The organism is Rhodococcus sp. 4CII (assembly GCF_014256275.1).
GTDB lineage: Bacteria > Actinomycetota > Actinomycetes > Mycobacteriales > Mycobacteriaceae > Rhodococcus_F > Rhodococcus_F wratislaviensis_A.
Genome location: NZ_JACCFE010000002.1, coordinates 1,773,336 through 1,831,006, shown reverse-complemented (window position 1 = coordinate 1,831,006; position 57,671 = coordinate 1,773,336). Strand labels below are relative to the sequence as shown.

Below are 57,671 nucleotides of genomic sequence, written 5' to 3'. Positions count from 1 at the left end.
GAAAGTGAGGGGGGTGGCGCGTTACAGCGTTCTTATCGTGAGCATTCACCTTGATTTGATCATGAGATTAAATTATATGTGAGGCTGGGCGAAAATCGATACTGAAAAGAAGGCTAGAGGCGATAATGAAGAAAGCGTTTGTGTCCGGAATTACGGGTCAAGATGGGTCGTACCTCGCGGAGTTGTTGCTGAGTAAGGGGTATGAGGTTCATGGCCTAATCCGCCGGTCATCGACGTTCAATACCTCACGAATAGAGCACTTGTATGTCGATCCCCACGATCCCGAGGCAAAGCTGTTTCTGCACTACGGCGATCTAAGCGACGGCGCTCGCCTAGTCACGTTGCTCTCGCAGATTGAACCGGACGAGGTTTACAACTTGGCAGCGCAGTCCCACGTTCGTGTGAGCTTTGACGAGCCTGAACACACTGGTAATACGACTGGGGTTGGTTCGGTACGCCTGCTTGAGGCTGTCCGCCTTGCCGGGTTGGACTGCAAGTTCTACCAAGCGTCCAGCTCCGAGATGTTTGGCGCTACCCCGCCCCCTCAGAACGAGGAGACGCCGTTCTACCCTCGCTCGCCCTATGGTGCGGCCAAGGTCTACTCCTACTGGGTGACGAAGAACTACCGCGAGGCGTATGGCCTTTTCGCCGTCAACGGGATCTTGTTCAATCATGAGTCGCCTCGTCGCGGTGAGACGTTCGTTACTCGCAAGATCACTCGCGCGGTGGCGCGGATCAAGGCTGGGATCGAGGAGAACCTTTACATGGGTAACCTCGACGCAATCCGGGACTGGGGCTACGCCCCGGAGTACGTCGAGGGAATGTGGCGAATGCTGCAGGCCGACGAGCCCGACGACTATTGCTTGGCTACCGGCGGTCGGTACTCGGTGCGCGATTTCCTCACGGTGGCATTCGAGCACGCCGGCTTGGACTGGGAGAAGCATGTCCGATTCGATGAACGTTACCTCCGGCCCACCGAAGTTGATGCGTTGATCGGCGACGCAAGTAAAGCGGAAGAGAAGCTCGGGTGGAAGGCCTCGGTGCACACCCCCGAGCTGGCCAAGATCATGGTCGACGCCGACATCAAGGCGCTTGAGCACGAAGGTCGCCCCTGGATTGATTCGCCGTCTCATCCGGACTGGGAGATCCTGTGATGCCCCAGTCCACCTGGTCTCTCGACCGGACAGCGCCGTTCTTCGTTGCGGGACATCGCGGCCTCGTCGGCTCGGCCATCTGGCGAAAGCTGGAGGCGGCGGGGTTCGACCGTCTGATCGGGCGATCGTCGCACGACTTGGACCTGCGCGACCGAGCTGCTGTGTCCTCGTTCTTCGCGGAAACAAAACCACGGTATGTCGTTCTGGCTGCCGCCAAGGTGGGTGGCATCTTGGCGAACAGTAGCTACCCGGTGGACTTTCTCTCCGAGAACCTGCGCATCCAGGTCAACGTGTTGGATGCGGCTCTAGAACACGGGGTTGAACGACTGTTGTTTCTGGGGTCGTCGTGCATCTACCCGAAGCTTGCTCCGCAGCCGATCAAGGAGGAGTACCTCCTCACCGGTCATCTCGAGCCCACGAACGATGCCTACGCCATCGCGAAGATTGCGGGAATCCTGCAGATTCAGGCGGTCCGTCGCCAATACGGGCTCCCGTGGATCTCTGCCATGCCGACCAACCTCTACGGCCCGGGAGACAACTTCTCGCCGCAGGGTTCGCACGTCCTCCCTGCCCTGATTCGGCGGTTCGATGAGGCACGTCGGAGTGGCGCTGGCTCGGTGACAAACTGGGGTACCGGATCGCCGCGTCGAGAGTTTCTGCATGTCGATGACATGGCCTCGGCATGTCTTCATCTGCTCGAGAACTACGACGGGCCGGACCAAGTCAATGTTGGAACGGGAGAGGACTCCACGATCCGAGAGATCGCGGAGATCGTTGCCGACGAGGTCGGCTATGGCGGCAAGATCGAGTGGGACACCACGAAGCCTGATGGCACGCCGCGCAAGCTTCTCGATGTCACCAAACTGCGCCAGTCCGGGTGGGAGCCCACGATCGGTCTTCGAGACGGAATAGCGTCGACCGTCCAGTGGTACCGCGAGCATGTGAATACTGTCCGCACCTAGTCGGCGATCGAACTCGACATGTCCGCTGTCTTTGATAGGTAACTCGAAATGACAACACGCATCGCAGTGTTCGGCACCGGCTATCTTGGTGCAACCCATGCGGCATGCATGGCTGAATTGGGCCATGAAGTGCTCGGCGTCGATGTCGACGCGGCAAAGCTCGCCAAACTCGAAGCCGGCGAGGTGCCCTTCTACGAGCCGGGGCTCGAAGAAGTGCTGCGACGGAACATCGCCGCGGGGCGCCTTCGGTTCACGTCTTCGTACGAGGAGGCGGCCGACTTCGCCGACATCCACTTCCTCGGTGTTGGTACTCCGCAGAAGAAAGGGGAGTTCGCTGCCGATCTGAAGTTCGTCGATGCGGTGATCGAAACCCTGGCACCGCTGCTCACCGGTCCCGCGGTGATCTTCGGAAAGTCGACGGTCCCCGTCGGTACGGCCGAACGACTGGGCGCGCGCGCTCGGGACCTGTCGCCGGCGGGGGATACCGTCGAGGTGGCGTGGAATCCCGAGTTCCTCCGTGAAGGCTTCGCCGTTCAAGACACCCTGCACCCGGACCGCCTGGTCCTCGGAGTTGATCGCAACCGTCCCGGCCGAGCCGAGTCGGTTGCGCGCGAGGTCTACGCGCAGCTGCTGGACGAGGGCATCCCATTCCTTGTGTCCGATCTTGCGACCGCCGAACTGGTGAAGGCCTCAGCGAATGCGTTTCTCGCGACGAAGATCTCGTTCATCAACGCGATCGCAGAGGTATGCGAAGCAGCCGGTGCCGACGTCACGGTGCTTGCCGACGCAATCGGCCATGACGCTCGAATCGGTCGGCGCTTCCTCAATGCCGGTCTCGGTTTCGGTGGTGGCTGCCTGCCGAAGGACATTCGGGCATTCATGGCGCGGGCCGGTGAGCTGGGAGCAGACCAGGCTCTCACCTTCCTACGCGAAGTCGACAACATCAACATGCGGCGTCGTACCCGCATGGTCGAACTCGCGCGCGAAGCATGCGGTTCACTCTTGGGCGCGAGGGTTGCGGTGCTCGGTGCGGCATTCAAGCCGGACTCCGACGACGTGCGGGATTCCCCAGCCCTGAATGTTGCCGGTCAGATTCAGTTACAGGGCGCCGCTGTCAACGTGTATGACCCGAAGGCAATGAACAACTCGCGGGCGCTGTTCCCCACACTCGGATACTCCGACACGGCTATGGATGCCTGCGAAGGCGCCGACGTTGTCCTGGTGCTGACCGAATGGCCGGAGTTCCAGAAGCTTCAGCCCGCAGATCTGGACGACGTGGTTCGCAACAAGGTCCTCATCGACGGCCGCAACTGCCTCGACCCCCAACAATGGCGCGACGCCGGCTGGAACTACAGGGGTCTGGGAAGGCCCTAGCGGAACGTAGGGCAGCGCTGGAGCCGTCTCGTCCGGCGGCCTTTTGAGTTGCCGTCTAGGCTGGGAACGGTGCAGCGCCTGGCGATCCTTGCAGTGAGTGCTATCGGTGCTGCGGCAGTAGGCGTGGCCGGCCTGGGTGGGGCCGGCTACAACCTCTACTCCAAATCGCAAGTCGATCCGATGCGGCCTGTCGACGCCATCATCGTGCTCGGCGGTGAGCGCGACGGTCGCGAGGAATACGGCATCGAGCTTGCGCGTGAGGGTTTCGCGGCGAATGTGGTGCTGTCGAACCCGTACTGGACGGGCGACCGCAAGATGGCCGAGTTCTGCGCCATCCAAGATCACCGCTTCACCGTCACTTGCGTCCCGCCGCAACCGCCTACGACACGAGGCGAGGCCCTGTTCACGCGGGACCTCGCAGCTCAGCACGGGTGGACGAGCATCATGGTGATCAGCTGGCGCTACCACCTGCCGCGGGCGCGGTACCTCTTCTCTCGGTATTTCGACGGCGAGGTCGTCATGCGGCCGGTCCCACGGGACTATAACTTCAGCATCCCGCACTGGGGGTACATCTACCTCTATCAGACGGTCGGATTCGTCAAAGCGTTCTTCCAAGTACGTTTCTGACTTCGCATCATCTGGAGCGAACGGTGCGCGTGCCGACCTATTCCACCTTCCGAACGTCCAATGCGCGGTAGCGGTATCCGTCCTGGGTTCCACCGACCACCGTCTCGGGCTCGAACGTCACCGCGTGTCCTGGCGTCAATGAGCGAAAGCCCGGCCCTTCGACGAGACTGAAGTGCGACCACGCGCCTCCGGGGGTTGCGTCGGAATCGATCACGCCCCAACCCTCTTCGTCGATCCAGGTGCGCACGATTCCTGTGATTCGGTCGGCGTGGATCCGCGGCGGAACGGGAGGGAAGTCCGCTTCGGTGAGCTCCCTCGCCGTGCCGTCGGGAAAGGTGACCCACGCTCGGGTCGAGAATGGGCTGGCCGACGGCGGCGCGATGTACGGTTCGCTGCCCGCCGGCCACGCGCGAATCGTGGAGAAGCTGCACCCGTGCATGGGGCTGTCGAGCGCCTCCCACTCGAATTCCACCTGCTGGCCCTCGCGCAGCGCCGGGAAGCCGTCGACCGCCACACTGTGGAACAACGTCCAGCATCCGCCCGGCGTCTCGTCGGAATCGATGATGCCCCACATCGCCTCGATGCTCCAGCTGCGGACGACGCCAGTAGTTGTCATGTCGTCATTGTCGCGTGGTGCGCGTTCGGGCGGGCAAGTTTTATACCAGCTATTGACTCGAACAGACGTTCGAACTACGGTTGGAACATGGGGATCGGGGAGGATATCCAGGGGGCGCTGTCGGACGAAATTCTGACAACCGCGATCGGTGACGCGTGGCGTCTGGCCGAGGTCGAGTTGCTCGAATCGGTCGTTCGTATCTCGGACGAGATTCAGAAACTCGAGGCCCTGCGCGTCAAACTGGTCGGTGCGGTCGACCACCGCTGCACGGTCGATGTGCTGGGATTTCCGAACATCAAGATGTGGCTCGCCTCCAAGACGCTGCTCGAGGTGGGTGCGGCGGGGCGAATCGTGATGCTGGGCAGAGGTTTGCGACACCAACCGGAGATCGCGGAAGAATTCTATGGCACCAACATCTCGCCGGAGCACGCAGCGCTCATCATGAAATTCTGCGAAAGACCGCCCAAAGGCATGCCACGCGAGGCGCTCGACGACTGCCGAAATGCGCTGCTGCTCGCTGCATCCGGTCCCACCGCCAACACCGACACAGTACGCGCCGTCATCGCCCGACTGGAACGCGTCTTCGAATCCGACGACCCGCCGCCCAGCGAAGACACCGAACTCAACGAATTCCACGCCTGCAAAACACTCAACGGACGCATGGCCGTCAAAGGCGACCTCGACGCCGTCGCCGGCGAAATGCTGCTCTCCGCACTCTCCGGACTGTCCAAACCACGACCCGCGCAAGACGGAACCAAAGACGACCGCACCCCCGGACAGCGGCGGGCCGACGGATTTATCGAACTGCTGCGCCGCTACCTCAATTCCGGCATCGCCGGCGAAGAAGGTGGAGAACGGCCACACGTCTCACTCCACGTCAACATTCGCGACCTCGCCGAAAACACAGGCAAAAGCACACGAGGGGAGGAGAATGCCGCCGCACCGACCGACGGTGGACTCTTCGCCGTCGACGGCGTGGCATGGACCGAATGGATGGGACCGCTGAGCATCAAAACAACCCGCCTCCTCAGCTGCGACTCCATCTACACGCCCATCATGCTCGAAGACGACGGGGCACCACTCGACCTCGGCGCCTCCACCCGAACCGTGACCAAGCGACAACGAAAAGCGTTGGTCGCGAGAGACCGCGGATGCGCGTTCCCCGGATGCGGTGCGCCACCATCCTGGTGCGAAGGCCACCACATCATCCACTGGTCCGAAGGTGGCCCGTCCAACATGGACAATCTGGTACTCCTCTGCGGATTTCACCACCGACTACTGCATCACAGCGACTGGGAAATCGAGATGGGAGCCGACCGGCACCCCACGTTCATACCGCCGCAACAAGTCGACTGGGAACGGAAGCCGATCCCCGCCCATAACCGGGCCGGGCCCCGAGCCTCCTGACCGCACGACAACACAACATCAAGCCGACTCGGCGACAGGACGACTCCTGCCGCCGCATCGGCATGCCGTCGTCGCCGGACACCCGACATCACACCGTCGTCCCATCGACTCCGCCAAGCCGCTGCGGTCCGCCACATCCAACGTCATCCACGCCCGGTCGACATGACCTCCACCGTCCGCCCCGCGCCGAGGGGATCCCGCGCGGCAGCACATTCGATCGCATACCGCCGGACGCCAACATGCGTAAGGGCAACCGTCGTGGCACACCGTCGACAGGATCGGGCCGGGCACCGATCCGCTCGAACTCGTCGGCGCCGATGCCGCGTCGCACCACTTGCCCTACTGCTCTGCAGCAGAATGCGTGGCTGCACTCACGGCAAGAATGGCCGTCGCAGATGTCGGTCAACTCGGCGAGACGACTTGCCGTAGTCGTGTCACCGAACCGGGGCATAGTGATGAAGTCGGTCCCAGTGAACTACGACTCCAGCGTCGCCCAATGAGAGACCACCTCCGCCACACGATCGGGTTCGACACGGCATTCCTCCGGGGGCGCCGCTGAGCTCTCGAAACTCGAGATGACCGAAACCCCTAAGCGACTCTACTCCACCTTCCGAATGTTCAGTGCCCGGTAGCGGTAGCAGTCCTGCGTTCTGCCGACCACCGTCTCTGGTTCGAATATCACGTGCTGTCCCGGCGTCAGCGAACGACAACCCGAACCGGTGAGGTTGCTGTAGTGCGTCCACGCGCCACCGGGGGTGGCATCGGAGTCGATCACGCCCCAGCCCTCGTCGTCGCTCCAGGTGCGGACTACTCCGGTGGTTCGGTCGGCGTGAACCGTCGTCCCCATCGCCTTCGCAAGACCGCCACGATCAGCGACATCGAGCTTCATGCACGCACGGTAGATATGCCCCTCCACCGTGCGGACCGACACCACCAGCCGATCGGCGATCTCTCGATTCGACAACCCCGCCGCCACCATCGACCCCACCTCCCGCTCACGGCTCGTCAGGGGCAGGGGGTGAGCGGCCTCCACGAGCGCCGGAGACGACATGTGGTCGCATCGGGCCGCCAGGGCCTCCGCCGCGGCAGCACATTCGATCGAATGCCGCTTGTCTCCGGCATGCGTGAAGGCAATTGCCGCGCGGGCGTAGCCGTCGGCAGCATCGGGCAGGGCGCCGATTCGCTCGAACTCGGCGGCCGCCGACACCACCGCGCTCCCGTCGTTCGCCGCGACGGCCGCGGCCTGCCGGGCGGCAGCCTGCACGAGGTCGCCGTCGCAGACGTCCGTCAACTCGGCCAGCCGCGCCGCCGTCGAGGTGTCACCGAATCGGGTGGCGAGGTGCAGCGCCACCGCCTCGACTCCGAACTGACCGGCGGTACAAGCAGAATCGGCAGCCGATCGCGCGAGGCCGACCGCTCGGGACGTCTCCCCACGCGCGGCCGCCAGCCAGGCCTTCGACAATTCGAGTTGGGGGCCGAACACGGCAACGTGCCGGCCGTTCCGGGCTTGGGCCTGCGTGATGATGTTCTCCGCCTCGTGAACGCGGCCGAGTTCCGCATACGCCTGACCGAGGGCGATATAGGCGGGGAAACTCCACGAGATTGCGTCGGCCGTGTCGCCCACGTCGAGGGCCGCAATCGCCTGCTCCAGTCGATGCGCGGCGTCGGTGAACCGGCCGCGCGCCAGTTCCACCGTCCCGACCAGGATGTTCGCCAGGCCCCACGCTACGTACCGGCCGCTCGACGCCAGCGAGAGGTACTTCTCGGCACGCTGCTCCGCCGCATCGAAACGTCCGGTCAGGGTCAACGCGAGGATCTCACCGTGTGCGGCGGGGAAGCGCAGCAGTCCGTCGATCTGGTCGGCCACCGCAGCGCTGCGCGCCGCCAGTTCCGGCACGCTGTCTCCGCGTCCCATCAGAGCGAGGGACAACCCGCCGCCGAAGAACGCCCACTCCACCGCCCACGGCAGCACCCGATCGGCGGCCAGAATCGCCGTGGCTGCCGCTGCCGCCTCCTCGGGCCGGTTCTCGAACACCGCACACACCGAGCCGATTCCCTCGATGATCGGCACGAGACTGCGATGCGTCACCCTCTCGCGCAGCACGGCGAGCACCTCGTCGGCCTTCTCCGACTCGCCGCTCGCCCAGAACAGGTTGGCGATCCGCGACGTACCCCACCGCACCAGCTGCACCTGGTCCAGGCTGTCGGGCGCAAAGGAGCGCAACAGCGATTCGGCCTCCGTCGCGTGGCCCTGCCACAGAAGTGCCCGGGCGAGGAGGTCGGCCGCCTCGAAACCGCCGGTCTCGTCGAGCGCGGCGCGGGCGAGTCGTTCCCCCAGCGGCACATTCGCCAACCCGATCGCATCCTCCGCGGCGGTCACCAGCAGGTCGGGGTCGACGGACCGGTCGCTGTCGAGGGCCAACTCGGCCAGGCGAATCCGATTGGCGGATCCGACCACCGCCCGGCTGCTCAGGGCCTCCACGAGCTGTCCGCGGAGCCTGCGGCCCGCCGCGCGCCCCACCCGTCGGCGGATCACCTCGCCGAACAGTGGATGCGTATAGCGGACGTCGAGCCGGTGCCCGTCCTCGACGATTCTGACGAGGCCGCGGCGCTCCGCCTCCTCGACGGCGTCCTCACCCGCCAGCTGACCGAGGATATCCAGATCGAGCGGCTCGCAGAACGTGAGTAGCTGCAACGCCTGCAACACGTCGTGCGGAATCTGATCGATCCGGTGCTCCAGCAGTGATGCGAGTTCGGACGTGATGGCGGCCCGGCCGCGCAACTGCCAGACACCGCCGGATCGGCGCAACGTCCCGGCCTCGAGGGCGCCCTCGACCAGGTGCCGGACGAACAACGCGTTCCCACCCGACGCCTCCCAGATCATGTCGGCGCTCAACCCCTCGAGGGGGCCGTCCAGCACGGACTCGATCAATTCGATGCTCTGGTCCCGGCTGAACGGCGCCAGTTCGAGCCGCAAGAGGTGACCGTCCTTCCACAACGACGTTATCGCGTCCGGCACGGTCTCACCGTTGCGGACGGTGGCGACGATGTGTACCGCCCTGTCGAGGGCGAGCTGATGCAGGAACGTCGCCGAGAGCTGGTCGAGGAGGTGCGCGTCGTCCACGCCGATCACCACGTCGCGGCTGTGGCCGTCGTCGAGGAGCGCCTGCCGTGCCGCAGACAGGAAGGCAACCGGATCTCGGGAGGTGGACGCACCGACCAGATGGGCGAACACGCCCAGCGGGATGCTCCGCGCCGATTCGGTGCCCGCCACCCACTTCACCTCACGCGGCAACGACTCGGTGGCGAACCGCGCGAGGGTGGTCTTGCCGACGCCGGGATCGCCCGTGAGGACCACACCGCATCCCCCGGACCGAGCCGTGAGCGACGCGGTGATCGCGTCGAACTCGACTTGCCGCTGAATCAGAGGCCACGTCGGACCCATACCGATGAGTCTAGTTTTCTCGCGGCGCAGGTGACAGCACTGAGGCGGGTATCGGGCGAGAGTTGTCCAGCGCACCAGTGCAATACAACCTCGAAGTTGCTTTAGGCCGCAAAACTCCGGAGCCGTGGACGGATTGAGTGCCGGGACAAGGGGACGAGTTCGGTTTTGCGATCGACCGAACACGTGCCGCGCGGTCGGGTAGGACGCTACTCGCGAGATCAGCCGACATCGCGGCCACGCTGAATGGGTATCGCGGAAAGTTATTGCGTCGAACTACAGGAGAACGTCATGACCGCGCGCCCGGAGCCCTTCTTCAGTTGGACGGCGCGACGGGTGGAACTCGACAGGCTCCGCGAATCCGAGTCCGCCGTTCTGGTGTTGGACGAACTCGTCCCGCTCGAAACCGGCACCGCGCGACTGATCGCCACCCGCGACGACGACACCGACGTCGACTACCTCGCGCTGATCGTCGGCGACGTCGCGGGCGGACACGACATCGCGGTCCGCGGCGTCGACGAGGAAGCCCTCCTCATCGAGGGCAGCCGATCCGACTCCTCGCCGGAGATCCTGATCGGGCTGACGGCCACGCCGGCCGTCTGCGGTTGCTCCAGCGAACGGCACATCGACAGCCAATTGTGTCTCGACGGTCCCGTCCGGGCGATGATCGCATCGGTCGGCGTGAAATCCGTCGTCGTCGACTGGTATCACGTCACCTCCGCGGTCGCGTGAACCGAACTACTCTGCCCGCTGCATCGGTCCGGGCGAAATTCGGGTAGCGCAGCACTCGCGGAAACCGGGATCACGTGATGGACCGTTGAGGACGTCCAACGAGCGCCACTCCGGAGGCTCCGACACTCACCTCCCGGTCGCCGTCCCTCTCGAAAGGAACAGCCATGTCAGTACTCAACGTCCCCCACGATGCCACCGACCAGTATGTGGACCTGGGGGAATTATCCGAGGACGGCGCACTCGCCGCCGCCCGCCCTGTCTCGGGACCGGTCGTCATGGGCGCCGACCTCACCGCACCCGCCGCACTACCGGATCCCGAACGCCTTGCGAGCAAGGTGGAAAGCGAAGGCGCCGAACTGGACAGCGTCAACTGGGACACGCTGGCCGCTCAGGATGATTCCCTGTCGCCGACCGCGGAGATTCAGGGCTTCACCCAAATCGGCGGATCCGGACGCATCGTGTTCGGCGGCGGCGTTCCCGTCGGCGGATGGACGCAGATGGTGGTGTTTCCCGACGGCAGCTACAACTACAGTGGGCACCTGCATGTTTCGGGAGCCACCAGCTACACCGTGTCGGTGGCGTGGGTCCTCACCACCGGCTCCGGGCATCCCTCGTTCGTGATGCCGGCGAAGGGCCGAGTGCACGGCACATTCGAGCCGGGCTCCCGCGACTTCGACTGGAATCGGAGCGGAACCAATCCGGCGCTGCGCAACGCCTGGCCCATCTTCAACGCGCAGGGTTACCGGTGGCGGTGGTCGGCGGCAGCGAACCTCGACATCACGCCGCTCGTGGACAGCATCAGCAAAGCCCTCGGTGTGGTCGGGGCGGTGGTCGCCCTTCTCTGAACCACGGATCTCCGAACTACGCATCGCGGATCAACTCACACCACAGCGCCGTGTCCGGTGTCCCGGCCCGGACACGGTGCAGTACTCCACTCGAACCACTCACCCCGATCAAGGACGGCATCGTGATATCCCACGGAAATTCATACGGCGACAACGACGGCGACAACACGCTCGCGGCTCCCTCCGAGCCCGAAGTCACCGGCAGCCACGTCGTCGTGTTCACCGAAGGCGGCAACCGAACGGACGCCGCACAGACACTCCGCGACGTTGCGGGGCTGTCCGACGTGGCACGCAGCACCGAATTCGAATCCAGCGCGATGGACCTGGCGGAGACTCAGGCAGCCGACGCCGTCGTGTTCGACGAACTGGGGATTGCGGTGGTCACCGCGGCTCCCGACCAACTCGCGGCACTGCAAGAGGCCGCCGCCACAGACGGCCGGGTGCTCTCCATCGAGCCCGAGCTGATGCACTACGCACTCTCGGTCGGCACCGATCCACGTGTGGAGGCCGAAGCCGCCGGCTTCAGCGACACCGCGGATTTCACGTGGGGACTTCAGGCCACCAAGGTGACCGCGTCGGCGTGTGGGGGCTCCGGCGTCAAGGTCGCCGTTCTCGACACCGGCTTCGACATGGCGCATCCGGATTTCGAAGGCCGCGCCATCACCGCCCAGTCGTTCGTGCCCGGTGCCGCAGCGCACGACGGACACGGGCACGGAACACACTGCATCGGAACGGCGTGCGGCCCCAAGTCCCCGAGCATCACCCGCCGCTACGGCGTCGCCCACCAGGCAGAGATCTTCGTCGGCAAGGTGCTGTCCGATCAGGGGCGCGGAGCCGACCGGAGCATCCTCGCCGGAATCGAATGGGCGATCGTGAACGGCTGCCAGGTCATCTCGATGTCCCTCGGCGCGAACGTCGAGGCGGTGTCCGTCGCATACGAAACCGTGGGCAGCCGGGCGCTGGCGTCGGGGTCGTTGATCGTCGCGGCCGCGGGCAACAACGCGAACCGCGCGTCGGGGCAGATGGGATTCGTCGGTCCACCGGCGAACAGTCCGTCGATCATGGCCGTCGCAGCGGTCGACGGGGCGCTGGGCCTGGCCAACTTCTCAGCCCGCAGCAATCCCGTCATCGGCGGTCAGATCGACGTGGCGGGGCCCGGGGTGGGGGTGTTCTCCACCGTTCCCGTCCCGACGCGATACGGGTCGAAGAGCGGAACGAGCATGGCCACCCCACATGTCGCGGGCATCGCCGCCCTGTGGTGTGAGGCAACCGGGCGCAGGGGAACCGATCTGTGGTCCGTTCTCACCCAGCAGGCCCGGAGACTCCTGCTGCCATCCCTCGACGTCGGATCGGGATTGATCCAGGCCCCGGCATGATCCGGATCACCGTCACCGTCGACGCCGACCACCTCGACACCATCGAAGCGGTCGGCGCGGCGCTGCGGCAACGGGGAATGCGCGTCGACCAGGTGCACCGCACGATCGGAATCATCTCCGGCGCCGTCGGCGAAGACGACCGTGCCCTGCTCGAGTCCGTGCCCGGCGTGCAGTCCGTCGAAACGGAGAACACCATTCGGATACCGCCGCCCGACGCCAATCCGCAGTAGCGGCGGTATCCGACCGGGATCAGCTACCGCAATTCGGCACGTCCACCGTGACATTCGGCGAATCCACCAACGGCTGCACCGGAACCCGGGCCTCACCCGGCGCGGCGGGCTCGGTGAGCTGATACGTGACCTCGGCGGTCTTTCCTCGCTGAACCATGGCTCGCACGCTGAACACGGGGTGGCCCAGTTCGCTGCCGGTGAAGACGAACTGCTGTGCGCCGTTGATCGTCACCTTGTCGAGAGTTGCTCCCTGGGTGGCCAGCAGCGACAGGTCCACGGCGTTCGTGCCTTTCGGAACGTTGCCGACCGTCTCGAACAGGCCGGCGACGTAGTCGGGAAACTCACCGGCGGGGGTGTTGTTGGTCAGGCGCACCGTGACGGTCGAGGTCCGGGTGTCGCCGACGCAACTGTCGGCCACGTACGAGATCTCCCGCGTCAGGTAGTAATCGAGCTTGTTTCCGCCCTGGTTGTTCACCACGACACCCGCGTACGGCGCCGCGTCGTCCGGAACGGTGTTACCGACCTTCGTCGTCGAAAGCACCTGCTGGAGTGCCGGGTCCGCGCTCCACACCGCGATGCGGCCCTCACCGGCGGCCTTGCCCAGTGCGTCGAGCAGGGCCTGCGGCGACGACAGCTTGCCGGTCATCTTGTCGACCACTCGCGCGGCGACAGTCTGCAAGTACTGCTTGCGGGCGTTGTTGTCGTCGGCGAATCGCGCGTATGCGGTCGATTCGGTGAGTTCGACGACGTTGTCCTTGGAGATCACCTCGCCGTCCGGCATGGTGACCGGTCCGATGGCGCCGAGCACGTAGCTGAGGGCCACAGGATCGGTCGCGACGGCGCCGTCCACCTGCTCACCGGATTCCTGTGCCCACAGCGACTTCCAGATCTGCGCGGCGTACGGGAAGTGCGAACTGAGGTTGCTGTTCCGGAAGTCGGTGGTGGGCCGGCTGGCGCCGTACCGTGCCTCGAATTCGGGACCGAGGTCGAGCGGTTGTTTGGCCAGTGACAGCTCCGAGTTCGAGGCGAGCGTATCGACCTTGGCTCGACCGTCGTTGGCGCGGACGATGCCGAATCCGCCCAGCAGGCCACCGGTTCCACGCGCCTCGGCGTTCGTCTGAAATCCGAGGAAGTAGTTCCGCGGACCGTCTCCGCCGAGCATCGCCGGCACCACCTTCGCGGCGATCGCGGTGTTGCCCAGCAACTTCGACAGCTCGGCCGTCTGATCCTGCAACGCGGTGCGCGCCTCGTTCACCACACCCAGATACGCGGCCTCGTCGACGTGCTGCGCCTGATCCGACAGCGCCTGCGCGGCAACGGATGTCTGATCCAGGACCGGAACTGCGTCACGCAGCGACTGCACGTTGACACGGCCACCGCTCTCGATCAGCTGATCCGGAGCCAGCGTGCTTCCGGCATCCACGGCCGGAGTCAGCACGTCGTGCGTGAGGCCCCGCACGACCTCGGAGATCTGCTGAGAAGTTGCCAACGGGCTGCCGAGGACGGGAACAGCCGCGGAGACGCTCCACGGAATCGAGTGCGTGTTGTCGTACGCCATCGACGCGTACTTGTCGGCGTCCGCCGCCGATCGCTGAGCGTCTGCGGTGTCGCCGTCGAGCAGGGCGTCCTTTGCGAGTTGCGCGTGCGTGCGCGCCTGCTCGAGATTCGCCTGCGCCTCACGGGCGGTGTAGCCGAGCCACGCGCCGAACGCGACGACGACCACCACGGCCACTGAACCGCCGACGATCAGGCGGTGCCGGAGGCGATGAGCGCGCAGCTGCGGTTGGTGTGTCCGGCGTTTACGGACACGTCGGACCGGGCCGTCCGCCGCGTGGGTCCGGTCGTCCGAACCGTGATTGCCCGGGCCTGACGTGCCGAAACCCGACGGGCCCGTGACGTTGTCGTCCATTGCTGCTCGGCTCCTGTCTGAGGGGTGTGCAGAGATTATCGTGACGTTGTGCTCACACTGCCCCTCGTGTGGAGCGGTGATGATTTGCCCAGTATTGTCTAGTCCAGGTAACGAACCGCGAGGCGCCCACGATGTAGGGCCCGTCGAGGCACGGCCTCACAATTTTCGGGGTAGGGCTGAGTGGCGGGACAACTGGGCGTTCGGGCCCTGTGAGAACGGGGTGGCGGAAGTGAGATCATTTCCGCTTTCGCGTGCGCAACAAGCGCTGTGGTTCGCTCAGCAACTCGACCCGGCCGTGCCCTTCAATATCGCGCAATTCGTCGAGATTCGCGGAAGGATCGATTACGACCTACTCGTGTCGGCCACCGATCGCGGTAGCCGCGAGTTGGAGTCGGCTGTGGTTCGTCTGGTGGATGTGGCCGGTGAACCCCATCAGGTGGTCGACCAGAGCATCGAGGATGCGCTCGTCTACCGGGATATGCGGGATCTTGCGGATCCGGTCGCCGAGGCCCACCGCTGGATGGCGGACGAATACAGTCGGCCCCTCGACGTGATGACCGACCGGTTGATCTCCGCCACCTTGCTGCACCTCGGCAAAGACCATTATTTCTGGTTCTCCCGCACGCACCACCTGGTGATGGACGCGTACGGCGCCATGGTGCTGATGAATCGAGTCGCGGAGCTCTACACCCATCTCGTCAGCGGTACCGAGGAGCCGCAGTCGAAGGCGATGAGCCTGCGTGCGATGTACGACGCGGAGAGCGAGTACCGAACCACCGACCGATACCTCCGCGATCGCGAGTATTGGGCGGAGCGCACCGCTGAACTGCCCGAACCAGTCAGGTTGACGAGTCGGCATGCGCGACCGACGTCCCCGCCGCGTGTCGCCAGTCGTGTCATGGAGGCCGCCGTCGCGAGCCGGATCGAGGAACTGGCCCGCGCGTGGAACTCGTCCGAGGTCCCCATCATCGTCGCCGCCTTTGCCGCGTATCTGGGACGAATGGCCGGTGCCACGGACGTGGTACTGAGCCTTCCTGTTTCGGCTCGAACCACGGCGTCCGCGCGCCGGTCGGCAGGAATGATGGCGAACGTCGTGCCACTCCGAGTTCATCTCGATCCCGGTGGAAGCGTGGAAGAGCTGGTCCGTAAGGTCCAACTCGAACTGACCGGTGCGTTGCGTCGTCAGCGGTACCGCCACGAGGACATGTGGGAAGGCCGCGCACAACCGTCACGCCGCGGGTTCGGCCCGACCGTCAACGTGATGAACTTCCACCGCGAGATCGTGCTCGGTGACCTCGTGGGGGAGTTCAACGTGCTGACGACCGGGATCGCCGACGACTTGTCGCTCAACCTGTACCCCTCGGTGGACGGTCGCACCGTGCGCGTCGACTTCGAAGCCAACCCCGGCCGCTACGAGGAAGCGGAACTGGACCGGTTGTTGTCGCGGTTCGTCGACTTTCTGGGCTCCTTTGCGGCGGTCGAGAGCGACGCCTTGGTGGGCGCAATCGACGTGCTCACCGCTGAGGAGCTGGCCGACGCTCTGACGAGCGTTCCCGGCCGCGAGCCCGACGCGACGTGGTTGCACGAATTGTTTCTGCTGCAGGCCGCCGAACGCCCGGACGCAGTGGCGGTCACGTTCGAAGACCAGTCGTTGACATATGCGGACCTGGAGGCACGCTCCGCCGCGGTCGCTTCGTCGCTCGCCGAGTCGGGCGTCGTCGCCGGCGACATCGTGGCGGTCACGCTGCCGCAGTCGCCGGAACTGATCGCCGCGATCATCGGGGTGGTGCGCGCCGGGGCCGTCTACCTGTCCGTCGACCCGCAGTATCCGGCGGAGCGCATCCAGTTCCTGCTGGACGATGCGAAGCCGGTGGCGGTGATCGCGGATGCGGCTGCGCCGCCCGTGAGTACTTCTTACCCACGGGCGGTTAACAAGTACTCACGGGTGCGGAGCGCATACGTGATCTACACGTCCGGGTCGACCGGCCGGCCGAAGGGTGTGCTCGTCTCGCACGCCAATGTGCTGTCGCTGCTGGCGAATACGCGGGACGAATTCACGTTCGGGCCCGACGACGTGTGGACGATGTTCCACTCACCGTCCTTCGACTTCTCCGTGTGGGAAATGTGGGGTGCCCTCACCACCGGTGGCCGGCTGGTGCTCGTCGACCACTTCCTGGCCCGGTCACCGCAGGAGTTCCAGGCGTTGCTGGTCCGCGAGGGCGTGACGGTCCTCAACCAGACGCCTTCGGCGTTCGGTCAGCTGGCAGCGGTCGACGATGACGCGGACCTGGCGGTGCGGCTGCTGGTCTTCGGTGGCGAAGCCCTCGATCCGACCCCGGTGTGGCCGTGGCTCGCCCGGCATCCCGGGGTCCGTGCGGTCAACATGTACGGCATCACCGAAACGACCGTGCACGTCACCGCCACCGAACTCGACCCCGCCGCCCACGACGCGTCGGGGACCATCGGCCGTGCGCTCCCGGGTGTGCGGACCTACGTGCTCGACGCCGCGCTGCGCCCGGTTCCGCCGGGCGGGGTGGGGGAGCTGTATGTGGCGGGGGCTCAGGTGTCCTCCGGATATCTGCACCGTCCCGGGCTGACAGCAGAACGATTCGTCGCGAACCCGTTCGTCGAGGGCGCGGTGATGTACCGATCCGGTGATCTGGTCCGCTACCGCGGCGGCGGCACCCTGGACTATGTAGGACGCGCAGACGCTCAGGTCGAGTTGCGCGGCTACCGCATCGAACCCGGCGAGATCGAGGCCGCGCTGCTCCGGCATCCCGGCGTCGAGCGAGCGGTGGTCGTCCTCCGCGACACCGCCGCCGGACGGCAACTCGTCGGATACGTGGTGGCCGACGTCGATCAGCCGACGCTGACCCAGCACCTGCGGACGGTGCTGCCCGACCACATGATGCCCGGCGCACTCGTGCACGTGCCCGCAATTCCGTTGACCGTCAACGGCAAGGTGGATCGCGCTGCCCTCCCCGATCCGGGGATCCGGCGTGCGGACGCGCAGGGCACCCACACGCCCATCGAGGATGTGGTGGCGGATGTGTTCGCCGAGGTGCTGGGCGGGGCCGAGGTGGGGACTCGGCACAACTTCTTCGACCTGGGCGGCAATTCGCTGCTCGCCACGCGGGTGTCCGCGCGGGTGAGTGCGGTCTTCGACATCGACGTCACGGTGAAGGACCTCTTCGAGGCTCCGACCGTCGCCGAGTTGGCCGCCCGGATCGAGGGGCGGTCGGGTGATGGGCGTCGGCGTCCTCCGCTGCGGCCCACGTCGTGCGAAAGTCGCGTCCCGCTCTCGCCGGCGCAGCAGCGGATGTGGTTCGTCAACCAATTCGACACCGGGGCCTCGGGATACAACCTTCCGCTCGTCGTCCGACTCGACGGAGAACTGGATGTGTCCGCCCTGGCGTCGGCGGCACACGACGTGATCGAGCGGCACCACACGCTGCGCACCGTGTACCCGTCCGATGCCGGCGGTGTGCACCAGGTCGTGCTCGACGCCGACGACGTTCCGCTCGACCTGGCTCCCATCGCGCTGCCCGAGGACGCCGTCGACGCTCACCTGCGCGCATTCGTCGACAGCGGATTCGACGTGTCCGTCGAGGCGCCCATCCGGTCGCGGCTGTATCGCGTCGGTCCCGAATCGCACGTGCTCGCCCTCGTGGTGCACCACATCGCCGCCGACGCGTGGTCGCTGACCCCGCTGATCCGCGACACGATGACGGCGTACCAGGCGCGCCTCGGCGGCGGCAGCCCCGACTGGGCCCCGCTTCCCGTGCAGTACAGCGATTACAGCGTGTGGCAGCGGGCCGTCCTCGACGACGCGTCCGCCGACACCGTGCAGCGCTACTGGCTCGACACCCTGGCCGACCTGCCCGAACAGGTCACCCTGCCCGCCGACCACCCGCGCCCCGCCGCGGCGTCCGGTAGGGCAGGCACGGTCGGCGTCGAAGTCGGCGAACACGTGCACGACGCGCTGAACACGCTGGCGCGGGGCGGTCGGGCCACCACTTTCATGGTGCTGCACGCCGCGCTGGCCGCCGTCCTCTCGCGGTACAGCGGCAGCCGGGACGTCCCCATCGGCACCGCCGTCGCCGGTCGCACCGATCCGCAACTCGACGACCTGGTGGGCATGTTCGCCGGCACCCTCGTGCTGCGCACCGCGGTGGACCCGTCTGCCACCTTCGCGGAACTGCTCGCTCACGTCCACGAGCGGGACATCGCCGCCTACACGCACGCCGACATGCCGTTCGAGACGCTGGTCGAATTGCTGAACCCGGCGCGGTCGACGTCCCACCACCCGCTGTTCCAGGTCGCGCTGTCGATGCAGCGGAGCCGACCGGGCCCGGTAACGTTACCCGGGCTGACGGTGACGCCCATCGGTGACGTCGTGGACCGGGCGAACTTCGATCTGCAACTGACCGTCACCGACTCCGGCCCCGGCGGACGCCTGCACCTCGACTTCGGTTACGACGCAGACCTGTACGAGCACTCGTCGGTCGAGCAGTTCGCGGCGCGTCTGGTGCGGTTCCTCGAGGCCGTCACCGCAGACCCGCAGCGCCCGGTGGGGGACGTCGACCTGTTCGACGCCGCGGAGCGTGCCGCACTCGTGCCCGCTGCCGGCCCCCGCGCCCCCGAGCCGTCTACGCTGCGCGCGATCCTCACTCGGGGTGCCGCCGTGGCACCGGACGCCGTCGCGGTGTCGGGTGGGGGCGTCGAACTCACCTACCGCGAGTTGGACGCCCGTTCCGACGCCGTCGCACGGGAACTCGGCGAGGCCGGGGCGGGTCCGGGAACGCTGATTCCGTGGGCGGAGCCCCGGTCGGTGGACTCGGTGGTGCGACTGTGGGCCATCGCGAAGACCGGCGCGGCCCCCGTGCTGTTCGACCCCGCCCGCACCCCGTTCCCTCCACGCGAGTGGCAAAGCGTGCCGGGCCACACCGTGCCACTTACGTGCGAGGTGGCGTACGTCGTCTACACCTCGGGAACGACGGGCACTCCCAAGGGTGCCGCGATCACGCACGCCGGGTTGGCCGCCCTCGACGCCGACCTGCGCGCCCGGTACGCGGCCGGTCCCGGGTCGCGGATGCTGCACCGCGGCGCAGCCGGATTCGACATGACGCTGCTCGAGGTCCTGGTGGCGGGGGCGTCGGGAGCCACGCTGGTGATCGCGTCGGACGCCGAATACGCCGGTCCCGCGCTCGCCGACCTGATGGAACGCGACCACATCACCCACGCGTGCATGACACCGACGATCCTCGCGACCCTCGGCGAACGGGAACTCCCGGACCTGCAGATGCTGATGGTGGGCGGTGAGCGGCTCGGCAGCGAGTTGATACACCGCTGGGCGCCGGAGCGACGCCTGTACAACGCGTACGGACCGGCCGAGACCACCATGTACGCCGTCAGCACCGGACCGCTCGCGGTGGGGCAGCCGGCATCCATCGGCGTTCCCCTGCACGGGGTGTCCGCGGTGGTACTCGACGACCGGCTCCGCCCGGTACCTCCCGGCGTGCCCGGCGAGCTGTATCTGGCGGGCGGCGCACTGGCCCGCGGATACCAGGATCAGCCGGCTCTGACTGCGGAGCGGTTCGTCGCCGCGGACGGCGGCGCGCGCCGGTACCGCACCGGCGACCTGGTGCGCTGGCGGAAGACCACCGCGGCCTACGAGCTCGAGTACCTGGGCCGCAACGACTCCCAGATCAAGATGCGGGGAGTGCGCATCGAACCGGCGGAGATCGACACCGTCATCGCGCGGCTCGCCGACGTCGTGTTCGCGGCCACCGTCGTGCGCACCACCGGTGCCGGCACCGACGTGCTGGTGTCCTACGTGCTGCCCCGGGGACCCGTCGACATTCACGAACTGCGGCGTCGCCTCGCCGAACTGTTGCCGGCGTATCTGGTGCCGACCGCCGTGGTGGTGCTCGACGCCGTGCCGCCCACCGTGAACGGCAAACTCGACCTGCGGTCGCTGCCGATGCCGGAACTGGCGGTCGCCGAGAACGACCCGCCGCACACCGACACCGAGCGCACGGTGGCCGGGGTGTTCGCGGACGTCCTCGGAATCGAGAACGTCGGCCGTGGCACGCACTTCTTCGACGCGGGCGGCAACTCCCTGCTGGCCACGCAGTTGACGGCCCGGCTCACCGATTCCGTGGGGCACGTGGTGCCGCTGCGAACCCTGTTCGCGCGTCCCACCGTCGCCGAACTGGCCGAAGCCCTCGACGACGCGGTCCCCGAGACCGACCTGCGTCCCGCGCTCGTCGCGCGACCCCGGCCGGACCGCATTCCGTTGTCGCGCAGCCAGTACCGCATGTGGGTGCTGAACCGGACGGATCCCGAGTCGCCGGCGTACAACCTGCCCGCCACGGTGCGCATGGACGGGGCGCTCGACGTCGCCGCGCTGACCGCGGCCTTCGAGGACGTGATCCGGCGGCACGAGACGCTGCGAACGCGGTACCCCGTGGACGGGCACCCCTACCAGGAGATCCTGGACCCGGAACCGCTCGACCTGGATCCGATCGACGTGCGCGACCCTGCCGAATACCTGCAGCGGTTCGCCTCCCGTGGATTCGACCTGACCCGTGACCGGCCCATCCGGGTCGCGCTGCTGCGACTCGATTCCCGAAGCCACGTGCTGGCCGTGAACATCCATCACATCGCCGCCGACGGGTGGTCGCTGACCCCGCTCGTCGCCGACGTACTGACCGCCTACGCGGCACGCCGCTCCGGCACCGCCCCGCACGGTGATCCGCTGCCCCTGCAGTACGCCGATTACGCCCTGTGGGAGCGCGAACTGCTGGACGGCGAATACGGGCAGCGCCGGGTCGAGCACTGGCGTCGAGCGCTGGACGGCGTCGACGGCACGGCGCCCCTTCCGGCCGACCGCCCGACGAGCACGTCCACCCGCGCCGGCATCGTCGAATTCGGGGTCTCGGCGGACGTGCAACGGGCCGTTCACCGCCTCGCGGCGCAGCACCACGCGACACCGTTCATGGTTCTGCATGCGGCGCTGTCCGTGGTGCTGTCGAGGCACGGTGCCCGGTCGGACGTCGTCGTCGCCACCGCCGTCGCCGGTCGGGGTGACCGGGCACTGGATCCAGTGGTGGGCATGTTCGTGAACACCCTCGCGCTGCGGGCGCAGGTGCTGCCGGACATGCCGTTCACCGGACTCCTCGCGCAGGTCCGGGATTTCGACGTCGCCGCATTCGAGCACGCCGATGTGCGGTTCGAGGTGGTCGCCGGACTGCTCGGGGGGCGGACCCCGCAGGTGGCGCTGGCCCTGCAGAACCTGCGGATCCCCACCGTCGAGGCGGCGGGCCTGACGGTAACGGCCGAGGAATTCGACACCGGAACAACGAAATTCGACCTCCATCTCACACTCACCGAGACGTTCGACGACGGCGCCCCCGCAGGGATGACCGGTGCCGCGGTGTACTCGCACCTCTTCGATCACGCGACCGTGCACACGATGGTGGGCAACCTCGGACGGCTGCTCGAGGCGATCTGCACCGACCCCGGCATCGCGGTGGGGGACGTCGCGTTGCCCGGCGGAGAACCACTCGTCGGCGCGCGACCCGCCGAGGAACGCACCCTGGCCGAGATCCTGACGGCCACCGCGGCCGGATACCCCGACCACGACGCACTCACCGACGGCGACATCACGCTGACCTACCGCGAACTGGACGAGCGTTCCGACGCGCGGGCCCGGGAGCTTCGGGCGCGGGGCATCGCACCGGGCGAAGTGGTTCCGATCGACCTGCCGCGGTCGCCGGACTTCGTGGTCGAACTGTGGGCCATCGCGAAGACCGGTGCGGCGTTCAGCCCTGTGAGCGGTTTCGGTAGCCAGGGCTACCAGAAGTGCGCACGGGACGTGGCGTACGTGATCCACACCTCCGGCTCCACGGGCACACCCAAGGCCGTCGCCGTCACCCACCGTGGATTGGGGCCCCTCACCACGGAGGTGGTGCGGCGGTACCGGGTGGGTCCCGGCGACCGGGTGCTGCACGGCTACAACCCGGCCTTCGACGCCGCGCTGCTGGAGATGTTGCTGGCGTTCGGCTCGGGGGCCTGCCTGGTGGTCGCGCCCGTCGACGTGTTCGCCGGCGCCGAACTGCATCGGCTGCTCGTCGATCAGCGTGTCACGCACTACCTCTCCACGCCGTCCGTCCTCGCCACACTCGATTCGCGCGGCCTCGAATCGGTCCGCGTCGTCGGTGTCGGAGGCGAGGCACTGAGTTCCGAGTCGGCCGCGACGTGGAGTGCCGGACGGCTCCTGCTCAACGCCTACGGTCCGACCGAGTCGACGGTGGTCGCGACACTGGCCGAGATCGCCCCGGGGTCCGCGAACGGTGCGGTGACGATCGGCGCCCCGATCCCCGGCACCACCGCGCTGGTGCTCGACCCCCGGCTGCGGACCGTCCCCGTCGGCGGTGTCGGTGAGCTCTACCTCGCCGGTCCCGGGCTCGCCCAGGGGTACCTCGGCGCACCTGACCGGACGGCGGAGCGCTTCGTCGCGGCCCCCGACGGCACCCGCATGTACCGCACGGGCGACGTGGTGCACCGACGGGCCGACGGCACACTCTCCTTCGTCGGCCGAGTCGACCGCCAGATCAAGCTGCGCGGCATGCGTGTCGAACCGGCGCAGGTGGAGGCGGCCCTGCTGCAACTCGACGGTGTCGAGCAGGCCGTCGTGTCGGTGCAGCGCCTCGACCTCGTCGCGTTCGTCGCCGGAACGGACGTCGACTCCCGCACCGTGCGCGAGCAGCTCGCCGGCTCTCTGCCCTCGTACCTGGTGCCGTCCCGGGTCGTGGCGATCGACGCATTGCCGCTCACCGCCAACGGCAAACTGGACGTCGCCGCGCTGGAGGCGTGGGACGACGACGTGATCGCGGTACCTCCCCGCACCCCCGTCGAGGAGATGGTGGCCGGCGTGTTCGCGGACGTGCTCGGCACCGCCCGGATCGGCGCCGGGCACGACTTCTTCGAGGCCGGCGGCGATTCCCTCTCGGCGACCGCGGTGACGGCTCGCCTGTCCGCGACGTTCGGCGTCGACGTCCCCGTCCGGGCGCTGTTCGAGAACCCGAGCCCCGCGTCGCTCGCTCGCTGGCTGAACCAGCCCGCGCCGGGAGTCGCGCGGCCGGTGCTCGTTCCCCGCCCGAGCGGTGCGCGGGTGCCGCTGTCGCCCGCGCAGCAACGGATGTGGTTGCAGAGCCGGGTCGACCCCCAATCCGCGATGCACAACATGGTTTTCGTCACCCGGGTCGGTAACGACGTCGACGTCGACGCTCTCGAACTGGCGATGCGGGATGTGCTGCAACGGCATTCGGTGTTGCGCACCGTCTTCCCCGTGGACGCCGACGGTCCGCACCAGCGGGTCGTGCCCGTCGACGCCGTGTCCGCGAATCTGGCCGCCGGTGCACCGGACGTGTCCGTCGACGACTGGAGCGCTCGGCCCTTCGACCTCACCAGCGAACCTCCGGTGCGGGTGACACTGTGGCGCACCGGCACCGGCGACTACACCCTCGGTGTCGTGGTGCACCACATCGCGTTGGATGGCGGGTCGATGGGGCCGCTCCTCGCCGACCTCGACACCGCCTACCGGTGCCGCGCGACCGGGTCGGCCCCGCACTGGGCGCCGCTGTCCGTGGACTACGCCGACTACGCGATCTGGATGCGCGATGTGCTCGGGGAGGTCTCCGACCCGGCCAGTCTCGTCCGGGCCCAACTCGACCATTGGGCGCACGTGCTCGCCGGAGTGGGCGCCCCGCTCCCGCTGCCCACCGATCGTCCCCGACCGGAACTGCCCAGCCGCACCGGGGCGAGTGTGGAGTGGACCCTCGGGGAAGACGTGCGCGAGCGCGTCGGCGCACTGGCACGCAGCCGGGGAACGACCGTGTTCATGGTCCTCCACGCGGCCCTCGCGGTCCTCCTGGCGCGCGTGAGCGGACACCCCGACGTGGTGGTGGGCACGGCGGTAGGGGGTCGTCCCGACCCGGCGCTCGACGCCGTGGTGGGCATGTTCGTCGGCACCGTGGCACTCCGGACCCCGGTGTCGCCGGCGCAGTCCTTCGAGGACTTCCTCGCCGACGTCCGCACCGTCGACCTCGACGCGCTCGCCCACGCCGACGTCCCGTTCGACGACGTCGTCGCGCATCTCGCCCCGCCCCGGTCCGCGGCGTACAACCCGCTGTTCCAGGTGATGCTGACGTACCAGCAGGCCGTCGAATTCCCGCAACTGTTCCTCGGCACCGACGAGTACCGACCCGACACGCAGGCAACGGAGTTCGACCTCGCCTGGGATGTGACCGACGCACCCGACAACCTCACGGTGCGGCTCGACTACGCCACCGACCTGTTCGACCGGCCGACGGCACAGACGCTCCTGCGCCGGTTCGCGGTCGTCCTCGACGCCGCCCTCACCAACCCCGCGGCGGCCGTCGGCGACCTCGAGATCCTGGGCGACGCCGAACGCGCCCGACTCGTGCAGGGACCCCGCACCGCGAGCACGCCGCGGACGCTCCGCGACATCCTGGAAACCCGTGCCCGCGCAACCCCGTCCGCCGTCGCGGTGATCGACGGCGACACCGAGTGGAGCTACCGCGAACTCGACGCACTGTCGGACCGCTGGGCCCGCGCGCTCGCGTCCCGCGGCGTCGGCCCCGAGCACGTCGTCGCGGTGGCGACACACCGCGGCCTGAACTGGTTGGTCGCGGTGTGGTCGGTGGCGAAGGCCGGTGCCGCGTGGATGTCGTTGGATCCCACCCACCCCGCGGAGCGGCTCGACTGGATGCTGACGGACTCGGGTGCGGTGCTCGGGCTCACCAGCACCGACGTCGCCGATCTGCCCCGATCCGTCGATTGGATGAACCTGGACGAGCCGCCGACGGGTGACGCGCACCCGATCGCACCCGACGTGGACAACGTGGCGTACGTGATCTACACGTCGGGTTCCACCGGCCGGCCCAAGGGCGTCGTCGTGACCCACCGCGGTCTCGCGACACTCCTCGCCACGCCCGCCTACGCTCCGGCCGCGGATGGCGGCGACGCGGCCCGGGTGCTGCAGTTGACGTCCCCGACCTTCGACGTGTCGGTGTTCGAGATGCTCTGGGCCGTGTCAACGGGTGGTGCCCTCGTGGTGGCCCCCGCCTTCAGCTACGCCGGGGACGAGCTGGCCCGGTTCCTGGTGTCGCAGAAGATCACCCACTTCACGCTCACGCCGACCGTGCTGGCGTCACTCGACCCCCGGCGCCTCGCTCCGTCGACCGTCGTCGTCGGGGGAGAGGCACTGCCCGCGGACCTCGCCGCACGCTGGTCGCGCCGGCACCGACTGTTCAACGCGTACGGTCCCACCGAGTTCACCGTCGACGCCGCCGTCGCGGGCCCGCTTGGACCCGGCCACCCGATCACCGTCGGCAACGCCCTGGACGGCAACGCCGCCTTCGTCCTCGATGCGCGCCTGCATCCGGTGCCCGACGGCGTGACCGGGGAATTGTATCTGGCCGGAAGCGGCATCGCGCGGGGGTACGCGGGCCGAACCGACCTCACCGCAGGACAATTCGTGGCACACCCCTACGGCAAGCCGGGGGAGCGGCTCTATCGCACCGGCGACCTCGTGCGGCGTGACCCGAACGCCGAACTAGAATACCTGGGCCGCAGCGACTCCCAGGTGAAGATCCGCGGAATCCGGGTGGAACCCGCCGAGGTCGACGCCGTGCTGCTCCGCCACCCCGGCGTCGAGTTCGCCGTGACGACAGCGATGCAGACCACGACGGGCACCGTGCTCGTGTCCTACGTCGGTGGTGCCGCGAATCCGGCGCCCGCGTCCGTTCGCGACTTCGCCGCCGGCCGGCTGCCGCGGCACCTCGTTCCCGCCTCGGTGACGGTCGTGGACGCACTACCGCTCCTGCCGTCCGGCAAACTCGACCGCGCCGCCCTGCCGGCCCCGACGGTCGAGATCGCCGAAACCATGCAGCCCGCAGGCGAACTCGAACAGGCAATCGCCGCGGTATTCGGGGAAATCCTGGGGCGGGACGAGGTACCCGCCGACGAAGCCTTCTTCACCCTCGGCGGAACCTCGATGGGAGCGGCGTCGGCGGCGACCGCACTGCGCCGTCGGCTGGAACGCGACGTGCCCATCGAGTGGATCTTCACCGACCCGACGGTGCAGCGACTGGCCGCACGCATCGAAAACGGCGCACAGTTCGCGAACTTCTTCGACACCCTGGTCGAACTCCGCCCCGCCGAGACGGGAGCGCCCCTGTTCTGCGTGCACCCGCTCAGCGGATTGGCCTGGTGTTTCAGCGGTCTCGCGGACCACATCGGCGACCGTCCGCTTTACGGACTGCAGGCGACCGGGGCGCCGGACCTGCCCGAGACGCTGTCGCAGCTGGCCGCGCGGTACGTAGACGCGATCCGGGTCGTACAGCCGGACGGTCCCTACCACCTGCTCGGGTGGTCGCTCGGCGGCACCGTCGCCCACGAGATGGCCGTCCAACTGCGGGAAGCCGGCCACGAGGTGGCGCCGCCTGCTCTCCTCGACACGCTCCTGCCGCAGCATCAGCCGCCCGAACCCGAAACCCTCACGGAGGACGAGTTGATCGCGCAGTTCGGCGAATACGTGAGCGTCGACCGGTTGCGCGAGATCCGGGCGGTGATCGAGCGACTCGAGATGATCGCATCGACCCACAGCCCACGCGTACTCGACGGCGACCTCGACCTTTTCGTCGCCGCCCAGGACCTGACCCGGCACCCGGACGTGGTCGACGCCTGGCGTAGTCACGCCGACGGCGTCGTCACCGGGCACCACATCGACACCACGCACTCCGAGATGGCAGACCCGGGCCCGCTCGCCGAGGTCGGCCGACTGCTTCGGAGATCGGGGGACCACGGCGAACCGTGACGCACGTGACGCCGGCAGTGGACCTCATCACTAAGATGTAGCGATTCCGTCGGGTCAAGACGATGTGAATGACAGCTCGATCGCGCCGCCGCGCGCGACGCAATGTGGAAGAGACTCGATAATGGAAATTCAGGACTACCTGCGAATTCTGCAATCCCGATGGAAGATCATCGCGATCACCACCGTGGTAGCGATCCTCGGCGCGCTGGGGGCGTCGTTGATGACGACGCCGATCTACGAAGCCTCGACACGGTTGTTCGTGTCGACGTCCGCCGGATCCTCGGTGAACGAGGTCTACCAGGGCAACCTGTTCTCGCAGCAGCGGGTGACGTCCTACACGAAACTGCTCACCGGCGAGACCCTCGCCCAGCGGACGATCGACAAGCTCGATCTCGGCGGCTCGGCCGCGGCGCTCGCCTCCCAGGTGAAGGCCAGCTCCGCGCCCGACACCGTGCTGATCGACGTCAAGGTGCAGGATCCGTCGCCGGAACGCGCCCGCGACATCGCCAACGCGCTGTCCGACGAGTTCGTCGTCATGGCCCGTGAGCTCGAGACCCCGGAGAAGGGCGGCGCCCCCGCCGCTCGCGTGGTCGTCGAACAGCAGGCGCAGACCCCTTCCGCTCCTGTCTCACCCAAGACGCTGCGCAACCTCGCGCTGGGTGCCGCGGTCGGGCTCCTGCTCGGCATCGCCTTCGCCGTCCTGCGGGATCGCCTCGACAACACGGTCAAGGATCGGCGCACCGTCGAGGAACTGGCCGGCTCGGCGCTGATCGGCACCATCCCGTTCGACAAGGACCGGCAGACGCAGCAGGCCATCAACTTCGCCGAAGGCAACTCGTCGAGCGCCGAGTCCTACCGGGAGCTGCGGACCAACCTGCAATTCCTCGAGGTCGACAACCCGCCGCGCGTCATCGTCGTCACCAGTTCGCTGCCCAGCGAGGGCAAGACCACCACCGCCATCAACATCGCCCTCGTGCTCGCGGAGGGCGGCCAGAACGTGTGCCTGGTCGAGGGCGACCTCCGCAAGCCCCGAGTGTCGAAGTACCTCGGTGTCGTCGGTTCCGTCGGCCTCAGCAGCGTCCTGGCCGGCAAGGCCGACCTCGACGCCGTGCTCCAGCCGACGCAGTACTCGGGCCTCACCGTCCTGGCGTCCGGCCCGATCCCCCCGAATCCGAGTGAGCTCCTCGGAACGGAAACCGCCCGCCAGGCGCTGGCCGAGCTGCGCGGACGATTCGACTACGTGATCGTCGACGCGTCCCCGTTGCTGCCGGTCACCGACGCGACCGTGCTCACCGCGATGTCGGATGGTGCGCTGGTCATCGCGCGGCACGCCGAAACCAAGCGAGATCAGCTCTCTCGGGCGGTGGGCAACCTGCACAGCGTGGGTGCGACCATCCTCGGGACGATCATCACGATGACGCCGAGCCGCGGTCGGGGTGTGTACGAGTACAAGTACTACTACGAGACCGACAAGTCGCTGCCGCAGATGCAGCAGGCCGCCCCCGCGCAGGCTTCCGTCCCGCAGCCGCCCGTTCTGCAGCAGGCGCCGCGGCCGCCGGCACCTCCGCAGGCCCAGCCTCAGCAGGCCCAGTACGTGCACGACGAGTACACGCCGCACCCGTACGGTCAGGACGGGGGAGAACCGCAGGACGTCCCGGCCTACCAGGGCGCCCCGGCGTACCAGGACCAGCAGTGGTACGGAGGTCCCGACCAGTACGGCCACGAGCAGCAGGCGGACGCACCGATGCCTTCCGCACCCCGGCGCACCCGCCGCTACCGTGACGACCAGGACTCCTGGTCAGAGGCGGACGCTCCGCGTAATCACACCCAGTAGATCGGCGATCTCGGACCCGATGGCCAGGAACGTGTTCTCGTCCTGTCCCATCGGGTCCGGCACGTCCTCGGGCGTCTCGCCCGCCTTGTGCCTGGGACGTGCCGCCGCCAGATCGGCCACGGATTTCGCATCCGCGGCCTCCGCGAGGCGGGCCGCCTCCCGGAGGGTGAACGTCTTCTTCAGCTGCTCCGGTGCGAGTGCCAGCACCTTCTCGCGCTGACGCTCGGTCATCGTCAGCACCAGATCGGCGTCCACTGCGAGGTCGGCGGTGAGCATCCGTGCGGTGAACTCGCTGGGGTCGCCGCCGAGCCCTTCGAGGACTTGCGCGGCCGTCGGTTCCATCGGGCGGCCGACCGCGGCGCGCGTACCTGCACTTTCGGCAGTCAGATCGGTGATCCCGAGCTCCTCGGCGTAGGCCACTGCGAGGCGCTCAGCCGTTGGGGAGCGGCAGACGTTTCCGGTGCAGACGAAGAGAACATGCATGGGCGAAGCATAGGGTCTCGGCCCGCACCGTCCGTACACGCACTGTTGGCTTCGAACATCAGCCGGGGAAATATCGCGCTCACCTGCACTGGTTATCAAGGGTGCATGCGCTGCACCGTGTTTGGAACCGGATACCTGGGAGCCACCCACGCCGCCTGTATGGCGGAACTGGGCCACGACGTTCTCGGCGTCGACATCGATCCCGGAAAAGTGGCGAAGCTCACCTCCGGCGAGGTCCCGTTCTACGAGCCCGGACTGGTGGAGGTTCTGCGGCGGAACATCGACGCCGGCCGGTTGCAGTTCACCACGTCGTACGCCGAGGCCGCGGCGTTCGCGGACCTGCACTTCCTCGGTGTCGGCACCCCGCAGAAGAAGGGGGAGTACGCCGCCGACCTGCGGCACGTGCATTCGGTGATCGACACGCTGGCGCCGCTGCTGGACCGTCCCGCGGTGATCGTCGGAAAGTCGACGGTTCCGGTCGGCACGGCGGCGGATCTGGGTGCGCGGGCCCGGGCGCTCGCGCCCGCGGGCGACGGCGTGGAGGTCGCGTGGAACCCGGAGTTCCTCCGCGAGGGATTCGCCGTCCAGGACACCCTGCACCCCGACCGCATGGTGCTCGGCGTCGACCAGCAGCGCCCGGGGCGAGTCGAGACCGCATTGCGCGAACTGTATGCCCGGCTGCTGGCCGAGGACATCCCGTTCCTGGTCACCGACCTCGCCACCGCGGAACTGGTCAAGGTGTCGGCGAACGCGTTCCTCGCCACCAAGATCTCCTTCATCAACGCGATCTCCGAGGTGTGCGAGGCCACCGGAGCCGATGTCACCCAACTCGCCGACGCGCTGGGATACGACGAGCGGATCGGCCGGAGATTCCTCAACGCCGGGCTCGGCTTCGGCGGCGGCTGCCTACCCAAGGACATCCGCGCGTTCATGGCCCGGGCCGGCGAACTGGGCGCGAACCAGGCGCTGCACTTCCTCCGGGAGGTCGACAGCATCAACATGCGACGACGCACCCGGATGGTCGAGTTGGCGGCGCAGGCATGCGGAGGGTCGCTGCTCGGCGCCAACGTCGCGGTGCTCGGAGCGGCCTTCAAACCGGAATCCGACGACGTCCGTGATTCCCCCGCGCTGAACGTCGCGGGAATGATGCAGTTGCACGGCGCGGTGGTTAGCGTCTACGACCCGAAGGCACTCGACAACTCACGACGGCTGTTTCCCACGCTGAACTACGCGACGTCGGCCGTCGAGGCGTGCGACAACGCCGACGCGGTGCTCGTGCTCACCGAGTGGGCGGAATTCGCGGCGCTGCGCCCGGACGACCTGAACGGCGTGGTCCGCGCGCGGGTGATGGTCGACGGCCGCAACTGCCTCGACGCCGCGGAATGGCGCGCCGCCGGGTGGGTCTACCGGGGGCTCGGCCGGGGCTGACCTGCGGGCCGCAGGTTGCGGTCGGGTCACGAACAGATCGGACCGCGCGGTTCGGTAACGGGATTCGGATGGATCGTCCCGCCGGGGCCGCCGGACCGGTAGCCTCGCCGAAAACGGCGTCGGATCGGGGGCGTGACCATGGTGATCTCGGGTCGCTTATCTCAGGTGCTGCTGCTCTGCGCGGCGATGGCGTTCCTCGCGGTTCCCGCCGACGCGATGGAGGTCCCGACCCAGCCCGGGCCCCCGCAGTCCCAGGCGGGCGACGCCATCACCTACGCCGAACAGCACCCGCACTCCGCGCCCCCGGGTGTGAACGACTTCACCTGCCATCCCGATGCCGCACACCCGCGTCCGGTGGTGCTCGTCCACGGCAGCGACGGCAGTGCCTACGCGAACTGGGCGGGGTTGAGCCCTCGACTGAAGGCGGCCGGCTACTGCCTGTTCGCCCTCAACTACGGGCAGAAACCGGGCACCGAGCACTACGGCATGGAGACGATGACCGAGGGGGCACACGAACTGGACGACTTCGTCGCCCGGGTGCTGTCCGTGACGGGCGCGTCGAAGGTCGACGTGATCGGGCACTCGCAGGGCGCGACGGTGGCCCGGTACTACATCAACAGGCTCGGCGGAGCGGCCCACGTGAACCGGTGGATCGGTCTGGCATCCCCGACCTACGGCGGGACGTTCTTCGGGATCGCGACGGCGGTGACGTCCGTTCCCGGCGGCACCGAACTGATCGAGCGCTTCGGTTCGGAGGCGCTCGCCGAGCAGGTGCAGGGATCGGATTTCCTCACCGCCCTCAACGCCGGAGGCGACACCGTGCCCGGGGTGGAGTACACGACCATCGGGACGCGGTACGACGAGGTGATCCAGCCGTACACCAACGTGGCGCTGCACGATCCCGGTGCGACGAACATCCTCGTCCAGGATCTGTGCCCGCTGGATCAGACCGGACATTTCAACCTTCCCTACGACCCGTTCACCCAGCAACTGGTGCTCAACACCCTCGACCCCACCCACGCCGTGGTGCCGCCGTGCACGTTCGTGCCGCTGGGCACCGGCATCGCCGGCGTGATCATCGCCAGCAACTTCTGATTTCGCTTGCGGCCGAACGGTTGCTCGGTTGCTCGGTCGGACCACTTCGCTAGACTGCGGGCCATGGAGTGGGGGGATTCCGGATCGAACCCGTGCACAGTCGAGTTAGGCGGCCCATGAGTTCGGTTCTAGGTGTGTCGGTCGGTGCGAGCGCTGTGCGCTTGGCGCGACCCGACTCCGTGAACCGTGACGGCACCGGGAGCCGGCACCTTCCCGACTTCCTTGCCCAGGTCGTCGCCGCGGGTCCCGACCGGCCCGAGGAACTCGCCGCCGAATCGATCGGCGTCGTCCTCGCGGGCACGCCGGGCGCCGGGCAGGTGCACGCCACCGGCGTCGCCTACCGCGACGAAGCCCAGGCCGGCGCCGTGCAGGCGGCGATGGCTCGGCAGCAACTCGTCGACTACCAACTCGTCACGGAAGCCTCGGCGGCGCTGGCGTTCCTCGATGCGTCGGGCGCCCTCGCCGACCACCGGACGCTCGTCTTCTACGACCTCGGCAGCTCCGGCCTCACGGTGAGTGTCGTCGACCGGGCGACGGGCGACGTGGTGGAGACGACCCGCACCGACACGGTGAGTGGGGACGTCTTCGACGGATTGATCCGCGACAACCAGTTGGAGAACAAGCGCATCGACGCGCCGGGCGACGCTGCCGAGAGCCTCGCGCTCGACTGCCGCTGTCGTGAGGCGAAGGAGCGGCTGTCGACCGGTGGCGCCGTCGCGGTACCGGGCGACGGCGGGCTGCTGTTGCTCTCGCGGGACGTGTTCGACGGACTGATCGGTGTCACCGTCGAATCCTCGGCGCGCCTCGCCCGCGACGTGATCGAGAGAAGCGGACGAGTCCCGGATGCCATGGTTCTCGTCGGCGGCGGCGCCCGGATTCCGCTCGTGCGGTCGGTGCTCGAATCGTGGCTCGGGTTGCCCGTCATCGTTCCCGATCACCCCGAACTCGTTGCGGCACAGGGTGCTGCGCTGCTCGCGCAGCAGGTGGTTCCGCCCGTGCCCGTCGCGACGGTGCTCCCGCCGCATCACACGCCGGCGCCCGTGTTCGAGGCCGGGCCGTCACGCCGTGCTCCGACTGCGGCAGTCGCGCGCAGCGGTGCGCCGTCGAGCATTCCGTCCTGGCTGAGCGCTGCCGCGCCGCCACCGAGTCAGCAGGTCGCCAAACTCCAGATCCGGGGAGCCGCACTGGCGGGAAGTGCGCTCGCTGTCATCGCGGTGATCGGGCTCGGACTCGGGTACGGCGGCACCCTACTGGGGCGCACGGAGGGCACGTCCCAGCCCGTGACCACGCAACTCGTCACCGAGCCGCCCACCGTCACCGAGATGGCCACACCGTCACCGACGCCGCTCCCGCCGCCTCCGACGTCCGAGGCTGTCGAGGCACCCGTGCAGACGGCGTCCCAGATCCGGATTCCCGACCCGGTACCCGCGCCGCCACCGCCGCCGGCGCCTCTGTTCCCCGGTCTGCCGCAGATCCAGTTGCCGCCCCTCCAGCTGCCCGAACTCCCCAGGTTCCCGGGAACGTAGTCGCCGCGGCTTCGCGGGCCTACGATGGAAATGGTTCGGCGTAGAGAGGATGTGTGCAATGACTGCAAATCCCGCGGAGTTCCACGGCACTCCCAGCGTTTCCCGGCCTTCGACACCCGCTGCACCGGACGAAACGCGCCGGCTGGTCGCCTATACGAAGCCGATCCTGAAGATGTTCCCGCCCACCAGCGAGCAGGCGGCCAAGGTGACGATGCTGACCGTGTACGCGCTCATGGTCATCGCCATCATCTTCATCGTGCTCCGGGAGTTCGGCGCCTTCAGCTAGGGCACTCGCCGCTACTTGGAGTGGCGGCCACCCCGTGACGGTTTCACCGCGGGCGCCGCACCCGACGGACCCGCGCCGATCGGCCGCGCCAACATCACCGCGATCGCGGTGGTCAGCGGAACCGACAGCGCCAGGGCGATGCCGCCGACCGCGGACCGCACGATCTCGATGGCGACGGCGTCGCTGAGCAGCACGTCCTGGATCGACCGCCCTGCCACCGTGAACAGCAACAACAGCGGCAGCGCGCCGCCCGCATAGGCCAGGACGAGGGTGTAGACGGTGCTGGCGATGTGATCGCGGCCGACCCGCATCGCCGAACCGAAGATCTGACGCCGGGAGGCGCCCGGGTCCAGCGACGCCAGTTCGAACGCCGACGCGGCCTGCGTGATGGTCACGTCGTTGAGCACACCCAGCGAGCCGATGATGAACCCGGCCAGCAGAAGCCCGGTGATGCTGACGTGCTGAATGTACGTCTGGACGTTGGTGTTCTGCTCCTCGGACAGCCCGGTCAGACGCGTCATCTCGATGGTCGCGTAGGAGAGGACCGCCGCCAGGAGCATCGACGCGAGCGTGCCCAGCAACGCCGAACTGGTGCGCAGTGACACACCGTGCGCCAGGTACAACACGGCGTACAGGATCACGGCGCCGGAGACGAGAGCCACCGGGATCGCCGGCTGTCCGTCCAGTAGCGCCGGAAGGGTGAACAGAACGAGCACGCCGAACGAGACGACGATGCCGACCAGCGCGCGGAACCCGCGCCAGCGCGCCACCGCGATCACCACCACAGCAAATGCGAGTGCGATGAGGGTGACGGGCAGGCCGCGGGCAAAATCCTCGAACGAGTACTCCGTCGTCCCGTTCACATCCGTCTGGCGGGCCAACCGGATGTTCTCGCCCACCCGCAGGTCGGGCTGACCGGGTCCGGGAATGATCTCGAGCAGCGTCTGGGTGCCGCTGTTCGGACCGGACTCGATGTCGACGATGCTGCGCTGGCACTCGTACGCGCCCGCGGGCGGCGGCAGCGGCGCACCCGTGAACGCGCGACCCGCGGACGGACTCCCGCAGTCGCCGATGTTCTGCATCGTGACCGTGCCCGACTCCGTCACCACCGCACCACCCTGGGCGCTCTGGAACGGCTGCTCGACGTCGACGCTCGGCGTGCCGGGCCACAACGCGATCGCGCCGGCGAGCACCGCGACACCGATGGCGACGAGGAGTCCGACGACCACCTTCGCGGCCACCGGACCCATCGGCGCCGGACCGTCACTGTGGCCGTGGCCGTGGCCGTGTCCGTGTCCGTGGAATTCGCTCATCGGCCGCATCGCGTCGGCTGCTGGGGGGATAGTCTCCGCACGCACGACAGGGTAGCCGGACCGCGGCCGGTCCCGCCGTGACGGAAGTGGCGTGAGGTACCGCTGTTGCCGATCCGCCAGGCTCGTATTGCCTTCGTGTCGCTTATATGTCGCCGGTGTGATTAGATATCGAAGCATGGCACGCAGCAGCTAATCTGCAGCGAACGCCGAACTCCACGCAAAAGTGGTCCGGAACTTCGAACGAGGGGTGTGTTCCGCGGACGCTGACACGCTGTGCGGAGAGAGTTGCCGAGCTGGGTGGCGGGGTACAGGGGGGGTTGACCCCGCCACCAACCTGGCGCCCACAGGGGGGGAGGGGCGACAGGTGCTCGCGGCACTCGAGGTGCCGGTAGCCAATCTACCGACACGGTGGGGGTATTCGTCAACCGGGTAGGTGAAATCGCCCACATGTCGTGACCTCGCACCGCGACGGCCTAGGATTATGGCCGTTCGGAGGTGTTCCAGTGCGAATCTCGCGGCAGTCGCGATCCAGCAACCATCTTCGCCGGATCGTGGCGGAGATGGGTATTCCCGTGCCCTGGAACAGGGATCGGCTCGTCGCCGACGTAGCGGCACGGCGCGGGCGTCCGATCCGCCTGGTTCCGGTCACCCACGCACTGGTGCAGGGCGGGCACTCCGGCCTCTGGCTCGCGCGGGACGACGACGACGTGATCCTGTACGCCGCGGGAATGTCGGACGTCCACGCCACCCACATCATCTGCCACGAATTGGCGCACATGGTGCTCGGGCACGATCGCGATGCCGTCGGAGACACCTCCGTCGACTCGGCCGTGCTGACCGAGGCCGCACCGTCGGTCGACACGGCGCGCGTGGTCAGAATGCTGGGCAGGTCCAACTATTCGAACGATCAGGAATACGAGGCGGAACTCCTCGCCACCCTGATCATGGCGGGTCGCCGGGCGCGGGCGAGCGACGCCGCCCTCGGTGACGCGCGCGTGTCCCGGATGCTCGGAACATTCTGACGCCGTGTACGAACCGCCCACCTATGTGAGCTGGCCGCTCCTCGCCCTCGTCTGGGCGACGACCCTCCTCCGCCTGGCGCTCGTCCGGTCGACGGTCGCCGAACGCCGGATGAATGCCGCCCTCGTCTTCGCCTCCCTGTCCCTGGTGCTCCAGCGATCACTGGCGCAGCACTGGCTCGACCTCTGGTTCGGACACGGGTTCGGGAACACTCTGAGCAACATCTGCATCATGCTCACCGCGGCGTCGCTGATCAGCCTCTTCTCGGCGTGGGCGCTCGGCCCAGCGCGTCTTCCCCGCATTCACACCGTCTCGCTGTCGGTCTGCCTCGTGGCGGGGGCGATTCTGATCGCGCTGAGCACGCCCGCGCGGTCGCGGGGCGTCGCCGTCGCCGACGAGGGCGGCTGGCTCTTCGCGGCGTACTGCATCACCTACGCCACCCCGATCCTCGCCGTCGCCCTGCTCAACCTGTGGATCTCCCTGAAGGCGGTGCGCAGCGCAACCGCGGGACACGAACGCCGGGTGTTTCTCGCCGTCATCGCCCTGTCGCTGTTCGAGGTCGTCGACATGGGGATCGTCGTGACGACCGGCATGGTCAACGCGGTCAGTGAGGACAACGTCCTGACCGAATCGCACAGCGACTCAGGGGCATTCATCCGCCTGCTCGCCGTGTCGGCCGGCGCGCTCATCTCGGTGGGACCGGTGGCCCGGGTTCTCGGTCATCGGCGGCGGTCGCGGCGGGTCACGCGCCGACTGCAGCCGATGTGGCGGACCCTCACCGGCGCGGTGCCCGAGGTGGTGCTGGAACTGCGTCCGGAGGATCGCCGGACACTGTCCGCCCGCGACCGCCTGGACCGCATGAGCGTCGAGATCCGCGACGCGATCATGATCCTCGACCGGCACGTGGTGTTCGAACTCGGTGGGCTCGCCGACAGTGCGCCACCCGTGGTCACGGCGACCCGGCTGCATCTTGCGTGCCTGGCCCGGACCGCCGGTCACCGGCCGCACGGCACCGGCGGGACCACGCACCTGTTCGGCACCGACGTCGGCGGCGAACCGTGGGAGCTGGCGCAGCTGGCCGACCACTGGCGGGAGGCCGAGCACCAGGCGGCGGCGCTCTGGGCCCGGCGCCTGCCGCAGTTCGGTGGACCCGAGCGGCCGGCACGCGTCGCCGCTCAGGTCTGACGGGGCTCCGGCGCCGCGACCGGCACGGGTCCGGGATTGTTCCGCAAATTCTCCAGGAGCGGGATCAGCGATTCCATCTCGGCGGTGGTCGGCTCGGCGCCGGCGTCGAGCGAGCGCATGGACAGGTGCCGGACCCCGGCCTCGCGGACCGCGATCTTGAACCGCACGAGGGTGTCGTACTCGTGGTAGCCGTCGGCTGCGAGGTACTGCTCGGGGGCGTGGAAGTGCTGTGCGACCGCACGCACGACATCCGGCTCGGCCGGGTGGTGATCGTTGCTGCGCAGCGACTCGATCACCGACGGCTCGACGGGGCGGCCGAGTATCCGGGACACACCCGCGGCGACGGTGTCGTCGCCCGGTTCCGGGCCGTCGAGGTCGTGGGCGAGTGAGAACAGGCGGTTCACCCGCACCGACAATGGCACGCCGGTCATGCGTTCACCTCCGTGTCTCCGCTGCGGTCGGGATCGTCGGTGGCCACGAGTTTCACCGCGTCCTCCCATCGACGCCAGAACCGTTCCCGGGTGGCCGCGTCGAGATCCTCCTCCCGGCCGTAGAGGAACCGGCGGTACAGCGCCTCCTCGCGTTCGCGGGGATCGGTGACCGTCGACGGAACCTCCAGCAGGTGCCCGAACGCGAATTCCACCAGCGGCTGCCGGGGCCCGGCGGGACCCCCATTGACTTCCAGCAACCGCGTCACGTACGCGCCGGTGATCTTCGAGACCACCTTGCTCAGTTCGCCCGCGGCCTCGGCCAGCCCCGGTACCTCGGGGTGCGCCGCGCTGAGTTCGGTGATCCGGGTGTGCGGCCCGAGGATCTCGATGATCGTGTCCAGATCGAGCGGAATCTCCGACGGCCCGAGGGTCAGCGGTCGCGTGGGATGCGACCGGTCGTCCCCGTCCAGCGCCTCGAGCGGCGTCGGATGCCCACCGTCGAGGGTGCGCGCTGCGCTGCCCGGCGCCCACCGGAGCGCGACGTCCAGTTTGCGGAGGGTTTCGATGCTCGGATCCGGGCCGGTTCCGTTCTCGGCCCGGGTCTGCGCGGCGTCGGACGGACCACCCGCGGCGGTGACCTCGTCCTGCGTGAGGTTCAGCAAACGGCGTCGTTTGTGGACGAATTGTCCGAAACGCGCGCGGGTGCTGGTGACCATTCTTTTTCCCCCAGGAGACACGCAAGCGACGCGCGTGTCGCTTGCTGTGCCTCGATCCTACTGCTTGTAGCTGGTGAGGAAATTACCGAACCGCTCGATGGCGACAGCGAGATCGCGCGCCCACGGCAACGTCACGATGCGGAGGTGGTCGTGGTCCGGCCAGTTGAATCCGGTGCCCTGCACCATCAGGATCTTCTCCTGGAGCAGAAGGTCCTGGACCAGCTTCTCGTCGTCGTAGATCTCGTACACGTTCGGATCGAGCCGGGGGAACGCGTACAGCGCACCCTTCGGCTTCACGCACGAGACGCCCGGAATCATGTTGAGGCGTTCCCAGGCCACGTCCCGCTGCTCGAGCAGCCGCCCACCCGGCAGGATCAGGTCCTCGATGCTCTGGTGTCCGCCGAGCGCCACCTGGATGGCGTGCTGACCGGGCACGTTCGGGCACAGCCGCGTCGACGCCAGCAGGTCGAGACCCTCGAGGAATCCCGCGGCGTGCTCCTTCGGGCCCGTGATGGCGACCCAGCCGGACCGGTAGCCCGCGACCCGGTATGCCTTCGACAGACCGTTGAACGTCAGGCACAGCAGATCCGGGGCCAGCGTGGCGAGCGAGATGTGCTTGGCGTCGTCGTAGAGGATCTTGTCGTAGATCTCGTCCGCGAGCAGCAGCAGCTGATGCTTGCGGGCCAGGTCCACGAGCTGCTGCAGCACCTCCATCGAGTACACCGCACCCGTCGGATTGTTCGGGTTGATGACCAGGAGAGCCTTGGTCTTGTCCGTGATCTTCGACTCGATGTCCGCGATGTCCGGGTTCCAGTCGTTGCCCTCGTCGCAGAGGTAATGCACCGGGGTGCCGCCGGCCAGGCTCGTCATCGCGGTCCACAGCGGGTAGTCCGGCGCCGGGATGAGCACCTCGTCGCCGTTGTCGAGAAGCGCCTGCATCGTCATCGTGATGAGCTCGGACACGCCGTTGCCCAGGTAGATGTCGTCGACGTCGAGTTCGGGGAATCCCGCGACCAGTTCGTAGCGGGTGACGATCGCGCGCCGCGCCGACAGGATGCCCTTGGACTCGGAGTACCCCTGCGCGTACGGGAGCGCGGCGATCATGTCGCGCATGATCACGTCGGGCGCGTCGAAACCGAACGGTGCGGGGTTGCCGATGTTGAGCTTGAGGATCCGGTGGCCTTCCGCCTCCAGCCGGGCGGCGTGGGCATGTACCGGTCCACGAATCTCGTAGAGCACGTTCTGGAGTTTGGTGGACTGCTCCAGCTTGCGGTGCGGCTTGCGGTGATGGCCGTGGTCTGGGTTGCTCACGAGCGTCATTCTCCCACTCCCGGGCAACCCGATTTCTACTGGTGGGTATCGACGGGCCCCGGCGTCGTCGAAACTCCCCGGCCGCGCGGACGCCCGTCGTACCCTCGGGAAGGGGCCCGATCCGTTTCGTGTTCACCGCGCCCGGAGGGAACGACGCACATGTCAGCACCGGTATTTCCCCGTCCCGCACCCGTCGACGTCGCGCATCACAGCCACCTCAGCGGGATCTTCGCGCCGCAACGCGAGGAGGTGGACGTCCGGAATCTCGCGGTGATCGGCGAGTTGCCCGCCGATCTCCACGGCGCCTATCTGCGCAACGGTCCGAACCCGCGCTTCGACCCCATCGGCAGCTACGTCTATCCACTCGACGGCGACGGCATGGTCCACCGCGTCGAACTGTCGGACGGCGCCGCCCGCTACACCAACCGGTTCGTTCGAACCCCGATGGTGGAGGCGGAGGAGAAGGCCGGGCACGTCATCTGGCCCGGCGTCACCGACCTGTACACGCCGACCGAGGACGAGGTGGGGCCCGAACTGGCGGGCACATCGCGCGAGCTACCCGACATCAACATCGTCCGGCACGGCGGACGACTGCTCGCGATGGCCGAGACCACGCTGCCGTTCCGGCTCGACCCTGCCGACCTGAGCACGCTGGAGCGCGAGCACTGCGACGGGGCGATGAGTGTCGGGAGCACCGCGCACCCCAAGCTCGACCCGGTGACCGGGGAGATGGTGCTGTTCAACTACCTGCTCGAGCCCCCGTACCTGACGTGGTCGGTGGTGCACCCCGACGGTTCGGTGGCGCGGACGCCGACGCCCGTCGAGGGTGTGGACACACCGCTGATGGTCCACGACATGGCGCTCACCGAGCGCTACATCGTGCTCATGCTGTGCCCCCTGGTCTTCGACGTCGCCGCGGTGATGTCCGGCGGATCCGTACTGGACTGGCGGCCGGACGACGGCACGAGGATCGCGCTGATACCCCGCGACGGCGGTCCGGTGCGGTGGTCGACGCACGACGCGTACTGGGTGTGGCACTTCGCGAACGCGTTCGATCTACCCGACGGACGTGTGAGCGTCGACTACGTCGAATGGACGTATCCCGGTGGGTTCGCGAAGGCTCCGGCGCCGTCGCTCGGCTCCCTGATCCGCGCCGTCGTCGACCCAGGCAGCGGCCGGATGACGCGAGAGGTGGTGTGCGACCGCGACGTCGAGTTCCCACGGGTCGACGACCGCGAACTCACCCGCGGGCACCGCACGGTGGCCACCGTCGGCAAACTCGATCGCAGTCAGGGGCGGCAGGATTCGCTCTGGTTCTTCGACCCGGCCCGCGGCACCGAGACGCATTGGGATCCGGGGAGCGTGTCGGTGGGCGAGCCGATCTTCATGCCCGGCACCGACCACGAGTACTGGGGAATGATCGGCACCGACCGCGTCGACATGACGTCCTGGTTCTTCGTGCTCACCGCCGACGATCCCGGTGCCGGCCCGATCGGGAAGGTGCGGCTGCCGATTCGGGTTCCGGCGGGGCTTCACGGCGCGTGGCTGCCTGCGGAGTAGGGGTCGGCGGAATATCCTCGGCGAATGACCTCTGCGCCCTACGGTTCCTGGCCCTCTCCGATCGCGGCGGCGGATCTCGCCTCCAGTGGACACCCCGTCGAGGGCGGCCGCTATGTGGGCGACGACGTGTGGTGGGCGGAACTTCGACCCAGTGAGGGCGGCCGGGTCGCGGTGCGGCGCCTCGGACTCGACGACGAACCGGAGGACGTCCTGCCCGCGCCGTGGAACGCGCGCACCCGCGTCCACGAGTACGGCGGCGGCGCCTGGACCGTCACCGACGCCGGCCACCTGGTGTTCGCCGAGTTCGGCGATCAGCGTCTGTATCTGCTGGAAGGCGGAACACCGGTGCCGCTGACACCGGAACCGCCGCGGCCCTGCTCGCTGCGGTACGGCGACCTGTCGGTGGTCGACGGCGAGGTGTGGGCCGTGCGCGAGACACACGACACGGACGGCGGCGTCGCCCGCGACATCTGCGTGATTCCGCTGGACGGTTCGGCGGCAGGCGACGCCCACCGGGTGCGGTCCGTCGTCGCCGGCTCGGATTTCCTGGCCAACCCGCGGCTGTCGCCGGACCGCAGGCACCTCGCCTGGATCGCGTGGGACCACCCCCAGATGCCGTGGGACGGTACCGAGCTCAGGGTCGTGCCGATCGAGGGCGGCCGGGTGACCGGGCAGGTGCGTACCCTTCTCGGCGGCACCGAGGAATCGGTGCTGCAACCGGAATGGTCCGGGCCCGCCGAGCTGTACACGATCAGCGACCGCAGCGGCTGGTGGAACCTCTACCGGGTCGGGATCGACGACCCCGAGCCGGTGGCGTTGTGCCCGATGGACGCCGACTTCGGCGGTGCGCTGTGGATGCTCGGCGGCCGGTGGCACACCCGCCGCGACGACGGCACCCTGCTCACCGTCCGGACGTTCGGCACCGACACACTCGCCGTCCTGGATCCGGCGACCGGTTCGCTGGAGGACATCCCGCTCGACGGCCTTACCAGCGTGGTACTCGGGGATCGCAACGGCAACCGGATCCTGCTGCTCACCGGCGGTGCGCAGACGCCGGCGGGCCTGCGCGAACTCGACCTCGACACCGGCGAACTCCGGACCGTCCGGCTGTCCGTCACCGACCTGCCCGAATCGGCGTATCTCCCCGAGGCGCGGACGCTGACGTTCCAGGGCGCCGAACGCGAGGTCCATGTCATCGCCTACCCGCCGCGGCATCCCCGGTACCAGGGGGAGGACGGGGAGTTGCCGCCGTACGTGGCGTTCGTGCACGGTGGACCGACGTCGCGGGTCGCGCCGTCGCTGAACCCCGTGTTCGCGTTCTTCACCAGCCGCGGCATCGGGGTCGTCGACGTGAACTACGGCGGGTCCACGGGTTACGGGCGCGAGTACCGCAACCGGCTGCGCGGCCAGTGGGGCGTCGTCGACGTCGAAGACGTGGTGACGGCGGTGACCGGCCTCGCCGACGCCGGCATGGCGGACCCGCGCAGGCTCGCGATCGAGGGCGGATCCGCCGGCGGGTGGACCGTCCTCGCGGCGCTGACGACGTCGGACGTGTTCGCCTGCGGTGCCTCGTACTTCGGTGTGGCGGAACTAGACGGCTTCGTGAAGGAGACGCACGATTTCGAATCCCGCTACATCGACGGCCTCATCGGCCCGCTGCCCGAGTCGGCCGACCTCTACGCGGAGCGGGCACCGCTGAACAACGTCGCCGGGTTGAATTGCCCGGTGTTACTACTGCAGGGGCTCGACGACCCGATCGTGCCGCCGTCGCAGGCAGAACGGTTCCGGGATGCGCTCGTGGAGAAGGGCATCCCGCACGCCTACCTCGAATACGAGGGGGAGTCGCACGGATTCCGGAAGCTCGCCACCCTGATCAGCTCCCGCAACGCCGAACTCTCCTTCTACGGTCAGGTTCTCGGCTTCGAGCCGCCGGACATCCCGCGCCTCGAACTCTGGCGACCCGAGTCGGCGTAGCGGCGGGGCGCCTCGTCATCGCGCGAGCAGGGCCTCGCAGGAACGCGCCGCGCACGCGCACGCCTGAACCGTCGCCGTGTCGATCGTCGGCCGGCCGGCCTGCGACCGCCAGAACCTGAGGGCGGTCAGCGCGACCCGGGAAATCTGCTCCGGGGCGGCGTCGGCGGGCATGCCGAGGCGGATGTGCGGCGACATGCCCTCGCCGCCGAGCACCCGCTCGAGGAGCACGACATCGGCGTCCCGCAATCGCAGACCGCCGGTGCGCAGACCCGACAGCACCCGCAACTCTCGGAACACGTGGGTGTCGGCAAGCAGCCGATCCGCCGCCCGGCTGAGGCTGCGGCTGGCCGACGACGGTGTCCGCGCCAGCACCGACTTCAGCGAGCGGAGGGCCGAATGCGCCTTCAGTTCGGTGCTTCGTTGACCGAACTGCAGATGCAGCGTCCGACGGAGGTCGTCGAGGCCACTGTGCGCCGTCAGTTCCCGGGCCAGGGCCGGCGCGTCGGTCGCACCGGTGCGAATCAGCATGACCGCGAACCGGATTCCGAACAGGCCGAAGAGGTCGAGGAGGGCGCTCCGCTGCGGGGACGGCACAAGGAGCTCCGCGTCGTCCGCGGTGAATCGCGTGATCGAGCGCAGCGCCGCCTCGAGTGTGCCGTCCGGGACGGTGGCGAGTACGGCGAGGTCGTCGAACTCGGTTTGGCGCAGCGTGCGACCGCGGAGCGCGAGAAGTCCCGACACCGGGAGCAGGCTCCGCTCAACCCGGCGGCCCGCGTCGTCCGCGGCGGCCCGGGCGGCGTCGAGGTTGCGTTCGCGACCACCCTTCACCTCGTCGGCCCGGGACAACACGCCGACGATGCCGAGCGGGCCCGCCGCGGTCCCGACCCGGGTCTGGAGTTGGTCGAGTAACCGCACGTCCGCGCCGTCGGTGCCGCGAGTCAGGTAGACGACGGCGTCGACGTCGCAGGGCCTGTCCTCGGGGAGCAGCAGCGCCCGGGTGCGGGCCGACACGTCCCGCGAGTTCGACGACGTTCCGGGGGTGTCGACGAGCGTGAATTCGCCGAGCAGCGCCGACGGCCAGCCCACCTGCAGTTTCTCCACACGATCCGCGGTGACGCCGCCCAGGTCCAGGGACAGCCGCCCTTCGTCTCGGTGCACCGGCAGTCGCGTCCGGCGTCCGGAGTCGTGGGTGAGGTCGATGCGCGGTGTGGCGGACTGCTCGAACCAGGTGACGACCCGGGTGCATTCGGTGGCGTCCGTCGGCGCGATCTCCTCGCCGACGAGAGCGTTGAGGAGCGTCGACTTCCCGGCTTTCAGGGTGCCGGTGAGGGCGACGCGGAGCGGCTCCTCGAGTCGGGCGCTGCACAGCCCGAGTTCCTCGACGGACGCGGGATCGCCGCGCAGTTCGTGCCGGGCGGCATCGATCAGCTGGCGGGTCTGCGACCCGAGACGCGTGACGCTCATGCCGCCCCCTGCCCCACGAAGCCGGCCGCCTGCAGTCGGATCTGCCGCAACGCATCGAGTTCCGTGCGGATCTGCGCTGACCGCGTGGCACGGTGATCGTCGTGCATCTTCGAGGCGTCCGTCGCCGCACGCAGCGAATCGTCGACGGAACGGAGCATCTCGTTCGCCAGATCGGTGAAGTGGTCACGCAGAACGCGCTGCACCTCACGTAGCCGCTGCTTCGATTCCTTCCCCACCTGGAAGATCACGTCGTCCATCAACCGCGACACCGCCACCTTCGCCTCCGCCTGCCTGCGGGCGGTGCGTGCCTTGCGGTCCTCGCGATACGTGTTGGCGCCGAGCAGAACTCCCGCACCGATCGAGAAGGGGTTCACCAGCGCCAGCCCTGCCAGGCTGGTGACCAAACCGACCATCAGCACACCACCGTACGACCCGCGCATGCTGGAGAGGACGCGTTGGGTGAACCCCTGCGAGCTCTCCAGGGATTCGAGGGTGTTGACGGGTTCGAGGACATGATCGACGTTGTCGATGCGCAGCGCCGGGACCGGGACCTTGCCGTCTTCGGCGAAGCGGTCGCCGACCGAACGAGCCAGATCGAGCGAGCGGGTGTGGGCCATCACGAAGTTCTCCCGCACACAGGTCGCGATCTCGCCGTCGAGCCACCCACCGAATTCCTCCCAGCGCGGCGCCGGATCGGACGAGCCGATGTCCTGCTCCGCCGCACGCATCACGGTGCGGAGACGATGACGCAGGTCGTGCTCGATGTCCGTCATCAACTCGATCGCACCGTCGGCCAGCGTGTGCTGCCAGTTCGCGGAGCGCTGCCGGAGCTGATCCGCCACCGCGCGGGCCTGTGCCATCTGGGCGAGCAACGCCGCGCCCCGCTGCGGATCACGCACCGCATCGAGTTCGGCGCTCAACGACAGCGAGAGGTGATCGGTGACGGTGCGAACATCGGCGATCACGGAATTGCGGAGCACCACATCCGCTTTCGCGATCACCTCGGTGCGCAGGTAGTCGACCAACTGCGGTATGCCCGACTCCACGTCGAGCGCGTCGTCGCCGGCCTCCCGGGCGTCCTGATGCATCAGCGCGGATACCGGCAGCAGCGGCAGCGGGAGGTCCGCGTTCTGCAGGTGGGTGCGGTTGGCCTTCTGAATGTCCGCCCAGCGTGGATAGAAGTCGATCTTGTTGACGATGCAGATCACCACGGGGCACAGCTTCTGCACCTGGGTGAGCAGAGCGATCTCGGGCTCGGTGTATTCCTGACTCGCATCGGAGACGAACAGCACCGCATCCGCCGTCGGGACCAGCGCCAGGGTGTCGGCCGCGCGGGCGGGAGCGTGACCGGAGAATCCGGGAGCGTCCACCAGCACCAGACCTTCGGCGAGCAGGTCATGGGGGAGTGTGACCGTCGAATCCGGATCCTCGGCGACCGGGCCGTACTCCACGACCACCGGCTCGTGCCGGGACCGCGCCGCCGCCGACATCTCCGAGTCGACGAGCGCACCCGTCACGGAACTGACGCCCTTGTCGGTCAGACCGAGCACCACCACCCGCGTCCGAGGATCGGCGAGACGCGACTCGGTGTGCGACAACCGGGTCAGCAGATCACCGCGACCCGCAGCGCGGGTCAGCGCGGCGAGCTGCGACAGCAGTGCCGTCATCGACGCAGTGGTCTCGGCAGGAAGATTCGGGCGCACCGGGGTGCTGACAGCTGAGGATTCGAGGGTGGCGTTCATGATCTCCGCAAGAGTGAGTGACGGACGTACGGGAGAGGGAGTGGCGGGCCCGCTGCAGGGGAGTGGGCGGGCCCGCCACGTCGAGGTCAGAACACGTGCTGGTCGACGGTGGTCGTCGCAGTCAGGCTCTGACCATGCGTGTCGAGCGTCGTGCCGGAATCGGCCGTCAGCCCGGACGTGAGGCTCGTGCTCGTCGAGTCGATCGACGAGCCGGCATCGAGTGAGGTACTCGAGTCGTACGTTGTCGCGGTGTCGTAGGAGCTTGCGGTGTCGGTCGTGGTCGCGGAATCGTGCGAGGTCGTGGTGCCGTATGTGGTCGTGGTCGTGGTGTCGTGGCTGAGACCCGTGTTTGCGGACGTGTCCGTGAGGGTGCTGGCAGCAGAGCTGTGGTCCGTCGACGAGAGATCACTCGCGGCGGTCGTGGTGGCAGCAGTTGCGGTTGCCTGCGACTGGCCCAGATCGACGGTCGGCGCGGTTGCCGCGGGGGTCGCCGTCGCCGTCTGCGTCGCAGTGTGATCGTCGGTGGTGTTGCTCGTCTGGGATCCGCCGAGATCCGCGGTGGGTGCAGTCGCGTTCTGCGTGGTGACGCCGGAAGTGGCTTCGGCCGCAGTGGGCGTGGTCTGGGAGGCGTGCGTCGCCTCGTCGCCGGAGGTAGTTGCCGTTGGTGCCTCGGTGCTCCGCGTATTCTGCTGCGTCGTAGAGGTTTCCGACGTCGAGGTCGGTTCCGCGGTGCTTGTCTGCCGGATCGTCGTGTCGAGGGGCTGCGACGTCGCAGCCGGATCGGAATGCGTCGACACCGGAGTCGCCGTGATCGGCTGGGCCGCGGACGTCGCCGCTGCGGGCGCCGCACTCGCGGCTGGAGTGGCCGAGGCAGGCTGCATCGCTGAGGCGGTAGGCGACGACACCGACGCCGTCTGAGTCGGCGTCGTCGGTTGCGTCGCAACCTGGTTGCCCTGGTTGAACGTGGGCTGAGTCGCAGATGCGCCGCCGGAGTTCAACGACTCGCCGCGACCGGTGGTCCCGAACGAAGCCGACGCGCCGGCCTGTACGTTCTGGTGACCCGGCCCCGCTCCAACGGACGCTCCCGCTCCCGAGGTGGTGTGTGCGTCGGTGCCTCCGTCGTGGTTGGCGGCGGAGTCGTTCCGGTGGGCGGTGTTGCCCTGATGGGTACCGGTGTCGCTGCTGTCGCGGGTGTTGCCAGGGTGGCCGTTGTCGCGCGAGGGTTCGGTGCGGTCGTCGTGGTTGTTGTAGTCGCGGGCTTCGTCGGCAGGATGCGAATTCTGTTGCGGCTCAGCGTGCTGTGCTGAAACTCCGCCGGTCGGGCTCGTGGGACGGAGGTCGCGTAGGAGACCGTCGAGACCGTCGCGCAGAAGATCCGCCACCGGCGGCGCGCCACCCAGATCGGCCTGCGGTGCCCGGACGTCGACAGCGGCGTGCGGGGCGGGAACGTCGTGATCGATGACGGCCGTGGGGTGGATTTCGCTTCTCGTCATGAGTGTTCCTTCGGTTCGGGTTTGCCTCTTCGAGGCGACCGACGCCGAGGTTATGGACCATTCCTGGGAACACCATGGGAGGACGCTGCACCTTGCCTAGGGGCGGGCGCTACCTCGTACACAGGAACATCGCAGGAAGCGCACAGCGGCAGGCACAGGAATGCGGTTTAGCGTGTCGATCGGCAGGAAAGACACCTGCCTTCGACACGGAACGGAGTTCACGCCATGCGGACATCGATGGGGATCAGTATGGGGTCCGACTCGTTCGTGTCCGCACAGATGCTGGAGGAATCGCCGGCGCGCGCCGAGAACCACGACGGCTTCTCCGTAGTGCAGCAGTCGGCGGAACTCGTGCTCTCGTCGAGCAGCGCACCCGCTCTCGGAGCACGCCGTGCCGGACCGATTCCTCAGGGCAGCATCGTGTTCCGCGACTTCACCGACAGGGTCGGTGATCCCGTTCCGGTGATCGGCGACGACGGCACCCGGACGCCGGCAGTGCAACTCGTCGCTACCGCCCTCGACTGCCTCGTTCGAGGCCGCACGCCGGCACTCGATCACGTGGTGGTCGCGGCGCCGTCGGGTTGGTCCGGATACGCGGTCGAAGAACTCGAAGACGAGATCGGCCGCTGGGGTCTGCTGCAGAACCGCACGGTCACGGTGATTCCCGAAACCACGGCGGCACTGGCATGGATCTCCCGGGTCGAGCGACTCGACGACTACACGACGCTGCTGCTGTGCGACGTCGGCGCCCATTCCGTCGACCTGACCGTGGTCGCGAGGCGCGGTGCCGACTTCGGGGTGGTCCGATCGACGCGGAGCACCGACTTCAGCGGAGACCACGCCGACCGGCTCCTGACCGGGCACGTCGTCGGGCTCGTGCAGAACTCACACCCGGATTTCGATGTCGACGATCCCGCGCACCGCGCCGCGTCGACCGAATTGGCGTCCCGTTGCCGGACAGCGAAGGAGCGGTTGTCGCACGACACCTCGGCGGTGGTGACCGTGGAACTTCCCGGAATACGACGCCAGATACGGGTGATGCGTTCCGAATTCGAGGACGCCATCCGCGCGCCCCTGACCCGGGTGGTGAACACGGTGGCACGTGAACTCGAACGACTTTCCGACGCAGGCACCCCCGCGGACGCCGTAATCCTCCTCGGCGGCGGGGCCGCCGTCCCACTCGTGACCGAACTGCTCTCGACGGCCGCGGACGTGCCGCTCGTGTTCGCTCCCGAGCCGGCGTCCGCCTCCGCCCGCGGTGCTGCGGTCATCGCGGAGCGTGCCGCCCTCCAGCTGTCGGGCTCGCGCGTGACGACATCGCGCGTGACAACCCCGGGACCACGGGTGAGGCCGCCGGCGCCGCCGCGGCCGATTGCGACCGCGGCGTCGTCGCGGGTGCTGCCTCCGTCCGCGTCGGTCGGGTTGCCGACCGCACGTGTGGCACCGGTCGTCGTGGTACCGACCACGGCGCCGCGGAAGCAGAAGTCCGGGATCCGGGGGTGGATGGTGGCGGCGAGCGTCGCCGCGCTCGTACTCCTGGGCGCCGGAGCGGCGGCGACGCAACTGATCGGCCAGGACGATTCGTCCTCGGTCACGACGACCACGACAACCTCGTCCGTCGAACAAGCGTCGTCCGCAGACGACGCCGCGCAGGACGACGATGTACAGCAATACACCGTGCAGAGCCAGGCGCCCGCTCAGCCGATGGGCGGCGGAGGGCCGGGCCGTGCCGGAACCGGGCCCCGTTAGCTGGATCTCGGAGAGTGAGTGAGGCCCGACCGACGAAAGAGCGCCCCCACCGATCACGGTGGGGGCGCTGCTTGTCGTACTGCCGGCTAGCTCTTGCGGCCCGGCGCTTTCGCGCCGGCCTTGAAACCGAGTCCGCCGGGCTTGGCCTGCGGCGGGGCTTGCGCCGCGCCGTTCGACCCGTCGCCGTTCGACTCCTCGACCTTCGGAGCTTCGACCTTCGGCTCTTCAGTCTTTGGTGCCTCCGCCTGTGGTGCTTCGGCTGCCGGAGCCTCGGTCTTCGGTGCCGCAGCCTTGGGAGCCGACTTGCGGGCTCCGGGAGCCTTGGCGCCGCTCTTGAAACCCAGTCCACCGGCCTTTGCCACCGGGGGAGCCTTCGGCGCCTCCGCAGCCGGGGCATCCGGAGTTGCAGCGGTGTCGGCGACCGGAGGCTCGGCAACCGGGGGCTCGGAAACCGCCGGCTCGGCCGGTACGTCCGCGGGAGCGGCCTTCGCGCCGGGAGCCTTCGCCTTGCCCTTCATCTGCAGTCCCTTACCGGGAGCCTTGGCCCCGGACGCGAGCCCGAGTCCCTTCGGCTTCGCCGCGGGAGCGTCCTGAACAGGGGTTTCCGCTGCGGGAGCTGCTGCGGCCGGTGCGTCGGCAGCCGGAGCGGCGGCCTTCGCGCCGGGAGCCTTGGCGGCACCCTTCATCTGCAGACCCTTGCCGCCCGGTGCCTTCGCGCCGCTGGCGAGCCCGAGACCCTTCGGCTTGGGTGCCTCCGCCTCGGGAGCCTCTGCTTCGGCAGCCTCGGCCGGAGCGGGAGCGGCCTTCTTGGCGCCGGGAGCCTTCGCCCCACCCGCCATGCCGAGACCCTTGCCCGGAGCCTTCGCTCCCGGAGCTTTCGCGCCGGGTGCCTTGGCCAGGCCCTTCATGGCCAGACCCTTGCCCGCCGGAGCTTCGGTGGCGGCCGGCGTCGCGGCGGCCTCCTCGACCTCTTCGACGCGCTCCTTCTCCACCACCTCGGCCTTTGCCTCCGCTGCCACGGGTGTGGCCGGCTTCTCGCGGGGGATGACCTTGATGTTCTCGGTCAGCTTCTCGGGTTCGAGACGCGTGATGGACGAGAGCATCAGCTGGGCGACGTCCACGACCTCGACGCCCTCGCCCTGGCCCGACTCCTGGCGAGCGGTGACACCGTCGGTGAGCATGACGCGGCAGAACGGGCAGCCGGTCGCGATCTTCTTCGGATCCGTGCTGAGCGCCTCGTCGACCCGGTCGATGTTGATGCGCTTGCCGATGTTCTCTTCCATCCACATGCGGGCGCCACCGGCACCGCAGCACATGGACCGTTCGCCGTGACGCGGCATTTCCTTCAGCTTCGCGCCGGAGGCTTCCATCAGCTCGCGGGGAGCGTCGTACACCTTGTTGTGGCGTCCGAGGAAGCACGGGTCGTGGTAGGTGATGTCTTCGCTGACGGACGCGACGGGAATCAGCTTCTTCTGGCGGACCAGGCGGTTGAGCAGCTGGGTGTGGTGAACCACCTCGTACTCGCCGCCGACCTCCGGGTATTCGTTGCCGAGCGCGTTGAAGCAGTGCGCGCAGGTGACGACGATCTTGCGCTTGCGCTGCTCGACGCCGTCGAAGACCGAGTTCAGCAACTCGATGTTCTGCATGGCGAGCTGCTGGAACAGGAACTCGTTGCCTGCACGGCGAGCCGAGTCACCGGTGCACGTCTCGTCGGCGCCGAGCACCATGAACTTCACGCCCGCGGTGGCGAGCAATTCCGCGACGGCCTTGGTGGTCTTCTTCGCGCGGTCCTCGTAGGCGCCGGCGCAACCGACCCAGAATAGGTACTCGTAATCCTCGAAGCTGTCTGCATCCTGGCCGAACACCGGGATGTCGAAGTCCATCTCGCTGATCCAGTTGAGACGGTCCTTGGAGTTCTGACCCCAGGGGTTGCCCTTGTTCTCGAGGTTCTTGAACAGGCCGGCCAGCTCGGACGGGAACTCCGACTCGATGAGCACCTGGTAGCGGCGCATGTCGATGATGTGGTCGACGTGCTCGATGTCGACGGGGCACTGCTCGACGCACGCGCCACAGTTGGTGCAGCTCCACAGCGTCTCGGCGTCGATGACCGGAGCCAGCTCGCCTTCGACGGTCTCGCCCACCAGCTTCCGCTCCGCCTCCTGGCGTGCGGCCTCGGGGATCGCGGCGAGCTTGGCCTCGTCCACGGCGCCGTCGCCGTTCACCAGGCCGACCTCGTCGCCGCCCATGTCCTTGCGTCCACCTGCCAGCAGGTACGGAGCTTTCGCGAAACCGTGGTCGCGCAGCGAGGTGATGAGCAGCTTCGGGGACAGTGGCTTGCCGGTGTTCCAGGCCGGGCACTGCGACTGGCATCGACCGCACTCGGTGCAGGTGGAGAAGTCCAGCCAGCCCTTCCAGGAGAAGTCCTCGATGTTGCCTGCGCCGAACGTGTCGGTGTCCGGGTCGGCGTCCTCCATGTTGATGGGCTTGCCACCGGACATCATGGGCTTGGCCGCGCCGAGGGCGACGTCGCCGTCGTCCTCGCGCTTGAAGTAGATGTTGAAGAAGGCCGCGAACCGGTGCCAGGCGACACCCCAGGTGATGTTGCGGCCGACGACGTAGAGCCAGATCATGCCGGACATCAGCTTGATGAACGCGAACACCGCGACCATGTTCGGGCTCGCGGGCAGCAGCTTCGCGAGGTTCATGGTGAAGAAGTCGGTCCACGGGTTGGAGTGGCCGTAGGTGGCGATCTTGCCGGCCTTCACGAAGATCATGCCCAGGCCCTCGATGAGGACGACGGCCTCGACGAAGTAGGCGGCCCGGAAGTCGGATCCGCCGAACCGGGACAGCCGCGCGGGAACCCGCGGGTGGTTGAGCTGGCGGATCACGATCAGCGTGGTGATGCCGATGACCGTGCCGAGCCCGAGGATCTCGTCGATGAAGTGGTAGACGGCGGTGTTACCGACCAGCGGCCAGTGGAACTCCGGGTCGAACGTCTGCCCGTAGGCCTCGAACCAGACGATCGCTCCGAGCATGAATCCGACCATGACCAGCCAGTGAGCCCAGCCGACGGTGCGGAACTTGGTCATGCGGGTGTGCGCGATGAACTCGATGCACATCTGCTTGAAGCGCGGGAAGAAGGGACGCCATCTGTCCGGGGCCGACTGGCCGATCCGGACGACGTTGACCATCTTCCATGCGCCTGTGATGAAGGAGAACCAACATACGAGGCTCAGCAGCACGCCGATGGTGCCCAACGTGATCGTCAGGGCATTCATGTCGCGGCCTTTCGTTTCAGGGCGGCAGGGCGGCCACCTCGGGACTGCTCGTGATCCTAACGCTTGCTAAGTTACCGGCTAGTAACTTGACTAGTCTACCTGTGGGTAACTTACCGACGTTCAGGAGCATTTGCGCAGCTGGGGGGCCGATGCGGCATGTGGCGCATGCCACATTCGGACTTATCTGTTCGCCACGTTAAAGGGTCGCAATCGCGGCGTTCACCGAAGGTCGCCCTAAGTTCCGGTCGGTGGCGCCCGCGGGGTGGCCGGACCGACTCGAGCATGCATCGCATTTCGTTCGAAGCGTCACGAATCCGACGCGATAGTGTCGCGTCGGGATAACGATCGGCAAATTCGAGTTTGCCCGTCCGGCGACGCTTCGGAATTTATCTGGAGTGGTCAATTCGAGGCCGGAAACTTGCGTGAATTTCACCATTGCAAGGGGGCTACCAGGCGGTAACTTAGGGTCCGGATGAAATTTTCGTCAATGGACAATTCGGCCGTGATTCCGCTGTTACTCTGAGCGTGTTTTTCCGACCCGGCCAGCGGCCGTGCGGGGAGGGCCGAGCGGTGCACTTCGATCAACCAGTTACTTCGTCGGGACGTTCCTGAAATGAGGCATCAATGATCGTGAGAAGAGCTGCAGTGACGGCAGGCATGGCGGTGGCCGCCATGGGTCTGGCTGCCGGAGTCTCCCACGCAGGACCGGCCCTCGCGCCAGCGCCCGCGGCGCCGGCCGTGACGACCACGGCACCGGCGGTTCTCCCGCTGCCGTTCCACGATGTCGCCTCCCGTGAGGAGAACGACAGGGCGTTCGCTCAGTTCGGTTCCCAGGTCGGTATCGCCGTTACGGTCGGAAGTCTCGTCGGAACCATTGCAGGTGCCGGAATTGGTTGTATCGCAACAATTCCCGCCGGTTGCGTCGCGGGGCTCGTGACCGGTGCGGGCATCGGTGGAGTCATCGGAACCATCGTCGCGGGTGGTCCCACCCTCGGCGTCAGTGCCTACCAGTTGTGGGAGACCTACAACGCCGCTCCCGGCACCTCGATCTACGCGGACCGCGTTCAGTAGTCCCCATCGATTCGCTGCTCGGCCCCGTCGCGCCTGTCCGCGGCGGGGTCGAGTTGTGAGACAGCCCTCACGAGGAAACCGACCGGTTCCCCGCTTTTGGCGAAATAACTACATCTATACCTGGTGTCATTCTCCGAAATCGGTCGCGATTCCGTATTGGAGGCGCATTTCACAGCCCTTCGCCGTCTATTGTTTCGACCGCCTTTCTCGAGTTGAGTCTCAATTGGGATCTGCCGCAGCAGCAAGTTACTGTTTAGCAGCGGATAGGCCTGGAACTTACAAGGGGAACTCATGAAGTTGCGTCGAGTCGTTACGGCATCGGCTTTGGTGGTGAGTATCTTCACCGCGGGATCGGCGCTTGCAACTGCTGATCCGGTTGAGCCTCAGGGGCAGATCGGCTACGAGACTCGTGTGGAGGACCGTGCCGTCGTCACCAAGATCGACGCCGGTGCATTCGTCGTGTCGTCGGATGGTCAGTCCGTTGCGCTCGAAGATGCAGCAGGTAATTCCGTCCTCTCGCTTCCGCTCGCCTACCGGTTGGACGATCTGCAGTTCCCGTTCGACGAGAAGGTCAGCGAAGACGGCAGAACTCTCACGCTGACGCCGGTTACCGATCGCGCCAGGGCCACGCCGATCGCAGACGCCGATCTCCCGCTCAATGACGTGGCCTCTGTGGAGGAGAACACGAGGGCGCAGGCGAACTTTGGCCAGCAGCTCACGCTGGCGACCGCAGTGGGTGGCCTGGCGGGAACCGTCGTCGGAGGCGCGATCGGGTTGGTCGGCCTGATTGCAGGGCCCGTAGCGCTGGCAACCGTCCCCGTATTTGCGGCAGTGGGGGCGATCGCTGGAACCGTTCTCATCGGTGGGCCGACTCTTGTCATCGCGGGCATCCAGCTCGCCCAGACCTTGACGGCGCCCGATGGCACCACCATCTGGGCGAAGAACGACAAGAGCGCGAAGTAGCAAACCTGCAGGGCAAACGCCCAGGAGAGGTGTGAAAATCCATGGCAGAGCTGTTTGGCATACTGGCCGACATTTTCGGGTACGTGGTCACGATCGTGACTGTCGCGCCGAAGCTGTTCTGACGACCTCGCGCGATGTAGGAAGGCGCTTCGCATCACAAGGTGGGTGAAGTAGCCCCAACCCGTAGTAGCTCCGCACCGCCCGTCCTCCTTCCGGAGGGCGGGCGGTGCGTCGTTTTCCGAGATCCCGGAAGTGAACCTCGTCACAGCGACTGAGGCGACCCGCCTATTTTCCCATGCTTAGGCTAACCTTCGTCCGTCAATAGCGCTGCTCTCGGAACGGATCTCGATGAACCTTCGACGGTTTACTGCCACATCCATACTCGTCGTCGCGGCGATGGGCGTCGGAGCGGCCACCGCCTACGCCGATCCGGCAGTCGCACCGCAACCGGGCGCGGAACAGGGCATCCCGAACATCAACTACCAGACCGCCCGGGACGGCGACGCCGCAGTAGCGACCCTGGACGCCGGCGCCTTCTCGATCAACGCCGCCGCCGGCACCGTCGACGTGATCGACGACGGCGGCCGCGTCGTCGCGTCCATCCCCACCTTCTTCCGGGTCGACGACCTGCAACACCCCTTCGAGGTGGCGGTCGACGCCTCCCGGAGCGTCCTTCGACTCGTCCCCGACATGGATCCGGCGGCCGCGACCCCCGTCCCCGTGTCGGAACGGCTGACACTCGACGATGTCGCCGCACCGGTGGACAAGGCGGAGCGCGACGATCGCGCACTCGACGACTTCCAGCAGCAACTCGGCATCACAACCGCGATCACCGCGATCGTCGCCGCCATCATCGGTGGGGCGATCGGTTGCGCGGTCGGGGTCATTCCCGGCACGGCGGCGCTGGTGGTTCCGTTCCTCGGACTGGCCGGTCCGGTCGCGGGGTGCATCGGAGGCGCGCTGATCGTTGCTCCCGTCGTCGCTCTGGCGGGCACCATCGTGGTCGGCGGCGGTGCTCTCGTGGTGCTGGGCATCCAGTACTTCAACACGATCAACAGCCCGTTCGTCGCACCGGCGCCCGCCGCATGAGCGGCCTGCCCGCTCGGAATCTCCGATCCCTCACCGGCGCAGCGGTCCTCGTCGTCGCCCTCGGGATCAGCGCCGGCACCGCACACGCCGCACCGTCGACGCAGAATGCGTCGGACATCGGTTACGCGGCGCACGCCGAGGGCGATTCGGTGGTCACGTCGATCGACGCCGGTGCCTTTCGGATCACCGACGCCCGGGACGCGATCGAGGTGGTGGACCGCAGCGGCAAAGTGGTTGCGGCACTTCCGCTCACGATTCGGCTGGGTGATGCCGTCTATCCGATCGACGCAGTCCTCGCCGGACGGACCGCGACGCTCACCCCGCACGTTCCCGCCGACGTCGCGTCGTCACTGAAGTCGGTGGCGCAGGACGGATTCGACACCCAGGACGAGCGTGACGACGTCGCGCTGGCCGACTTCAACAGCTACCTCGGTTACGCGACACTGATCGGCGGGCTGATCTTCGGTGTGATCTTCGGAGTCGTGGGGCTCGCGGTCGGCTGCGGGCTGTTCGCCGTGACGGTGATCGGCACCCCGGTCGGGTGCCTCGGCGGGCTGATGGCGGGATTCGCCGCCGGCGGGCTTGCCGGAACCATCTTCGTGGGCGGCGCCGCTCTGGTGATTCTCGGAATCCAGTACCTCGTCACCATCAACACGCCCTTCGTGCCGCCCGCCCCCGACCCGGCGGCCTGATCGGACTCCGACGAACACTACGGCCCGCCTCCTTCGAGAAGGAGGCGGGCCGTAGTAGTCGTTGTAGCGGTTACGAGGTGCGCACCCGCAGGCCCGGATTCTCGGCCAGCACCTCGTTGATCGGCGTGGCGAACAGTTCGGGACTTTCACCGAGGACGAACGTGACGACGTCCGCGACCCGGCAGACCGGGTACTGCCCCACGTTGGAGGCGCTCGAGATGCCCAGTGCCAGGGTGCCGGTGACGATGGTGCCGCCGCTGTCGCCCTGCAGGGCACACATGCTCGTCGAGAAGCTGTCGGCGAGGGTCCGCTCACCGACGGAGACGGTCTGGGCCACGGACGTGACCACACCGCACGTGAAGCCGGTGGTCAGACCCGACTTGCACA

At 67.8% G+C, this 57,671-nt stretch carries 38 protein-coding genes (2 of these 38 cut by a window edge); 25 read left to right on the top strand and 13 right to left on the bottom strand.

The features are described 5' to 3' along the window. The 5 genes from H0B43_RS09320 to H0B43_RS09300 form a co-directional block, all read left to right on the top strand. On the top strand, window positions 1-54 hold the 3' portion of the coding sequence (locus tag H0B43_RS09320; protein ID WP_185728176.1) for a hypothetical protein. 1,218 nt of this gene lie to the left of the window's left edge; only the last 54 of its 1,272 coding nucleotides appear in the window; its start codon lies off the left edge, out of view; it ends in the stop codon at window positions 52-54. Between the two features lie 71 nt (window positions 55-125). After that, window positions 126-1,154, top strand: coding sequence for a GDP-mannose 4,6-dehydratase (gene gmd / locus H0B43_RS09315; RefSeq protein WP_185728177.1), 1,029 nt, complete (start codon window positions 126-128; stop codon window positions 1,152-1,154). Continuing rightward, window positions 1,154-2,116 (top strand): GDP-L-fucose synthase, encoded by a 963-nt coding sequence (locus H0B43_RS09310; RefSeq protein ID WP_185728178.1) that lies wholly within the window; start codon window positions 1,154-1,156, stop codon window positions 2,114-2,116. Before gmd ends, H0B43_RS09310 begins: the two co-directional genes overlap by 1 nt. Before the next feature lie 48 nt (window positions 2,117-2,164). After that, window positions 2,165-3,490, top strand: a complete 1,326-nt coding sequence (locus H0B43_RS09305) for a UDP-glucose/GDP-mannose dehydrogenase family protein (RefSeq protein ID WP_185728179.1) — start codon at window positions 2,165-2,167, stop codon at window positions 3,488-3,490. Window positions 3,491-3,583: 93 nt separating this feature from the next. Then, on the top strand, window positions 3,584-4,117 hold the full coding sequence (locus tag H0B43_RS09300; RefSeq protein WP_397517540.1) for a YdcF family protein: 534 nt from the start codon (window positions 3,584-3,586) through the stop codon (window positions 4,115-4,117). 37 nt (window positions 4,118-4,154) lie between these two features. On the opposite strand, the gene H0B43_RS09295 is transcribed toward H0B43_RS09300, so the two are convergent. After that, window positions 4,155-4,691 carry a cold-shock protein gene (locus tag H0B43_RS09295; protein ID WP_252189838.1) on the bottom strand — a complete coding sequence of 179 codons (537 nt, stop codon included), beginning with the start codon at window positions 4,689-4,691 and terminating at the stop codon, window positions 4,155-4,157. Window positions 4,692-4,820: 129 nt separating this feature from the next. Between H0B43_RS09295 and H0B43_RS09290 the strand changes: the two genes are divergently transcribed. Continuing rightward, the gene (locus H0B43_RS09290) at window positions 4,821-6,140 is read left to right on the top strand and encodes an HNH endonuclease signature motif containing protein (protein WP_185730049.1); all 1,320 of its coding nucleotides are present in this window, start codon (window positions 4,821-4,823) and stop codon (window positions 6,138-6,140) included. Window positions 6,141-6,738: 598 nt separating this feature from the next. On the opposite strand, the gene H0B43_RS09285 is transcribed toward H0B43_RS09290, so the two are convergent. Then, a complete protein-coding gene (locus H0B43_RS09285; RefSeq protein ID WP_185728181.1) occupies window positions 6,739-9,585 on the bottom strand; it encodes a LuxR C-terminal-related transcriptional regulator in 2,847 nt (948 codons plus the stop codon). 288 nt (window positions 9,586-9,873) lie between these two features. Between H0B43_RS09285 and H0B43_RS09280 the strand changes: the two genes are divergently transcribed. From H0B43_RS09280 to H0B43_RS09265, 4 genes are all read left to right on the top strand, one after another. Next, on the top strand, window positions 9,874-10,314 hold the full coding sequence (locus H0B43_RS09280; protein WP_185728182.1) for a hypothetical protein: 441 nt from the start codon (window positions 9,874-9,876) through the stop codon (window positions 10,312-10,314). Window positions 10,315-10,478: 164 nt separating this feature from the next. Next, window positions 10,479-11,159 carry a hypothetical protein gene (locus H0B43_RS09275; RefSeq protein WP_185728183.1) on the top strand — a complete coding sequence of 227 codons (681 nt, stop codon included), beginning with the start codon at window positions 10,479-10,481 and terminating at the stop codon, window positions 11,157-11,159. Between the two features lie 122 nt (window positions 11,160-11,281). Beyond that, a complete protein-coding gene (locus tag H0B43_RS09270) occupies window positions 11,282-12,535 on the top strand; it encodes a S8 family serine peptidase (RefSeq protein ID WP_185728184.1) in 1,254 nt (417 codons plus the stop codon). Continuing rightward, window positions 12,532-12,765: a hypothetical protein gene (locus tag H0B43_RS09265; protein ID WP_185728185.1), complete on the top strand. Its 234-nt coding sequence runs from the start codon at window positions 12,532-12,534 to the stop codon at window positions 12,763-12,765. The genes H0B43_RS09270 and H0B43_RS09265 overlap by 4 nt, the downstream gene beginning before the upstream one ends. Window positions 12,766-12,784: 19 nt before the next feature. Here the strand turns inward: H0B43_RS09265 and H0B43_RS09260 are convergent, their stop codons facing one another. After that, window positions 12,785-14,674, bottom strand: coding sequence for a DUF4012 domain-containing protein (locus H0B43_RS09260; protein WP_252189839.1), 1,890 nt, complete (start codon window positions 14,672-14,674; stop codon window positions 12,785-12,787). Between the two features lie 229 nt (window positions 14,675-14,903). Here H0B43_RS09260 and H0B43_RS09255 point away from each other — a divergent pair, with 229 nt between their 5' ends. Further along, complete coding sequence (locus H0B43_RS09255) at window positions 14,904-27,581, top strand: non-ribosomal peptide synthetase (RefSeq protein ID WP_312037613.1); 12,678 nt, start codon at window positions 14,904-14,906, stop codon at window positions 27,579-27,581. 121 nt (window positions 27,582-27,702) lie between these two features. Continuing rightward, window positions 27,703-29,415, top strand: a complete 1,713-nt coding sequence (locus H0B43_RS09250; RefSeq protein WP_185728187.1) for a polysaccharide biosynthesis tyrosine autokinase — start codon at window positions 27,703-27,705, stop codon at window positions 29,413-29,415. Here the strand turns inward: H0B43_RS09250 and H0B43_RS09245 are convergent. Continuing rightward, window positions 29,380-29,898, bottom strand: a complete 519-nt coding sequence (locus H0B43_RS09245; RefSeq protein WP_185728188.1) for a protein tyrosine phosphatase — start codon at window positions 29,896-29,898, stop codon at window positions 29,380-29,382. The two genes, H0B43_RS09250 and H0B43_RS09245, sit on opposite strands and share 36 nt — an antisense overlap. Before the next feature lie 105 nt (window positions 29,899-30,003). Here H0B43_RS09245 and H0B43_RS09240 point away from each other — a divergent pair, with 105 nt between their 5' ends. The 4 genes from H0B43_RS09240 (at window position 30,004) to H0B43_RS09225 (ending at window position 34,233) form a co-directional block, all read left to right on the top strand. Further along, complete coding sequence (locus tag H0B43_RS09240; RefSeq protein ID WP_185728189.1) at window positions 30,004-31,326, top strand: UDP-glucose/GDP-mannose dehydrogenase family protein; 1,323 nt, start codon at window positions 30,004-30,006, stop codon at window positions 31,324-31,326. Between the two features lie 186 nt (window positions 31,327-31,512). Continuing rightward, window positions 31,513-32,421: a triacylglycerol lipase gene (locus H0B43_RS09235; RefSeq protein WP_252190225.1), complete on the top strand. Its 909-nt coding sequence runs from the start codon at window positions 31,513-31,515 to the stop codon at window positions 32,419-32,421. 116 nt (window positions 32,422-32,537) lie between these two features. After that, window positions 32,538-33,947 carry an Hsp70 family protein gene (locus H0B43_RS09230; protein WP_185728190.1) on the top strand — a complete coding sequence of 470 codons (1,410 nt, stop codon included), beginning with the start codon at window positions 32,538-32,540 and terminating at the stop codon, window positions 33,945-33,947. A 58-nt stretch (window positions 33,948-34,005) separates the two neighbouring features. After that, complete coding sequence (locus H0B43_RS09225) at window positions 34,006-34,233, top strand: hypothetical protein (protein ID WP_185728191.1); 228 nt, start codon at window positions 34,006-34,008, stop codon at window positions 34,231-34,233. A gap of 11 nt (window positions 34,234-34,244) precedes the next feature. Here the strand turns inward: H0B43_RS09225 and H0B43_RS09220 are convergent, their stop codons facing one another. Continuing rightward, complete coding sequence (locus H0B43_RS09220) at window positions 34,245-35,546, bottom strand: YibE/F family protein (protein ID WP_185728192.1); 1,302 nt, start codon at window positions 35,544-35,546, stop codon at window positions 34,245-34,247. 560 nt (window positions 35,547-36,106) lie between these two features. Here H0B43_RS09220 and H0B43_RS09215 point away from each other — a divergent pair. Together H0B43_RS09215 and H0B43_RS09210 are read left to right on the top strand one after the other, a co-directional pair. Then, window positions 36,107-36,568 (top strand): hypothetical protein, encoded by a 462-nt coding sequence (locus H0B43_RS09215; protein WP_213015110.1) that lies wholly within the window; start codon window positions 36,107-36,109, stop codon window positions 36,566-36,568. A 4-nt stretch (window positions 36,569-36,572) separates the two neighbouring features. Further along, window positions 36,573-37,751, top strand: coding sequence for an MAB_1171c family putative transporter (locus tag H0B43_RS09210; RefSeq protein WP_185728194.1), 1,179 nt, complete (start codon window positions 36,573-36,575; stop codon window positions 37,749-37,751). Here the strand turns inward: H0B43_RS09210 and H0B43_RS09205 are convergent. The 3 genes from H0B43_RS09205 to H0B43_RS09195 are packed head-to-tail and all read right to left on the bottom strand — an operon-like array spanning window position 37,742 to window position 40,218. Further along, window positions 37,742-38,182 carry a hypothetical protein gene (locus H0B43_RS09205; protein WP_185728195.1) on the bottom strand — a complete coding sequence of 147 codons (441 nt, stop codon included), beginning with the start codon at window positions 38,180-38,182 and terminating at the stop codon, window positions 37,742-37,744. The two genes, H0B43_RS09210 and H0B43_RS09205, sit on opposite strands and share 10 nt — an antisense overlap. Next, window positions 38,179-38,898 (bottom strand): helix-turn-helix domain-containing protein, encoded by a 720-nt coding sequence (locus tag H0B43_RS09200; protein WP_185728196.1) that lies wholly within the window; start codon window positions 38,896-38,898, stop codon window positions 38,179-38,181. The genes H0B43_RS09205 and H0B43_RS09200 overlap by 4 nt, the downstream gene beginning before the upstream one ends. Before the next feature lie 57 nt (window positions 38,899-38,955). Beyond that, window positions 38,956-40,218, bottom strand: a complete 1,263-nt coding sequence (locus H0B43_RS09195; RefSeq protein WP_011597655.1) for a pyridoxal phosphate-dependent aminotransferase — start codon at window positions 40,216-40,218, stop codon at window positions 38,956-38,958. A 150-nt stretch (window positions 40,219-40,368) separates the two neighbouring features. On the opposite strand from H0B43_RS09195, the gene H0B43_RS09190 reads away from it, so the two are divergent. Both H0B43_RS09190 and H0B43_RS09185 read left to right on the top strand, forming a co-directional pair. Beyond that, a complete protein-coding gene (locus tag H0B43_RS09190) occupies window positions 40,369-41,769 on the top strand; it encodes a carotenoid oxygenase family protein (protein WP_185728197.1) in 1,401 nt (466 codons plus the stop codon). A 24-nt stretch (window positions 41,770-41,793) separates the two neighbouring features. Then, window positions 41,794-43,743, top strand: a complete 1,950-nt coding sequence (locus H0B43_RS09185) for a prolyl oligopeptidase family serine peptidase (protein ID WP_185728198.1) — start codon at window positions 41,794-41,796, stop codon at window positions 43,741-43,743. 15 nt (window positions 43,744-43,758) lie between these two features. Here the strand turns inward: H0B43_RS09185 and H0B43_RS09180 are convergent, their stop codons facing one another. From H0B43_RS09180 to H0B43_RS09170, 3 genes are all read right to left on the bottom strand, one after another. Beyond that, window positions 43,759-45,207 (bottom strand): dynamin family protein, encoded by a 1,449-nt coding sequence (locus tag H0B43_RS09180; RefSeq protein WP_185728199.1) that lies wholly within the window; start codon window positions 45,205-45,207, stop codon window positions 43,759-43,761. After that, complete coding sequence (locus H0B43_RS09175) at window positions 45,204-46,949, bottom strand: dynamin family protein (protein ID WP_185728200.1); 1,746 nt, start codon at window positions 46,947-46,949, stop codon at window positions 45,204-45,206. Before H0B43_RS09175 ends, H0B43_RS09180 begins: the two co-directional genes overlap by 4 nt. 86 nt (window positions 46,950-47,035) lie before the next feature. After that, on the bottom strand, window positions 47,036-48,442 hold the full coding sequence (locus H0B43_RS09170; RefSeq protein WP_185728201.1) for a hypothetical protein: 1,407 nt from the start codon (window positions 48,440-48,442) through the stop codon (window positions 47,036-47,038). Between the two features lie 225 nt (window positions 48,443-48,667). On the opposite strand from H0B43_RS09170, the gene H0B43_RS09165 reads away from it, so the two are divergent. Further along, on the top strand, window positions 48,668-50,191 hold the full coding sequence (locus tag H0B43_RS09165) for an Hsp70 family protein (RefSeq protein ID WP_252189840.1): 1,524 nt from the start codon (window positions 48,668-48,670) through the stop codon (window positions 50,189-50,191). A gap of 86 nt (window positions 50,192-50,277) precedes the next feature. Here the strand turns inward: H0B43_RS09165 and H0B43_RS09160 are convergent, their stop codons facing one another. After that, window positions 50,278-53,469 carry a (Fe-S)-binding protein gene (locus H0B43_RS09160; protein ID WP_185728202.1) on the bottom strand — a complete coding sequence of 1,064 codons (3,192 nt, stop codon included), beginning with the start codon at window positions 53,467-53,469 and terminating at the stop codon, window positions 50,278-50,280. A 624-nt stretch (window positions 53,470-54,093) separates the two neighbouring features. Here H0B43_RS09160 and H0B43_RS09155 point away from each other — a divergent pair. The 4 genes from H0B43_RS09155 (at window position 54,094) to H0B43_RS09140 (ending at window position 57,284) form a co-directional block, all read left to right on the top strand. Beyond that, the gene (locus tag H0B43_RS09155) at window positions 54,094-54,540 is read left to right on the top strand and encodes a hypothetical protein (RefSeq protein ID WP_185728203.1); all 447 of its coding nucleotides are present in this window, start codon (window positions 54,094-54,096) and stop codon (window positions 54,538-54,540) included. Between the two features lie 291 nt (window positions 54,541-54,831). Next, window positions 54,832-55,503, top strand: coding sequence for an ammonium transporter (locus tag H0B43_RS09150; RefSeq protein ID WP_185728204.1), 672 nt, complete (start codon window positions 54,832-54,834; stop codon window positions 55,501-55,503). A gap of 348 nt (window positions 55,504-55,851) precedes the next feature. Then, window positions 55,852-56,592, top strand: coding sequence for a hypothetical protein (locus H0B43_RS09145; protein WP_185728205.1), 741 nt, complete (start codon window positions 55,852-55,854; stop codon window positions 56,590-56,592). Beyond that, window positions 56,589-57,284, top strand: a complete 696-nt coding sequence (locus H0B43_RS09140) for a hypothetical protein (RefSeq protein WP_185728206.1) — start codon at window positions 56,589-56,591, stop codon at window positions 57,282-57,284. The genes H0B43_RS09145 and H0B43_RS09140 overlap by 4 nt, the downstream gene beginning before the upstream one ends. A gap of 70 nt (window positions 57,285-57,354) precedes the next feature. On the opposite strand, the gene H0B43_RS09135 is transcribed toward H0B43_RS09140, so the two are convergent. Then, a protein-coding gene (locus tag H0B43_RS09135; RefSeq protein ID WP_185728207.1) for a S1 family peptidase crosses the window boundary here: on the bottom strand, window positions 57,355-57,671 show its final stretch. The gene runs 997 nt beyond the window's last position; the window shows 317 of its 1,314 coding nt (coding positions 998-1,314); the start codon falls outside the window, past its right edge; its stop codon occupies window positions 57,355-57,357.

Bases quoted from the DNA above. Each gene is read 5' to 3' on its own strand.
- gmd (WP_185728177.1), top strand. From the start codon at position 126: ATGAAGAAAGCGTTTGTGTCCGGAATTACGGGTCAAGATGGGTCGTAC.
- H0B43_RS09310 (WP_185728178.1), top strand. From the start codon at position 1,154: ATGCCCCAGTCCACCTGGTCTCTCGACCGGACAGCGCCGTTCTTCGTT.
- H0B43_RS09305 (WP_185728179.1), top strand. From the start codon at position 2,165: ATGACAACACGCATCGCAGTGTTCGGCACCGGCTATCTTGGTGCAACC.
- H0B43_RS09295 (WP_252189838.1), bottom strand. From the start codon at position 4,691: ATGTGGGGCATCATCGATTCCGACGAGACGCCGGGCGGATGCTGGACG.
- H0B43_RS09290 (WP_185730049.1), top strand. From the start codon at position 4,821: ATGGGGATCGGGGAGGATATCCAGGGGGCGCTGTCGGACGAAATTCTG.
- H0B43_RS09285 (WP_185728181.1), bottom strand. From the start codon at position 9,585: ATGGGTCCGACGTGGCCTCTGATTCAGCGGCAAGTCGAGTTCGACGCG.
- H0B43_RS09280 (WP_185728182.1), top strand. From the start codon at position 9,874: ATGACCGCGCGCCCGGAGCCCTTCTTCAGTTGGACGGCGCGACGGGTG.
- H0B43_RS09275 (WP_185728183.1), top strand. From the start codon at position 10,479: ATGTCAGTACTCAACGTCCCCCACGATGCCACCGACCAGTATGTGGAC.
- H0B43_RS09265 (WP_185728185.1), top strand. From the start codon at position 12,532: ATGATCCGGATCACCGTCACCGTCGACGCCGACCACCTCGACACCATC.
- H0B43_RS09260 (WP_252189839.1), bottom strand. From the start codon at position 14,674: ATGGACGACAACGTCACGGGCCCGTCGGGTTTCGGCACGTCAGGCCCG.
- H0B43_RS09250 (WP_185728187.1), top strand. From the start codon at position 27,703: ATGGAAATTCAGGACTACCTGCGAATTCTGCAATCCCGATGGAAGATC.
- H0B43_RS09245 (WP_185728188.1), bottom strand. From the start codon at position 29,898: ATGCATGTTCTCTTCGTCTGCACCGGAAACGTCTGCCGCTCCCCAACG.
- H0B43_RS09240 (WP_185728189.1), top strand. From the start codon at position 30,004: ATGCGCTGCACCGTGTTTGGAACCGGATACCTGGGAGCCACCCACGCC.
- H0B43_RS09235 (WP_252190225.1), top strand. From the start codon at position 31,513: ATGGCGTTCCTCGCGGTTCCCGCCGACGCGATGGAGGTCCCGACCCAG.
- H0B43_RS09230 (WP_185728190.1), top strand. From the start codon at position 32,538: ATGAGTTCGGTTCTAGGTGTGTCGGTCGGTGCGAGCGCTGTGCGCTTG.
- H0B43_RS09225 (WP_185728191.1), top strand. From the start codon at position 34,006: ATGACTGCAAATCCCGCGGAGTTCCACGGCACTCCCAGCGTTTCCCGG.
- H0B43_RS09220 (WP_185728192.1), bottom strand. From the start codon at position 35,546: ATGAGCGAATTCCACGGACACGGACACGGCCACGGCCACGGCCACAGT.
- H0B43_RS09215 (WP_213015110.1), top strand. From the start codon at position 36,107: ATGGGTATTCCCGTGCCCTGGAACAGGGATCGGCTCGTCGCCGACGTA.
- H0B43_RS09205 (WP_185728195.1), bottom strand. From the start codon at position 38,182: ATGACCGGCGTGCCATTGTCGGTGCGGGTGAACCGCCTGTTCTCACTC.
- H0B43_RS09200 (WP_185728196.1), bottom strand. From the start codon at position 38,898: ATGGTCACCAGCACCCGCGCGCGTTTCGGACAATTCGTCCACAAACGA.
- H0B43_RS09195 (WP_011597655.1), bottom strand. From the start codon at position 40,218: ATGACGCTCGTGAGCAACCCAGACCACGGCCATCACCGCAAGCCGCAC.
- H0B43_RS09190 (WP_185728197.1), top strand. From the start codon at position 40,369: ATGTCAGCACCGGTATTTCCCCGTCCCGCACCCGTCGACGTCGCGCAT.
- H0B43_RS09185 (WP_185728198.1), top strand. From the start codon at position 41,794: ATGACCTCTGCGCCCTACGGTTCCTGGCCCTCTCCGATCGCGGCGGCG.
- H0B43_RS09180 (WP_185728199.1), bottom strand. From the start codon at position 45,207: ATGAGCGTCACGCGTCTCGGGTCGCAGACCCGCCAGCTGATCGATGCC.
- H0B43_RS09175 (WP_185728200.1), bottom strand. From the start codon at position 46,949: ATGAACGCCACCCTCGAATCCTCAGCTGTCAGCACCCCGGTGCGCCCG.
- H0B43_RS09170 (WP_185728201.1), bottom strand. From the start codon at position 48,442: ATGACGAGAAGCGAAATCCACCCCACGGCCGTCATCGATCACGACGTT.
- H0B43_RS09165 (WP_252189840.1), top strand. From the start codon at position 48,668: ATGCGGACATCGATGGGGATCAGTATGGGGTCCGACTCGTTCGTGTCC.
- H0B43_RS09160 (WP_185728202.1), bottom strand. From the start codon at position 53,469: ATGAATGCCCTGACGATCACGTTGGGCACCATCGGCGTGCTGCTGAGC.
- H0B43_RS09155 (WP_185728203.1), top strand. From the start codon at position 54,094: ATGATCGTGAGAAGAGCTGCAGTGACGGCAGGCATGGCGGTGGCCGCC.
- H0B43_RS09150 (WP_185728204.1), top strand. From the start codon at position 54,832: ATGAAGTTGCGTCGAGTCGTTACGGCATCGGCTTTGGTGGTGAGTATC.
- H0B43_RS09145 (WP_185728205.1), top strand. From the start codon at position 55,852: ATGAACCTTCGACGGTTTACTGCCACATCCATACTCGTCGTCGCGGCG.
- H0B43_RS09140 (WP_185728206.1), top strand. From the start codon at position 56,589: ATGAGCGGCCTGCCCGCTCGGAATCTCCGATCCCTCACCGGCGCAGCG.